Origin of the sequence: Bacillus sp. FSL L8-0199 (assembly GCF_038005705.1) — a bacterium.
GTDB lineage: Bacteria > Bacillota > Bacilli > Bacillales > Bacillaceae_G > Bacillus_A > Bacillus_A cereus.
Window position 1 is genome coordinate 1 of the sequence record NZ_JBBOTS010000006.1, and the last position, 57,031, is coordinate 57,031.

Here is a 57,031-nt window from a genome sequence, read left to right on the forward strand (position 1 = left end):
CTCTTCCGTTTTGTACGAAATGCCCCAAAATGTATTAAGCGGTCGTATGCTCCATAATTTTGTTGGGACATCTTCATATTTCCAATAAGCGATGCCGTTTTTATTCTTCTTTGCTTCAATATCTAAAGCTACTTTGCTCATTAAAGGGTTAGGGCCAATCCCTATTGTGCATTCGATCCGTGTTTTCGCATATATTTCACGTTTAAATTTCAATGCGAATTCATAGGGGTCATTAGCAAATAAATGAATGCTATCGGTAATGTCCATAAAAAATTCATCGATGCTGTATTGGTGAAAATCCTCAATAGGAACGTACTGCAAAGCTAACTTTGTTATGTAATTAGAGCATTTAATGTAAGTACCCATAATTGGATTTACAACAAGAATGTCTTTTCTGCGAGGAATCTCGTATAATCTGGCCATCTTCTTTACACCCAATGCCTTTAATGGTGGAGTGGCAGCTAGAACGATTGAACCGTTTCTATTTACATCACCGACTACAGCCAATTTTGTATACATAGGATCTAACCCCATTTTGATGCAACTTACAGAAGCGTAAAAGCTACGTAAATCCACACATAAGATGATTCTATTCGGTAAGATAGAATAGTCATACACTGTTATTCCTCCCTAAAATAAAAGAACGTTTGTTCTTATTATATACAAACTTACGTTCTGCTATAAAGAGTTTTTTTCTTAACGTACGAAATTCGCGTTATATTGGTGGGACCCCATGAAGGACATACTACATAGTTTCACCCTTCTTTACCACTCATATCATAATAAGGTGATTTCTTATGTGTGTGATGTTCATAATTGTGTACAGTTAACTTAAATATGTCCATCATTATATCCTCCATACCAGCTTACAATGCTACAAAAATAAAAAACTAACTTTTGGATAAAGTTAGTTTTCTAGAATTCTAATATTCTTTCATATGTTTTCATCAAATTTATTTAAAAATTATACAGTCACTTTTTCTTTTTCAATTCGCTCATATTCATGCTCTAATACTAATTCAGTTAATGTTTCATATTTTGTTTCTAAATACTGGTCATAATCATCCTGGTTCCATTCATACGATGAATCTTGTAAATTACTCTCTGCAACAACTTTATAGTGATGAATCATCTTTTCTAAAAATGAAGTAGTATCATCTCTTTCTATATAACAAGAAACAGGAACTTTATTCCAAATTATTTTTATGCCTTCTGTAGTAATAAAAAACAGTTCTCCCAATCCTAAAGGGTATTCAAACTGATTGCTTTCTTTATCAAATCCACTCATTTCATGGATTGTAACGATATCACCTTTTCGCAAAGATTTATAATCCTCATGTAAGTATAATTTCATACCTGGTTTATGATTATTAAAACTTGCTCCAACGAGAAACGGTTTTTCCATATTGTTACCTCCTACAATTTTAGTTTGATAAATATGCGGCTACAATGATTCTTCGGCTTCTCTCGATCTTTCTCCTTCTTCATTTGAATAGTATACATAACTCTTTACTAGCTAATCACAACTTGAATTTCCAGAATCATTTGAAGAAGAATCACCACAATTACTTAATGAGTTATCATGATGTGAGTGGAATGTAGATGCGGCTACAATAGATGATACATATTCTGAATTATCATCTAAATGCGTTGAAGATTTTGTGGATTTCTTGTGTTGCTTATTATTAAATTGTGGTGAATCATTGCAATAAATTTCATCATATCTATTTTCAAACGCGTCTTTGCGTAACTCTCTAAGTTGAATCTTTTTATTTTCCTGTCTTTCCTCTATTTGTTGAGCTTTTCTTTCTAAAAAACGATATAAAATCCTTATAAAACGCCACAACAGGAATGTAACTATAAAGAAAATACAAGACAGTTTTATAATTGTCATAACCCTAACCCCTTTATTTCACAACAATTTTCACTTTTTCCCCGTCAGGTATTTTCTCCACTTTATTACCTATATACGATCCCGCACCGCGATTATCAGCTGGTTTTATATATTTAATGTCAGCACCTTTTCCGCCCTCGCGGCACATGGCCATAGGATATTCATCCCGATCATATCCCTTTTTCGTTGGAACATTTGCTAAAGATTGTTTTCTTCTTTCAGCGGCTCCATCCCGATCAATTGTACAAATATCTGTCTTACCATTTGCAATCGCATCTTTAATATGTGCCGCTGTTTCTGGATACTTATTTGATGGAAGCTCTATTACTTGTGCAATATTTTGTGATCCACTCGTTTGTTTTACAGAATTTGAATTTTGAATTGTGGAACATCCTGTAAATAATAACCCAACAGCTAAAAAGCTACCTATAATTCCTTTGAATTTCATTGTACTCCCCCTTTTTATCCCTGGTTTATTTAAGCGCTTTGGGTTTCTTGAACAAGAATATTAATAAAGCACTAATACTCAAAATCCAAACAACTACCTTCCCAATATTCAATAAATAACTTGTTTTATTTTGTATTTGACTAAGCATATTTGTTGAAACAGTAGTTTCAGTATAAAAATCCAGTGAAAATAAATATGCCATAGATTCTGTTAACCCCATGCGTGCTTGTGCTGGAATTACCCAAAATACCATTGGTGCTACAAAAAATATAATGGTCCAAGCTACAGCTCCAAAATCAAATTCTTTAATATTATAAAAGGGACGTTCAACAAATTTCATATTAGCCTTCTCCTTTTCGATTTTTATCGTTTTCCGACAGAAGACTCCTTCCTCAAAAATGTGAAGGTGTGAAACACCAATTTTAGGAGGGAGATGAATGTCGGTTGGCATAAGCCAACATGTTTGCTATCCTTTACTTGTACAGATTGCTCTTCGAAAACTGAAGATATGAGGTTGGTTGCAGAAAAACGTTGCAACCGTAAAATCTTCAACGTTCTTTCACCCCACGTTTGCTGAAGTTGCGAAAACCAAGCTAAAGTAGGAAGCGTGGTGAGTTAACGTACAAGATACTTATGTTTTCACCGTAGGGACTACGGGCAGAGCCTGCTAAGATAACCGGTGGATACATCGGTGTTCCCAGGAGTCTCCCACTTCAAACAGTCCGTTAGGACGTTAAGTGGTGAGTAGTTCAATATTCAAAAATTACTAATTCAACATTCGAATAAACCCTACATTCTCAATATATTCAAAACCTCGTTGTTTCAAATTATATTCGATTTCTTCCCTATTTTCTTTACCTTCAATTTCATGCATCAATTCGAATTCACATACCGGCACAAATCCTTCTTGTTCTTTAAACATGGTATTGAGTATTTCTAACTCTATTTTTGATAAATTACTTTTATTTAGTAATTTACCTGTAAGCTCTAATGTTAACAATTTATGAAATTCTAATTTTTCTTCACTTGCTCTAGGTATTCTTATATTCTCTTTTAACATCCATTTTAAAGCATCTTCCATGACTTCAAATTTTTCAATTAGAAATTTAATTTCACCATCTGATAATTTTCTGGTATCTTCAATAGGGAATTTAGGTTTTGATGTAGATTTAAATATTTTATTAAAAATTTTCATTTCTACCCCTCTTTCATACTCTTAATTTTATAAGAAACACTGTCTCTTCAAATACCGATTTCATTTCAAATTCCGAACGTTCACTGGATCCCAAAGTCTATTTTATTCGTTTTTCAATAGCAGTTTTATTACGGTTTTATAATCTCACAAAAAGATGCCTTATCATACCCACCTTCTTCAAAATAGATTCTTGTTCCGCCTGCACCTTTACTAATTATCTCTTTCACTGTTTTATCTTTCTCGGATAACCAACTACGCACAACACTACCTATTTCCCCTTTTTTTCCGTTACTATCTGTAAAAGATTTGCGATTCATTTTTCAACCACTCCTTTTTTCATGAAAGTACCGATTTTGTTTCATTTTTATACTTTTTATGAAATTCATTAGTTATATATCCATTAATTGAAATAGCTATCACAAAATACGTCAAAAATTTAAATTCAGTATACAATCCAACAATTAAAGTCCCAATAATAAGTACAAAGAAAGAAATAAAGGAACTCACGAAAGCATATTCGTATTTCTTTGATTTTTTTGTTTCTCTAATATTTCTCATAACATCCCATCCTTATTTACTTCCGTTTCACTTGAAAATTCATGTGCGCATTCAACTGATTAAATCTTGAGATTTATCCGAAAATTTAAAATGAACTTTACCATTCTCACGTTTACATTCACACCAATCACTGTTCCATTTAGCTTGTAAAGTTGCGATTAGACTTGGTTTAGGATTTGCATAATGGGTTTCACAATAATTTAATATTTCCTCTACAGTCGCCCATTTCCTATGTTTATGGTAGCGTAAAAATGATTTGATATTTTCAATCATAATTGAATAATCAGTAGTGCCCTCGCCCCCTTTAACACCACCAATTTGTGTTTCATGATAGCTCTTAATAAAGCTTCTTATCGGTTTAAAACCTTTCTTTTTCAACTCATTAGGAATGCTTATATATCTTGCGGGGATAGATATATAAGCAATTATGTCATCGGAGAATCTGTCTTTTCCTATTTCAAGTAGTCCAAGTTTATTTTGCTCTAAGATTTTTTTCACACATCTAGGTATATGTCCTTTCCGTTGAGGAATTGCAATATAGACATAGTGACCATAATTCAACCTGTCTAACGCTTGATCTATCAGTTTGAAGCTTAATGTTGTCTTTAATTCAACAACAATGTCACAGGTACCATGTAAACCTAATACATCACACCCTAAAACTTCCCCATATACATTTGAACAGCCATTTTCAATTAAAAATGATTTTACAGGTGCAAATAAATCTGATTCCTTTAGCTTTTTCATTAGTTACCTACCTTTCATTGTAGAATAACAATTTCTAAAAAAACATTATCAATCTTAATTCTTGATGTTCTCTATTACCTAGTTTACAAATACTGTCTTATAGCTTTTCTCTTTCCTTCCACCATGCTTATTTCCACATTTAGGGCAATAGGGACCATCATTTTTCTTTTTACAATCTCGTACGTCCCCTCTTGGCAACGAAAAAGCAAATTGACACAACTCACAAGTGAATTTTTTCTTTGGTAAAGCATTTAGCAAAAAATTAATAACAATATCCCTCACAAACAACATCCCCCTTTTCGTTCTTATAACGTAAAGTCCTCCATTGTTTTACGAATTTCATCGGCTTCCACACCGATATATTGGAGTGTTTGTCTTTGTGTCGCATGACCAAATAACTTCATCAAATAGTACACATCTTTCATTTTCTTATAATACTGATAGCCAAATGTTTTACGCATACTATGGGTTCCCCAATGTTCTGAATCAATCCCACATGCCTGTGCCGCTTTATGCAAAAAGGTATGGGCCATTTGTCTTGTGATTGGCTTATCTCCTTGACGACTTGGGAATAACCAATCGGAATCTGCCATATTACTTGTATATTTCGCAATTTCTTGCTGTAAAACCGTATTGAAATATACTTCTACCGTTGTGTCTGTTTTTTCCATTTTAATTTTTATAACATGCTTCCCTCGAACATCTTTTACACGTAACCGTAAAATGTCACTAATGCGTAAACCTGTGTTAATTCCAAAATAAAATAAAAAGTAATTTCGATATGAGGAATTTTGCAATAGCCAATCTTTCATTTCTTCAATTTTTTCTATTGAACGAATTGGCTCTTTTGCCCCAGGTTTTCGTCCCCCTTTCATCATAAAACATAACCTCCTAAAACTATGTTGTAATCTATAATATGTAAAACTTAGTTTAACTATAACAATAATTTGTTAAACTGACAATCTTTTTCTTTTCATTTTATAGCGAAAAATACCAGTAATACCATAGAAAAACGCATGATATCACTGGTTTTTATGAGTTTAACATTTTGTATCTTTTGTAAAACTCATTCAATGGAATTATAAGTTGACAAACGATTATTTTTTCGAAAAAGTTGCCTAAGAGAATCCTTTTGAAAAAACAAGGATTTTTCTATTGAAAATGGTATATAAAAGAGATAGGATAACTTGCCCATGCGGCACTACCTAACAAGAAGAACATTCTAAAAGCATAGATGTCTTCTTTATAAGGAGGTATTTTAATATATAAATAAGTATAATTGGAAAGGAGGACAGGAAAGACAGTGGAAGGCGCCACATTTTTAATACATTTCAACTAAGAAAGGATAAATATAATGTACACAACAAACCAAAACAATAAAGAATATGATTTTTTTATTAGTTATAATAGCAAAGATTCGAATGTTGCCAGTTGGATTGGCTATATTCTTGAAGAGGCTAATTATAAAATTTATATGCAAGAGTGGGATTTTAAGCCTGGACAGAACATTGCACTAAATATGCAAAAAGGAGCGGCAAATTCAAAACATACTTTAGCTTTACTATCAAGTAACTTTTTTAGTTCTCGATATACACAACCAGAATGGGCAGCCGCTTTTATGAAAGACCCTATGGGTGAAGAACGTAAACTCATTCCTGTAAGAATTGAAGATATAAAATTAGAAGGACTACTACCTGCAATTTCCTATATTGATTTAGTTGGCATAGATAATGAAGAAGGGGCTATAAAGGCAATCTTAGAGGGAGTACAAACCCATAGAAATAAACCAGCTGTACGTCCAGCTTTTCCAGGAGCGGTATTTTCAAAAAAAGATAACCATGACAATATACCTCAAAATAACTGGTACAATGACTGGTTAACCAAACGAATTAATGAAATCCAAACTGATTCATCTTCTAAAATTTCTGATGGTTCAAAAATGGTCGTTCACCTTATTCCAATAGAAGCAATCACAGATCAAAAAGAATATAATATTTCAATTTTAGAAAAACAGCTTCTTAATTTACAACCTTTTTGCTGTATGGGTTGGAACCCTAAAATAAATGAAGATGGATTTTGTGTACTTCCTCCCTATCCTGAAAATGGTCTACCACATTCTTATGTACAATTTTTCTGGAATGGAGTTATTGAATCTGTTGATACAGCCATGCTCAAAACAGATTCAAGTGGTAAATATATCCCAGGTATATCTTTTGAAAAGGACATAATTAATCGCATTGAAGAATACTATATGCAGGCATTAAAAAATATTGGAGCCAAATTACCATTTGCAATTAGTATTACTCTTATTGATGTTAAAGACGCTTATATAGCAATGAATCATAAATTTCATCGTGCGAAAATACAAAAAGACGTCTTAAAATTGCCTACAACTATTATCACTTCTTGGGATGAAAATATTGGTAAATCACTTCGTCCTAGCTTTGATCGCTTATGGAATAACTGCGGTATTGCCAAATCTCCTAATTATGATACCGATGGAAATTGGAGACCAAAAAATTATTAAATAGATATATAATTCTTAGTGGAAAGCAATATATAGGTCATTAGATACATGTAAAAGGGGAAACATCTTACTTGATAGAAAGACGTTTCCCTTTTACATGTATTTAAAAACTTAAGCTTAATTTATGATTTAGCATAATAACAGGGCTTACATTGCTTTCTCCAACGATTTTCGGCATTTAGCCACCTTTTTTTATGACAAGAAGGACATTCGATACGTACTTTATCTAATTCCCACTTTAAAGTATTTCCATTGAAGTTGTATTTTTCATTTTCATTTGAAGGATCGGGAATTTGATTTTTACCAACTTCCACTATACAATTTTGACAGTAAAGTTTATTATGTAATTTTTTTAATGTAACAAAAGAAATACCTTTGAGATCACCTTCTATTGCATTACAAGCACTACAAATACGACCATTTAATTTATTTTGATAAAGCTCTAAACTATTTTTACAAGCTTCTTCATCATAATCATCATAGTAGCGAACTCCTGGTATGACCGTTGAACAATGATAACAACTTAAATCTTTTGTTCCTCCTGGATGGGTAAATTCATAATCTCCTAGTCCTTTTCTACCCATCTTATATTCAGAGCTTCCCACTACTCTAAGTATATTTTCAAAACCGCAATGAGTACATACTACAGGAAATCGTTTTGTTCTACAGTCCGAACAATCACAGGGGCTACCCCAATCACAATTTGGCATAAAATATCAACTTCTTTCCTATCAAATTTCTAGTATTTGTATAATTAAAATATACACCCCTTTGGTAAAATGTTCTATTATTAGTACATAGGTGAAATTACAATGAAAAATAATAAAAAACAAACATCATATTATATAAGAGAATATACATTGCGGAATAAAAGTACAAAATCCATAAAAGTGGAACCCTGGCGCTCTTTTAAAGAGGAAATGAGGGTGCTTGGTATTACGGATAATGACATTTTTCAAATTCAACTGATAAAAAAACATATATAACTTTAGCATACAAAATTCGTAGAATGCTGGTTGCCCCCTATATAAAATTAGTCAATTACAATTCCTAATTGATAAAATGGTTCTAATAAAGGTTAAAAATTATTTATAGGAGGTCATTATGTACGATTTAACAATAGGGCTAGAATATGACAGATCTTTAGATTTAAGTACGAGATACCGATATGATTTTGTAGGGATTGATTATCAAAACGATTATATTTATGGATTTATTTTCGTTTTTCGTACGATAAAAAAAGGGAACGGAACAGGTAATGTATTAATTGATTTAGTTCACAACTCTAACATCAATGCTCTCCAAGCTCATATACATGGCGATTGTCATTTCCATACCTTCCAATACAGAATGTCTATGAGCAATGAATCAATTAAAATTACAGACCAAATTTCTTTAGAGAAAGTAAAAAATACAACAAATGATGAATATTACGCACTTATAAAAGACCAAAAATATCGATTACTCAATAACGCTAGTAATCAAAAGTCTAAAAATGTATCCTTTGTTAGACATCTACTATTTACAGAATATAATCAGCACATAGCAAATGTAGATACTCTCGAATTTGCTCCAATTTTTAAGTTACAACAAGAGCATATATGGAATAACTCCAAGTATTCAGATTATATGAACGTGTCACAATTGGCTAAATTTGATGATACTCTAAAGCACTCCACAGAGTGGAAGCAAACTGAAACAATTATCCAAGATAAAATGGAACATTTAGAAAAACAAAAGGAAGACATACTAACTAAGCTTTTAGAATGGAACGATTTAGAGAACTCTCGTTTAATTGAATCGTGAGAAAAAATATTTTATGATGCGCTCTCATCATAAAATATTATATATGTTACTGTTAAAGGTAACATATATAATTTATGGCTATCAAACTAAGGTTTTCAAGACCTCTCCTAACAAAATTTTTATGAGTTTATAAGTTAATGTATAAACAGAAAGAATATTGCGAATAATGTTAATGCGGTTAAATGAAACTTTCTTACGCGTAAATCGATTGGTTAAGCTACTGATCATAGTGTATTCAATCGAAAAGCAACATGAGATCGTCACGAATAATTGGCACATACATAGCCTGGTGCACCAATACATATCAAGTGTCCGAAAAAATGTCACGCAAGGGATATATGTTGTTATCTGCTTTACTAACAATACATAGTGAAAATTGCCTGGTTGGTCTTCCCTAAATCCATACTGGGCTATTCGTGTTCCCATTTATTGAAGTATATTTTCTAAACTCGATAATAACTTTTCTTTTTCAATTGCAAGAGGAAAAGAACAATCCGCAACCTTTTTTAAATCCTCGTGTCTATACCGCACCAATGATTGTAATTTCAATTTAGGAATGCCTTGTTTTTTCAGATATCGATACACTACTACTTTATATTGAAATTTTATATTAAGTTCTTCTATCCCGTTCAACAGGTCTTTTAAACTATATAAATTTGTAGGGAATTTGCTAATCTCAACTTTTTTAACGTCTTTACTTTCTAATGCCAACTTTGAATATAATTTTTTGGCTTGCTGTACTGCTGCTGTTTCAAATGCTTCTGAAATTGTTGTTTTATTTTTTGAGCTTTTGGCCATTTCATTTAACTTTTCTTTAGCTGCTGGGCTTAATTCATTTACATAATACCTTTCGCGATCAACTAATAAAATGGATTCGTTGAATAAAAATTTCTGAAAACCACTTCTAGAAAATAATTTACGTTTTGTAAATAAATGCGTATGTACACCTTTCGTATCATGTGTAAATAAAGCTTTATTTGCTACTGAATTAATATATATATGATGAATATATGGAGCTATCTTCTCTTGAACATAATCGTAACTACAGCTAAGATATACCGCCATCTCATCTATTGTCATATTAAAATCCGACTCAATTAGCTCTAAATATGAATCCGCTATTTCCTCTAATGTAAGGCCCCCACCAGGTACTTTAACTAAATATGAATTTTCCATGTATTTTCCACTACCCTTTTTTTAGTTATATAGTCTAACATACCAAATTAGTATATGTTTCGTATATAGGTAACATATATTATATCTTTTTGATCAGTACTAACTGTTAAACGTTTTTTTGTTTTTGTAATTTATTCACTATTAATCATGCAACAAGTTTGCGCTTTGCTATCCCTTATCAAAATCATTTTATGCTATACTCTTACAGAGAACGTAACAGTGAAAAGTCTCTTCTATGTGTAATATCTTGTCACTTATTTTTTCTCTTGTGTCTTCTTCTTGCATCGTAAAAAAGAGCCACAATCCCAGCCATTGGGGATTGTGGCTCTTTTACTATCTTAGTTGTTTATTATGAATTTCCTTTCAAAATAAGCTCAACTTCTTCTATATTTAATTTACTTGCTTTTGCAATTGTTTCAATTGGTACACCAAGTTCATACATACCTTTAATCATTTGTATTTTCCCTTGCTGAACCCCTTCTTGAATTCCTTCTTTTTTCCCTTCATTACGAGCATGAGCAAACTTTGCAGCTTCATCCATCAACGCTTTCTCCCTTGCTTCATATGCTTGTCGGAAAGAAGAATCTTGACTCATACGTTCCCATTTATTCATCGCTTTTTGTAAAATTGGGTCTTGGTTCATCGCAATATCCTCCAATGTTTGGGTTAATTGTTCGTCCTCATTCGCTGGTAGTAATAACAACCAACGAACAAATGAATCTTCCCAGGGATTTACTTGTTCATTCCTCCACTGTTGCATGAGTTTTGGAATCTCTACGATGTGAACTTCAATATCATTACTTAATACCTTCTGTTGTTGCTGATTCCATAGGATTCCGGTTGTATGGAATGCCTCGTATTCAGGAAACATAACGAAATTTAACAAATTGATCGTAATTGTTTTATGAAGAGAGCTGTATGGCATCCCCTTTTGAAGTTGGGATGTGTATAGCCTTCCCCAGTAATATAAACTTCTCTTAATCATGTCATGATTGTTATTCAACTGTATTTCGACATTTACCTTTGTACCTGTATCTAATGTAGCAGAAATATCTAAAATCGATAATTTATCTTCTTCATGTTCTCGGTGCAAGTGTGGGTCTTCTAATTGCAAAGAAACAATAGGAGATTCTAAAGAACCTTGCAACATAGCGTTTAAAAATGCAATAAGTATATCTTCATTCCCACTTGTGCCAAATAATTGTTTAAAAGCAAAATCAATGCGTAAATTCACTAATTGTTGATTGGACATGGGTTTTCCTCTCACCAACTCATAAGATGTTTTTCTTTTATTGTACATAAAAAAGGGATACGCATGCAAACAAGCTTTTATGTAAACATACATGAAAGCCTACCTATAGCATTTGTTGTATAGAACGGAAAAATGTTGATTGTAAGAAAAACTTGAATTTATTATACAAAATAACACAATTAATTCAACAAATTCTTTCGGCTATTAGCCAAATTTATCAATTTATAGAATATTTTGTAAAAATAAGATTCCTAAACTATACCAATTGTTGTATGATGAATATAAGGGATACAAGACTAGCGATGAAATACATAATATCTCGACTTTTTATATTATAAAAAAATATGAATGGGAGAATGATAGTATGTTGAAAAAGAAACTAGGTAGATTAGGTGTAGGAGCTTTAGCATTGGGTGCTTTAATCCCTTCAACTTCCGCTTTTGCAGAAGAACCAACAGCACTTCCTACTAATAGTGTAAGCTATGAACAAACAAATTTATCACAGACACAAGTCAGCGAAGATTTTAAAATTGAAATTTATGATAAAGATCAAAATTTAGTTAAAGTCTATAATAAAGAAGAACTGGCTCAATTCAATCCACAGCTTTCGTCTACGCCTCTAATTGGAGCTCAAAATAATACAATTAATCCTTTAGCATTAAAAACAACTTCTTTTCCTGGTGCATCTTTCGGTGATTACGTTTGGATTAGAAGTGGAGTAGAATTTAAAAAACCTCAAAGCGTTGCTGTAGAGACAAGTAAATATGTGAGGGATTTAGCTGTAGGATTATACGTAGGTAATACCCCTTGGGGCGAAGCCATAGCAAGGGGCGAATTTACAGGAGGGTTAAATATCCCAACGGGTCATCTTACAGGTGGGATGGATTACTTTAAAATTAAACTTATTAATCGTGGCGGCGGAAAAATCACTATAGATAGCGGCGTAGTATTTCATCAATAAAGAACATAAAAAAAGACCAGGGCGACCCCCTGGTTCTTTTTTATGTTCTTTGATAAATTTTAATTTATTAACTGATTATCGCTATTATAAATTTGAATTATATACGTATCTTTTTTAACCAGCTTTTTGTTTTTATCAGTTTTCATAGCATTATTTATATCTTGCTCAAGTCTTTTTGCATTTTCCTTTGCAGTTGATTCATTTCCAACTATAGGAGTATTAATTGTAAGTGTAACAGGTCCGTTCGAATCTTTGCTATTACTTATTATGGTAGTTCCTTTGTACTCTGGTTTACTTAATAAATCATCTATCAGATTGAAACTAAACAGTTCCCATCTATGCTCTTTTTTTGCTAATTTAACGTCTTCTTGAACAATATTAATTGTATAAGATGTAATTTTTTTCTTCTTTAATTCTTTATCGATTTTTTCCTTAACTTCTTTAGGTTTTTCTGTATCCGATATTCTAAGGTCTAAAAACTTTGCGTCATCATCTACTGTAGCGCTAAGAAAATTTTTATCAGTTACTACATAATGAACCGAATCCAACACTCTATAACCCTCACTTTGCGAGGCTTCTACACTATCAATTTGCTGACAAGATCCTATTAACATGAGTGAAGAAAAAAGAAGCGGAACAACAAACTTTGATTTTTTCAATTACATCACCTCTCTATTTCTTTCTTTCATCATACACTAAATTTACAGCAAAAAGGAAAAACTGAGGTGTAGAAACTCTATAAACGATGTGTTCTTCAATATATTATTTTTTTAAAATTGTACATAAATAAGTGATTTACATGCAAAAAAGCTCTTATATCCATTGACATAAGAGCTTTTTTGACACCATACATAATTAACAGATTAGTTGCGTTTCATAGAAACTGAAAGATTGCCTACTGTAAGAAAAACTCACGTTTAGTATACAAAATACGAACAAAAATTCCAATCCATAAATTCATAAAATAATAAAAAAGCCTGGCTGTAGAAACAAAACTTTTCCTCTTTTATTTTTGTTCGATTACATACCGACTATCCTCCGAAACACATAGACTTGCCTTATTCACTTTTATACTGCATTTTCCTAATCGCCGCTTTACTTCCGATTGTAATTTTTCATTTGCTTCCTCTAAAGAACATGCTGGAATAATCGTAGATTGTGAGTCTGTTACCTTGCCGCTATACATCACCGAAAAGTCAAATTCATATTGATGTATCAAGATTTCTCCACTCCCTTTTTCTTAAAGTTCCTCACAGATCATTCTTATTTGTCACTTGCTCCTGTAGTTTTTGAAGTTGGATACGCATTTGCGGTACATACCAGCTTTTTCTTAAACGAATAATCGCTATTCCTACAATTAAAATCAAAAAGGCTTGTAGGATAATATCTTGTGTTTCCCATAACGTGCACAAATACAGAAGACTTCCCGAACAAAAATAGTACATGGCCAATAATAGGTTTATATTTGCGATTATCATTTGTTTCTTTACAATCGCGGCTATTCCTGCCAAAACAAGCGTACAAACTCCTATACTTAGCAAAATATATGCAATAACCTTAAAAAAAATCATCCCCACACCCCCTTTTCTCTAAAAACTCATTTAAACCACTCAAAAGACCGAATAAAAGACGTAACCTCATTCAATACTAAATGTATTAATAGTTCCTTTAAAATCAATTACAAACGAATCTGAAACGTCATTTTTTCTGAAAGGGGAACTTTTTGTGTTGAAAATCATATATACTTTGTTTTCCGACACATCCCATTGAAAAGCCTGTAAAAAAAGTTGCACCAATGATTTTCAATCCCCATTGCCACGTGTTTTCTTGTAAAAAATGATGCGATACGTAGAGGCATACCCCTGTACAAATAATGATCCAAATTCCATATTCATCATATTTTCTTTGTTCTAATTTTTGTTCGTGGAACGGATACACCTGGATAAACAAAAAGGCTATCAGCAAAACTGACAGCCCAATTCCAAATACAATCATTCTTTATCGCCCCATTTCCCCTTAATTACCCCCCGTTATAGCGCTTCTGTAACAATTGCTGTATACGTGCCGCATACATTTTAAAATAGGGAATGTTTTGCGCGGCAACCTTTCCAAAGTCCATTTGCATTAATGTTTCTTCTAACAGTTTGAACTCAAATTCTAAAAATGTATCATGCTGTTTCTGAATCGAATGCGGGATATTATGCAAGGCATCCGCAATTTCTCGTACATATGTCACACTGTATTCATCTTGATTTGAATAAGAAAATACATTTCGAATCAATACAAACGTTTCTTGTAATACTTCATACCCTATATGATGCAATACATTTTGATTTACCAACTCCCCTCATTCCTTTCTCTATGGCCCTTCAATTCCTGTATTGATTTGAAACTCGTAATTTTCTACAAACCATTTGTCACCTTCTAATAGTAAATTTAATTTCATTGTGTGTTTTTCTTGTTGATCTGTTCCATCAACCGTTACAAGATAATCATATTTGACCGTTACATCCGCTTTATTATCAGCGGTTTTGATGTAGTACATATCTGTTATCTTCGCTTTCGTTTGAATATGCATAGAGCCATCATCTTGTATATGGTTATGTCCATCATCTGGCGCGTTTAATAATTTGTTTCGTGCCTCTCCTGTTATCATTTCTTTGATTTTTTCAAATCCTGGCTTTTCTTTTTGTTTATTATCATTCTGTATTAACAGCTCAACAAACTGTTTCGCCACTTCTTGCCCTTTATCTTGGGTATTTTCTGTTAAAACTGTCACGCGCTTTTCCAATGCTCGATTTTCTGTTTTTAGCTCTTTTACTTGTTCCGTCCATTTCTTTTCCGATTGCTCGACTTTATGCTGTAAGGTGCGATTTTGATTCCATAACCATACACTGATACCCACTAGTACAGCTATGATTAAACCAACGATTCCCTGTTTCATCCCTAATCCTCGCTTTCTTTCCGCTTATTTCGGCAAATAAGGTGCTGGGTCGACTTGACCAAACGTCAAAGATGTTTTGATCTCAAAGTGAAGATGTGGCCCTGTTACTTGCCCTGTTCTTCCGCAAACACCTACCTGTTGACCGACTCCAATGTTTTGACCTTCCTGTACAGTAATGGACGACATATGACCGTATAAACTCCAATATCCATTCCCATGATTGATTACAACTACGTTTCCATATCCGCCAAACCCCGAACCGGAAGCGCCAAATTTCGCCCACTCTACAACGCCACCTTTCGACGCGGCAATTGGTGTGACACCGTCTTGGCAAGAATAATCAATGCCTTTATGAATAGTGCCCCACCGTGGCCCAAATGGGCTTGTAATTGTTGTTTGGGCGATAGGACGAATAAACCCTTGTGAGCTTGCTGATCCCGTATCTACAACGCCGCCTGGCTTTCCCGCTTCACAATTGAAAGTAAGTCCGCCCATTTGCGCCACAAATTTTGTTACTAATACTGGCCATAAACCATTTGTGCCATGCGGATCATTTGCGGCTCCTGGTGGTGCATATTTCGCTCCAATTGCTTCTATGGTTGTAATCCCCATACCGATATAGTTTTTATATAAGTTTCGGGCCATAGCGTTGATTCCTTCATCTAAAGTGGCAAACTTCATGAATCCTTTCATTTGTGAACTACCAGGGTCCATGAGGCCACCAGGGTTGTTATAGTTCTTTACTGCATTAGAAGTACCGTTCCCCGTTTCCAACCTTGCAATGGCTGCTAATAAAACGGGATCGATTTGGTTTTGTGTTCCTGCATTTAAAAAAGCTTGTGCTTTCCCTGTAAAAACGCCGCCTAGGTGGGGTTGTAATTCTTCTGGTGCCACTGATTTTCCACCTGGCCGACAAACCGTCATTCCATTACTTGGGATGGTTGCTGGCGCTTCCTCTTCTTTTTTACCAATGCCTTGCCCCAAAACGATAAATAAAAGAAATCCAATACAGACGAACAATCCTATCGTGAAAGTGGAACTCCCAAAAAGAAATGTCAGTAACCAGGATTTCTTTTTCTTCTTCTTTTTTTGTTCTTGTGCAATCTCTTCTTGTACCGTTTTGTCTACGACTTCTTTTATTTCTGGTCTCATATCATCCCTCCCCCCTTACAACATGTATCAAGATTGATTGGAATATTTTCGAACAATCAGCCCATATATAAGGGCCAAAAGAATGGGTATAATCGCAAAAACATGAAATAGTAACGTTAAAACAGTAGATTGCTGGTTTTGTATAAAATCTAATAATCCAAAATGACCGATTCCTACAAACCAAATGAAAAAGGCTAGTTTGGCCCTGTCATCAATAGGGCAACGTAACTCATTATGGATAATTTGAAGAGTTAGAAGAATGAGTGTATACCAGATAAGTAATCCTAAACCAATCCATCCTAATAAATCTGTTGGCCATTCTCTCTGTATGAAAAGAATGATTATGTTCATCCATCCTAAACAACCGATGCAAAGAAAAATACTGATACTCACCATCTTCATACACGTTAATCCCCAGTGTTTCATAGCTATATCGCTCCTTTTTTCGTAAAAAAATAGTAAAGTCCTAAAAGTCTAGGACTCTACTCATCTTTTTTCGGTGGTTCTAAATCATCTAAGTCGTCTAAGTCTTGTGGATCACTAGGCGGAATCCAGTTTTCACTTCCAGCGGCTACAGCTTCATACTGTATATCAATTGTTTCCGCTTCTTCTTGAATCGGTTCATTTTTGCTTACTTCTTTCTCATTTACTGGTGTCAAATCAGAAGAAATAGGTTCCGTTGGGATAAATGAGTCAGAAGAATTTGTGTCTTGTACAGTTGACTCGACATCTATATCAGATTTTTTCGCAACAATTTCCCCCGCCTCAGTCACTTCTGCAGGAATAGCATCTGGAATATCTGCGCTTGTTGTTTCTGTTGTATGAGGGACAATAACACCTTCTTCATTTACATCTGCACGAATTGTATCTGGTATTAAAGGTTCATTTGCATCTGTTTCAATTGGCGTTGAGATTTCTTGTTGAGGAATATGTGTTGATGTTTCCTGTTCTGGTTGTATTTCTTCTCTTGAAATATCCATCGGAATTTCTTCTGTTGGAATGTCTTGTTGTGGGATATCGGATGGGATTTCTTCAACTGTTTCATGATCTGGTGACACTTCCTCTAATGGAAGTTCTTGTGTTGGTACTTCTGTTTGAATCTCTTCATATGCCTCCATATCGTTTGAAACTTCTTCTAGTGGTATTTCTTGTTCTGGCACCTCTGTTTGGATTTCTTCATATGCTTCTATATCAGTTGGAACCTCTTCTAATGGCACCTCTTGTTCTGGTACTTCTGGTTGAATTTCTTCATATCCCCCTATATCAGCTGGCATTTCTTCTCCTGTCGGAATTTCCTCATCCTCTAAAGATACAAGTTCTGGTTGAACGTCCATTTCTGATTCTTCTACCCCTGTTCCTTCTTGTTGTTCTTCCATTTCTTGTTCTAATGCTTCTTTATCTAAGCTGATAAGGTCCTGTTGCATTGGTGCCTCTTCTTCACCTGGTGGCGTTTGTTCTTTCCCTTCCTCTTCTTGCTGTGGTAAATCCCCCTCTTTATCACGATCCTGTAAAGAAATAAGCTTTCCTTTCTTTTGATTCTCTTCTTTTTCTTGTTCCGTTTGATTATTTGGTAACTCATTCGGTATATTTGCTTGTATTAATGGATTGGCTTTTGTCTTTTCGTCGTCTGTCCCTGCATTTTCTAACTGGCCGCCTGCCGCCGCCAATTCAGCTGCGCTGTTAAAATGCGCCCCCATTTTGTCTCCAATATAAGAAATTGTATTTCCAGCATATTCTTTCCCTTTATCTACAACATTTTCAGTCATAAGGGTTATATCTGTGACCGTTTTATATACACCTTTCACTCGCTTAAAGGCCGCCGCAATATTATCTCTAAACAGATAGCAAAGAACGAAAACAAGAATTTGGAAGATCATTGTAGACACATATCCTGCAACGCCCGCTTCTGGTAACACATATAGTAATTCTGCCACCGTAAAGATGATAACAAGCATAACTGACATAAAGATTTTTAATGCCAATGGGCGAATCCATTGTGAAGCCCAGCTTTCAATGACTCTGCGGTGTCCTGGCAATAGAGCCACCGCCATGACGATTGGTGAGATAATACTCATGACAAGGAACCATAATTGGAATGCTACAATCAGTAAACAAAACGCGATTACTGGAATACCTGCGAATGTATTCACCACATAATACATGACTGTAAATACAAGGCGCTCTCCTACAGAAGAAATCACCATCATTTGGTTGCCTTGATCCTTTACCTCTTTTTGTACTATTTTTATACGATCTTCACCTGGCGCTTTTGCCAATAATTCATCTACTCGTTGAGCACCCAACTTTTCTTTTGAGTCTTCCCCATACTGTAGAAATAAATATGGTCGTTCAACTAATAAATCCCAAATTTGCTTTTTCACTGAAAAGATTGCATCTGCTTTGGAACGTCCTGGATCACCCGCAACTGTTCCCGTTGCTTTCGCTAACACCGTTACACTGATTTCAGAACTAATCGTATTTGCACTCTTTAAAATCGTACCTGCATTTCCAATGTACGTAACAATAAAAGCAATAACAAATACCGTTTTCACTAATTCACTTAACCCTTTAGATGGTTGGCGTTTAATAAAGAAGATATAACCTGCGTAACAAGCGGATAACACACACGCAATGCCGATAATTGCTGGGAATAACCCTGAAGATAAAAAGCCGCCTTTTCCAATACCTGCGATATTTTGCATAGCCGCCCCTAATTTATCCGCTACCGTATCTACAATATCCAGGTTCAATGCCTGATCGACTAAAAAGATCGTTAATTGGCCCAGAATCACGTTTAATTGAAACGCCATGTTGGCAAGCCATTGACATGTTGTATACAACATTCTTTGCAAGTCTTTTCCTACACTATCATCACCAAATAAGTATCCACCAACTTTTTGAAACACGTTTTTATCTTCTTCCTTTGGTTGATATGTGTCGATTTCGTAATACTTACCTTTGTAAATCCCATCTGTGTACCCACTAAATAGATTTTCAGAAATTCGCGCTCCTTTTTGTTCCTGCTTTTTTTCTGTTTTTGTATCTTCCGCTAGGGTCACATCGGACCCCAACGGTAGTAAGAAGAATACAAGAATCATACAAATAGAGAAAAGTTTTTTCATTCCTTTTGCCCCCATTTATGGACATGTACAGGTTTCACATCTCCTACAATTGAATTAAGACTATTTGTTGAATCCCATGCCCATTCATAATTTTTCCACTTATTATCCTTTTTATCTTTAACCATTCGAAGGTATAACCCCATTTGGGCCTTTTCTACAGGATCATAAAATTTTATTCTGTAATAAAATTCATCCTCACCCTCTTGTAAATCATATCTATATAAATCGTAGCGCTCTTTCATTTCTTTACTAATGCCTGGGTTTTTTACTCGATCCTCTCCAAAATCATATTTTTTGTACTGTAGTTCATTTAATTTTTTTCGGTCCATTTCAATATAAGCCTTTAAATATTCAACTGCGGCTTTATCCGCCTCTTTCATATCGCGCTCTTTCTGACTTTCTTGTTGATTTGTATTGCTTTTCGTTTCATTTGAGCAACCCGAAACACCCGTTACCATCAACATTCCTGCTACACATAATCCCGATAACATACGTAATTTTTTCATTGTTCCATCCTCCATATACAGATAATTTAGAATACTATTATCTGTATTGTAATACGAATTACGCCAATTGTTGTGCGCGTTCTTCGTCTGTTTTCGTAGAGGAATCAAATGCAGTCTTTAATTCTTGGAAAACAGGATCAATTTCTACAACAGCTGTTCGGCCAAAAATATCCTGGAACAAGGCTTCGCCGCGTCGTAACTGGCGTAACATCAAGATATTTTCTTCTGTAACTGGCAAGTTATAATAACGCAACATTTCTTCCGCTTCCTTATCATATTTCAGCGCAAAACAGAACTTCATACCCACATTCGCAATCTCTTTATTTTCAGATTGATAATCCGATGCGTTTTGTGTTCCTAAATAAAGACCGATATTGTGATAACGTCCCTCTCGAATGATTTTGTCAGAAGACTCCGCTCCTTCTTTGTTTTTTAGAATACTAGACGCTTCGTCTTGTAGATACACTTTGAAAATACTACGGTCGGAATGCATTAAGGATTTACCAAATGCCGCTAATGCAATTAAGATACTACGAGACAATTGATCTCCCACATTCTTGTTTCCTTCTGTTGTCTTTGGAATACGTAAATGTTGAATTTGTAACACTTGTAATGGACGTTCTAGGCTTAATACGCGGTAATTTTGACCTTGTTTACCAAACAATAAATCTCCTAACTGAACGTTTTCCAGGGTTGCTAAACGATTTGTCAGAGCATTTAACTTTTCTAATTCAGTTGGCAATAAGTTAGGTTCTTTCTTCATTTCCACTAGCTCTTTACGAACCAAAGTTAAACATGCATCTTCTTTTTCCGCCACTCGTTCAATAGCTTTATATAAATAGTCATATCTGATATCCTCTAAACCTACATCCGATAGGAACGTCAAAATTTCAAGTGCTAAACTCTTCGCATCTTCTATCGTTGCGCTGATTCGGAATGGGTCTAAACAACCCGCATCCTCTTTATTTTTTCCAAGCGTCCATACTTGCAAGGTATCCTCGCTGAACCCTGGCAATAATTCTGGCCATCTTGTGCGGTCGCCCTTAGGATCGATGATAAATGCCCTTCCGCCACTCATAACAATCCAGAAGGCGAGTAAGTTCATTAAGAAAGATTTTCCTTTCCCTGTTTGCCCCGCAAACATAACCGATAAACTCTCAAACGCTGTCACAATGTTATCTAGTGCTTTCGCTGCCAAGTCTGGACGAACGAAAACAGGACGATTTAATTTCTTTGTCTTTCCAATGTAAAACCCTTGATTGTCACCAATTTGTGTTGTCGCACCAAACATCCCCTGTGCAAGTACGCCTGGTTCTACAAATAACTTAAAGTCTGTATTATAACGTTTAGAGCCTGGTAAGAACTCGTAGAAGTACGCTAACTGTTCTCCATATGGATTGACCAATTCAATTTTCATTTTGCGATATTCTGTAATGAGTGCATTGACACGTGATTTTAATGTTTTTCCATCTTCAGCATATACGCAAAACAGTACACTTAGTTCATATCCAGGTGCCCCCGTTGTTTCAAATCGGTCTTTTACAATTTTGACGCCCCTTGCTTTGCGATCAATTGTTAAATCTGTTGTACGACCGCCCACCATTGCTTGTTGACGTTGATCGTTTAATTCCAATTCACTATTTGAGAGTTTTTGTGTAACCATCTGGTTTTCTAAGTGATACGCTCGAATACTCATTTCAACAGGAAACTTTAACGAATGAGATTGAATGCGATACATCCACTCTCCACCAGGAAAGGCCGATATTTCAGGCATATCTTTCACCGCAAGAAAAGCAACATGAGAAGTTTCGATTTCTCCTTCTTCATTTTGCCTTTCAAGGATAAGAGAACGTCCTGGGCTTTCATCGATCACCGTATCTGTTAATTGGACCATTTCTTGTAAATCAGGACGGCGTACTTTTACCGCCTTTCCTTCTTCATTTTGCAACGTAACTGTAGAACCTACTTTCCAAATTGGATCTCGATTCAGTTCTCTCATGCCACGTTTGAAATTATGATGGAATAAAAAGCGCGTTGTAGACGGTTTCGCACGACGCGTATTCGGAAACGCCCCTCTGACTTGACCAAAGAGTACATCCTCTATTTCCAAATAATTTTCGATTTCTTCTTCTAAAATATCCGTCACATTCATACCCGATATGTTTTGGGCTGTCTCTGCAAAGCCTTCTCTTACCTTCTTCATAAACTTCCATGTTTCTACGACAGGGTTACGAATTTGTCTTTCTTTCTGTTCCATGTTCAGTTGTACTAAAATGAAAAAGCGATATTCCATGTTTTCTTTCGCAATCGCCGCATTTCGTAAATATTCTTTTACCTTTTTGAAAAGAAAGCGTCCTGTTGGTGCCATTGGCCCTTTTAAAGTGGAAATATGTTCATCCAGAATTTCATCTGAATTTGTTGTACGAGGAATCACAAGCAAGTGGATATCATATTCTTGATGGGTAAAAAGACCGAGTTGATTGCGATAGTATACTTTTTTTGTACTTTCGTCTTGATGATCGTATTCAAAACCGTCTACTTCATATACTGCGGATACTTTTCCGTCTATACTAAACGCTAAATTCTTTTCAACGTGCTTTAATGGTGGTCTGTTCATCGTTTTCAACATATTCAACTTCCTCCTTTTGGGGTAAAAATGTTACATCATAAGCATGTATGTCATTCTCTTCTTCTTCACTGAACGAATGTACAATTGGTAAATCTTTGACGTCATGCTGTACACATACATGACCACGAATCACATGTTTTTTTAGTTTCGGCAAGGTCATTAATCGGCTACTTTGATGTTTACGTAAACGAAATGTGACCCAGGACCGAACAAAAGAGAAAAGTGATTTTCCATCTGTTTTATATTTATCTGCGCCCCATACGAGGAAAAGAGGAATCACACCATAATAAAGCAACCACACTTGATCGATCATATCCCCAAATATCCATTTAAAAGGAGGAAGGAAGCGGAAGGCTACAAGCCCCGCTTCTACCGCCGCAAAATAACCAAGTGCCCTCCATGTAACCGCACGTGGAAGACGATACCCCATAATTTCATACTGTCTTCGCATATAGTTCATATAGCTTCCGAAACAATAAACAATAATAGAATTTGAACCTTTTTCTTTCATGTAGCTTCCTTCCTTCCCGTCCTTTGTTTAGATGTTAAGTAATCCACCTATCCAGGTCCCAATTGTTTTTAATGCATCTGGCTTGTTAACGAAGAATACAACAATTCCGCCACCTACAACTAGAGTTATAAATTTTCCCCATGCACGTTTTGCCGCTATAATAAGACCTACAACGATAAACGCTCCATATAATGCGTATGTCCCTTGTGTTTTCAGCATTTCAACGACCCCTTCTAATCCAATTCCTAATATGAAATGATTTATATTGAACATATACATGCCCCTCTCCTATTTTGTTTGTAAATCTATTACAATCCATTGCTTTCCATCTTGTTTAACAAACAACGTATAACCTGTTTTCATTTTTGTTTCAGAATGTGGATCAATCATAGATACCTCTGTTTGTACCTCATATGTGCCTTTTGTTTTTCCTGGATAAATCTTAGAGGAAAGTACATTTTCAAATTTCATAGCTCCTTCTAACCCTTTAATATCCGTATTGGCCAAAACATACGCGAGTTCTTTTTGTGTTGCGGTTGTATAGGATTTGAAAAAGGTTGGCAAAAATTCTCGAATGCCTTCTTTTACAGTGAGTTCATGGACTTCCTCTCGGTCTTTCTCTTCTTTCCCTTCTGGTACTTCGGCTTTTTCATTTACCTTCACAATTTGAGGGAATCCACTAATAACAAAAGCCTTTCCATCTGATTGAACAGGAACCGACACTTGCTGGATCACCTCCTTATCCTCTGGCCCGCTATTATCTGCTTTCATGCGGCTTAACTTATATCTCACTTTAAAAATTACGTTTGCTTCTTTCTCTGTGACCTCATCTACTTTTAATACAGTTGCATATAAAAATTGGGAATCCCATTGTATACTTGCAAAATCCAAACCAACTTGTGGATCAAGTGTTTTCGGTATATAGAGTTGTAAGCGCTCTGAACGCTTCTTCTTGCCTTCATCCCCTCTTTGCCACGTAAAGTATTCCTTTGCGAATCCGCGCGCAAATTCAATCGCTTCTGGACGTGTAGCAAGGTTCTGTTTTTGTGTGACTTCCTTTGGAGTGGTGCTGGCCTTTGCTTGTGTATCTCCCTTTCCTTTTACTACGGTTGTGATGGATACAATCAGCATCCAACTAAACAGGAGCCAAAAGGCCCATTTTCCAATTAAGCGGCCTTTATAGGAAGGAAGCATTGTGGCTTTCCTTGCCTTCCCTTGTTTACTTTCAAATGTTTTTGCAAACCACTGTTTCACCTTTTGAAACATATTCATCCCCCTTTCAATTTCGGTATTGGCGTAAAGATCGTTCATAACAATCACAAGCGAATGAAGCCATACCAACCGCGGTTGATTCATCTTTTATTTCATTTCGTGCATAATTGATAAAATTGTTAAGTTTCGTTTGACTGCCTGTGATATATGGGAATCTAGCATGAACCACATACCGTTTACCTGTGTCCCTCCCTACTTCAAAGGACGCTCCATCTGTAGCCCGAAACGCCCTTACAAACTCCAAACCTTCCAATCCGTCCATCACGCACTCTCCCTTTCTCTTAAAATTGCAAGAAACTTGTGTGCTTTTTCTTTAAACATCCATCCTTTGTCTATCCTTGCTTGCTCGAACATGTCATAACAGCTGATTTCACGCTCAATTTCTACCATTGCTTTTTCTTTTGTAAGCTCTACTCCATCACACCTCCATTCCAATTCATCTGTATTTAATCCAATTTCTATTTCGAGAATTTTTCCATTTTCCATCAGATAAAACTTCTGCATATATACATCAGTTTGAGATAAGCAAATTCCATGTACTTCCTCACAACCCATTCCTTCATAGATTTCCACTAGAAATTGAGCTTCGACTTCTCCCACATTTCCTCTTTCATAGGTGCTTTTATGTGCAAACATCATCCATCTCTCCTCATCTTTTTAACTTTTTATCTTCCCAAAGATATAGGGCCACCCAGCTTAGACGCTAACTCCGCTACTTCTTTCGGAAAAACTACTATACTGAGAAGAACCATCCATACTAGAAAACATAAAATGAGCATTCTCCAATTTTTCTGCTGCATTAAAAGTACAATAGCTGTAATCATGAAAATACTGATAACAATACCTTCTAGGATGGGATTCCCCAGTGTAGATAAAAAACCAATAAAAGGCATCTTCTATCCTCCTTTATGATCGACCATCTTCCATATCCCCACTACGACCAGGAAGAAAAGCACTACACCTTCCCATCCTTGCGTATAGTAAATTTCCACCACTTTACTTTTTACTGCTTCCCAGGCTTCTCTTGATCCTGGTACTCTTTCAAATAACCAATCTGAAAAGACAACTAACAGAAAAATACTGGCGCTTATCGATAAAATAAATCGAAACACATTTTTACAGCCTCACTTTCATTTCAGGATTCCGAATATTCCGATAAATATTTCCGAATGGATCTTGTAAGATATTTTCAAACAGTGTGATAAACACTGGAATTGCTGGACTACTTACCCCTTTTAAATAGCGAATCAATTCTTTTTCTCTACTTTCACTACCCGCAATAAATACAAGACGCCATTCCAACACTCCATATCCCATGCCCATATGCGTCCGATAGTCTGTCTCTTTCCCTTCTTGCGTCATAAAGTCGTTATAACGGATAATCTTTTTTTCCAATACTTCTTTCGATCCGTAAGAACGCTCCATTTCCATATATACACCAATATTTTTATCAACCGCTTCTTTTAAACCAATTACCGCAACCCCATCTGGTCGGATAACGCGACTTTTCCCTTTTGCGTATTGAAACGTTGCCCGCGGTTCATTGATCCATTCCTTTAGTTCCAATCTTTCTTCTCGTTTCGATATTAATGTCATGGCACATTCAATCTTTGCTAACATTAAACTGTGATACACAAAGGATGCCGAACGTTGGGACCAACTATTTTTCCAATGCACACTTCCTCTTAATCCACGAACCATTTCTACCCCCTTTGCCGCAAGTGTATATACATTTTGCGGTCGGCCAGATTTACGAACCTGGCTTCGTGAAACAGGTATGGGAAGTAATTCATTTTTCAAGTATTTTTCTTGTACTAAGCGATTCAAACGGTAGTATACTGATTTTTTCTTATGGTTCGGATATACTTTTTCTGTTATATACTCCATATCAACATAGATGTGATTGTGTATATCCATGAGTAAGTTTTGGTCTTCTTCCAATAACAACATACTGCACATAGTCTCTACTCCTTTTCCCACATATCGAAAATGCTTGTTTCTCCTTTCTTATCTTCCTCTATTTCGCCTTTAACCTCTGGTGATTCGATGATTGGTGTGTCTTCTGGAAGCTCTATTTCTTTTGTTTCTTGCTGTTTTACTTCTTGTTTTTCTTCTTTCACTTTTACCGCTGTGTTAGCTTGTTTTCGGAATGGGATAATTTGCGCTTGATGTGTGGGTTCGACTGACTCTGTTTCTGAAACATGTTCTTTCACTTCTTCATGAGAAGATAATTTTTCTTCTAATTCATCTAGCCCCGATGTCACAACAGGTTCTTCTTTCGTTAAATCCACTTTTTCAGCTTGTAAATACTTGCCTTTTCCATATAAAAATTCATCGATTTCCTTGTCGATTTCTGATCCTGCTTTCCCATTTTGTTGCTCTAACGACTGAATCTTTGCTCTGGTCCATTCATTTGATGCATGAATTTCTTTTTCATTTTTATAATTCGCCGCTTTCCCATTTGGTAGATAGCGGTCTAATGGTGGAACACGTATGGTACACCACACATTTTTTGCCTCACCTCTGATATAATCTTGTGTTTGTATGGCTACAACTAAGTTAGGAAGGTTTTGCAAATACTCTGTACGGAATTGCTTTTGCATAATACCTTCTAACGTTTTCGCGGAATTATGACCTTGCCTACATACAAAGTAATTTCCGCCCGCCTCTGTTAACATGTCTGTTAACTCTCTGTCTAGCTGTCCCGAAACTTGCTGGGTAATCACCCATAATCCAAATCCATGCTTCCGATCCTTCGCAATAACTTTTGGTAGAACGGGTGCTGGCACATCATGAGCTTCATCAATCACACCTAAGTGTAGTTTTGAACCATGTGGTCGCTGTTGGGCGATACGGTGATATTGATTACAAATATAACCGACTGTTAGTAAGGTATCTTCTTTTCCCATGCCCGCTAAATCATAAAAGATAAGGTGCCCTTCATCCATCCACTTCCGAATTTCTAAGGAAAAGCCCGTTTGCCCATACATACGCTTTAAATACTGCGTATTACGAAAGATATCTAATCGGTTTAAAATCGCCTGTGTGCTGTCTTCTAATGCGCTTCCCACTTCATATTTCCAAAAGTGTGAGTAATATTTTTGTTCTGGACCTTGTAAATTGGCCATTACGTTTGCTCGAAACAGTTCATCACTAATGAATAATGGGATGCTTAAAATCGTATGTGTTTGACTCTTATCACAAAGTAATGTCCCAATAATCGCTCTTAGTAATCTTTCTGTTTGTTTCGCTTGCCCTTGAATCATTAACTGAATCATTTCCATAATGGCTTCAACTACTGTTTGAATGTCTTCTCCTGGAAAACGATGAAACAAATTCAAAGCTGGTGGATGATCTGTATTTCGAAAACGGATAAAATGAACCTTACTCCAATCCACTTCCTGCCCATCCTTTTCCGCTTTTAATAATCGGTTCAGTGCTACATAAGCCAAGTCTTCTGTGGGATCAAATAGAGATAATCCACCCGCTTCATTCGGATTTTCTAACCATTTATCAATGACACTTTGCATCAATCTCATGGCAATGGTACTTTTACCAGATCCCACTTTCCCCGTAATATAGCCATGATTTTTGAAAAACTCTTCTCGAATTTTTACGAAACGATCTTTGATATAGGGATGCATCACATGGCCAATTGAAATGCCTTCGGCCAATAAATCATTCGGTATCATGTTTTCACCTTTATCTAGATACAAGATGTTTCGCTCTGTCTTGCTGTTTTTATCCCCTGTTACGTTGGGAAGATGGAACAAGTTTAATAGCTCTGATCCCGTCCATATCATTTTTCCGTATACGGGATGTGGTACAGCTGGCATACTGCGTCTAAGCCTTCTGTATCTCAGCTCATTCACATCGGCCATAATACTTGCTACCATATGCCCTAAATTCTTAATAACAGGTACACCAGGATAATAGTCACTTGCGAATGAAACAGATACTTGAAATGCCACTTCATTTTTGGCAAATCGCTTATTTAATGCGCGAATTTCTTCTTTTTCAAAGGCATCTAGCCCATGCTTTTTCTTCTTTCGAATGGCCTTTTCTGCTTTTCGAATCCCTTTTGTCAGCTGATACCCGTTATCTGGTGTAAAAGCAACATCAACCCATGTCTTTTCTTCCATTGCACTTCCTAACATCGGTAATACATCACGTGTATAGCGTGCGAGTGATAACGTGGCATCTAGCCGCTTTCTCTTTAATACCATCCGTCCTCCTACCGCTTTCCTTGTTGGAAATGGCATTTCTTTCTTTGGGACGGTATAAATTTCACTGTGGGTATAGGCGCTTTGTATGGCTTGCACAACCTGTTTGATTTTATCTTCTGGACCACCTACATAAAAGCGAACACGCTCATTTTCTCCCTCTGGACGATACATCGTCATGCGATACCAATCGCGACCTTTTAACAAACGTTCTAAAGGCTTTCGACCCGAACCATGTACATGCCGAATCATTTGCCCTAGTTTATCTGGTGTGACCTCATCATCTATATGCGGAATGAATAATACGTATCGATACCGCTTCTTTTCTAGATATAAATAGATGCCATGTAAGACAATCCGTATGACAATTCCCAACAGGATCAATAAAGCAATCCCACGAAACACACCGACTACAGTTGGCACCAGCTTCATCAATTCTGTGAGGATTTTTTCTTTAGAAAACCAGACAAATGCAACAGCTCCTATACCTAAAAGCATTTTCCAGTTCTTTTCTATGAAGTTTTCAATTTCTTTGTCGAGCTTGCTGTGCGCCACTTCTTCACTTCCTTTCTATCCTTGAAATGGCCTTATGCAAGGGCGAATCGTTTTTCACGATGCTTTTGTGTTCGTTCTTCTGCGGCTAGTTGAATCAAAATTTGAGGTTGCATGATCTCGTTTTGAGGTTGATTAATTTGATCTAAGAGTGTTTTATAGTTGAAGAGTTCTTGCTTTACTTGTTCGATATCTAATTCACCATCTACCGTTACTTGTTCTTTCCAGAACGTTTCCCAACATTCATGACGATTGCTATACATTCCCTTTCCTCCCTTTTAAAAGTATCTTCAAATTTCTTAGGGCTTTCATCTTCTATCACTGACTATCTCTGCCAATATATCTTTAAACCCCTCATAACCAAATATCAAAAATAATCCTAGTACAGTTCCTAATATTGTCCCTTTAATAAATACACTGAAAAGTCTATTTGACCCCTGCATAGAAATTATCAATTGACATATCCCTATACAAAATACGATTGTAAATAAATGAACTGTTGAAAACACGTATTCACCTCCTTATACAATAAGGCTTGTTACACTACAGCCCCATCAACAAGAATGACTGTATCTTCATACGCATTAAATTCTTTTATATACTCATCAATGGCTTCCGTTGGCCTTACTTCTGACATTGCTTTTCTATATACATTGAATGCCTCTGGATATGATAATACTGTTAGTACTCCTTCTTCTTTCACACTGTCCCTGTTTACAAATTCATGGTAGATTTCAAAGGCTTTTTCTAACGCATCTCTTCCTTCTTTTTCTTTCACGACAATCAATGCACAATGACCATGTTCATTAAACTCATAGTATTTCATAGTATTTTTCATTAAGTCTGCTGTTTTCATAAATAGCTCATATACAAATTTTGTTTTTTCTTCAGCAATCGGATAAAGTACATTTAGAATATCTCTACAGATTCCTTCGATACCTTCTAATTCTTTTTGGCTCTCTAATCTATCACTTTTCCCGTTCATAAATTTTGTAGCGATTAAATCAATTCTTATTTCTAATTGTTCTAATACCTTATCTGCAACAGTCTTTTCATTTTGCATCATCCTATTCCCCTTCTCTTTTTCAGGTTATTTTGATGAAGAATGCTCTTAGAAAGAGCACTCTTCACTCCTTTAAGATTTTTTATTTATAAAATTTATGAGCTTTATGATACGGATCTAACGTGACTAAGAGAGAAGAGAAAATCATGCTCTTTCCCATTCTTCCCGCCCATTCTTTTGTACGATTATTATTTGTTGAAGGTGTATGTGTTGTGTGTGGAACTCGACCGATATAAAACCCACGTTTGCTTCGCATATGCTTAATTGGTTTCATAAGAAAACCTCCTGTATTGTTTTATCATTCTATATCGTTAAATAGAAATATTGTATAGTTTTAAGCGATGAGTGGGTCTAATTCTAAATACACATCAAATCTGTGCAATAACTCTTCTGGTATCGCTTGAAAACTTACAAAAACTCTTACATTCAGTTCTTCTAGTTCTTCTAAAAGATCAATGAATCCGTCTGGATTATTGGAATACAACCTTAATCCTTCATCTATGATAACGACATCCGATTGTTTGCATGTTTCCATTTCGGTTTTGCTTAGAAAAGAATCTTTTGATGTAAAGGTGATAATGTGAGCACCCATTTTTTCGTATTCTTTATACTCTCCATCCCCATCTAAGACAGTCGCTTGTTGGTTATCTGCCATGACAAGGTTAAGAAGTTGCTTCATCAAACCTGTTTTTCCTTTTCCTGTTCCACCTCGTACCAGGATATTTCTATTTTCTTCTCCAAATACAAATCGAGAATTCATTTTGTTTCCTTCGTTCTCTATGACAATGGAATTTGCCTTACTCATGTCATACCATTTTGGTTTTCTAAATGCTGGGATTTGTGCACTTCTTCCAATAAATGTTCCACACATAGCAATCTCACCTTTCCATTCATATCAGTTTTTTATCAAGCTACTAAATCTAATTCCTCTAAATCTGTAGAAAGAATCTTAATTTCTTGTTGGTGCTCTTGAAACAGAACATGTTGGATATTTTTTCGCAACTGAAGCCCATCTTCCACCAATGCAAGTAAATATGATTTCGTATATTTCCTATCATTGATTTGATAATGTACATCAAAAATGCACATTTGATCCCGCCCTCCCTTATCAGTTGAGAGTGTTTTACACTTCTTGATTCTTACGTTTTCTAACTACGTAAACAGCTAGGATGCTACCAAGAACGACAAATGTAACACCAATCCATTTCCAATATGGATTTTCAGCTTTGCCGCCTGTTGTTGGTAAATGACTTTCGACTTTCTTAGGTTGTTCTTTCATCGGTTGTGGTTGTTTTACAATGTGTTGTGGTTTCTCTGGTGTTGGTACAGGTTTTTCAATGACCTGTGGTGTTTGTGGCTTCTCTGGTTGTGGTTTTGGTTGTTCTGGCTGCGGTTGTTCCGGTTGCTCTGGTTGTGGCGTTTCTGGTGTTGGTGGAACTTCTTTTTTCTGATCTGCTACAACATGTTTGATGATCTCACCATCTGTTTTAATTTCAAAAGAGAATATTTCTTCATTAATTAAATATCCTTCTGGTGCGAATGTCTCTTTATACGTGTATTTACCAACTGGTAATTTCTCAAACTTTGCAATGCCTTCTTCGTTTGTTTTTCCTTTCACGACTTCCTGGCCTTGCTCGTTATAGATTGTAAACTCTGCACCTGGTAACTTGTTGTTTCCATCGGCTACGTCTACTTTTGTAAGTTCTAAGCTACCTTCAATCTTTTTGTTTTTTACGGTGTGTTTAATAATTTCACCATCCGTTTTAATTTCAAAAGAGAATGTTTCTTCATGTGACACATAACCTTGTGGTGCAAGTGTTTCTTTGTATGTGTACTTTCCTGCTGGAAGTTTATCGAACTTCGCAATGCCTTCTTCGTTTGTTTTTCCTTTCACGACTTCCTGGCCTTGCTCGTTATAGATTGTAAACTCTGCACCTGGCAGCTTATTGTTTCCATCGGCTACGTCTACTTTTGTAATTTCAATTGAGCCTTTAATCTTTGTATTCTTTGCAACTAGCTCAATTGTTTTTCCGTTTTCAGTAATGCTAAACGAAATCGGATCTTTTACCAGTACATAGCCCGCTGGTGATGTTTTTTCAATGAATTGGTACTTTCCAAATGGGATATTATCAATTTTGATTAACCCGTTTTTGTCTGTCTTATGCTCACTGATTTTCTTGCCTTTTTCATCGGCTAAGATAAAAACAGCACCTTCTAATTTTGTTTTCCCATCTTCATCTACTTTTAAGAGCTGTACATTTCCTTTTACTTGATCATTTTTCACTTCGAATGCAAGTGTTTGATTATGCTCTTTTACTTCAAATGGATACTTTGTTTGATTTACTAAGTACCCTTCTAATCCTTTCGTTTCCTGGAAGTAATACTTTCCAAACGGAAGAGAATTTACTTTCGCAATCCCTTCTTTATTTGTAGTTACTTTTGTGACTGCCTTTCCTTCTGGCATAAATACGGTAAATTCAACGCCTGGTAGAATCTTGCCTGTATCACTTACCTTTTTAATTTCAATATTGCCTTTGATTTGTACATTCTTCATTTCTACAACAGCCATTTCACCTGTTTTCACTTCAAAAGGCTTTGGTGTAGTATCTAACACATATCCAACAGGTGCTTTCACTTCTTTTACAGTGTATGTGCCAAGTTCTAAGTTGCCCATTTCAGCAATACCGTTTTTGTCAGCTGTAATCGTTCCCATAACTTGTTGATTGCTGTTTGCGATTTCAAATACTGCGCCTGGTAGTGGCTTTTGGTTTTCATCCACTTTCATCACTTTTAAAGCGCCATTTGCTTTCCAGAATACTTGTAAGTCTGTGCTTACTTGTTCTGTGCTGCGCTCTAATAATACAGTTGCATCTTGAATCGTACTTGTTCCTTTATATACGATTGCATGAACATTCGTTAGATTTGAAACGACTTTTAGAGATAGTTCACTACTCTTAGAGGATTTTGGTACTTGAATACGGAACTTTTCTCCTAGTTGGAATGTTTCTTTCACTTCACCTTGTTCTGTAACAATGCGTGTGCCTTGTGGTGCATTGTTCATTTGTACTTGAAATGTACCTTTTTTTGCATTTGTTTGCACGTTATATGTTGTTGTTTCAAAATATTCACCGTTTAATTGTGCTTCTTGTTTATCCGTTGGGATAACATTCATCCAGACATCTTGTGTATCCTGGCTTTGATTTGCCGCATGAATAATGTTCTTTGCCGCTTTTTCAACAGCTGCATTCTTGAACTGTAATTCATCAACGGAAATCTGTCCAAGTGCATTCCAAAGAGCTAATTGGGTTGCGTAATGGGCTTCTTTCCAATTGGAAACCCCTAAATTTTCTGGTGTTTTCTGTGGGTATCCATTCATTAAGACACGATAGGATACATCATCGGTTTTTCCCGCTTCGGGTAAATCCTCTCCATTTGGGGATTTTAAACCGTATACCAGGCAATACGCAATTTGACCACTCGCGTTCTTTAGAAGCTCTGTACGAACATCTTTCCCATATTGCGGACTATAGGCCCAATCCATCTGATACCTTTCTCGATTGATTACCTCCGCACTGGCTTGATTCAGCGGAATCAAGAAGCTCATTACAAATAAAAGCACACTCATAAAGAGTAGTATTGTTTGATACGATCGTTTCAAAACCATTTTTTACAGCTCCTTTAGATTATTCAGTTTTCAAAGGTCGGAATATTTAGAATTTAACCTTTCTAAATATGGAACATTAGACTTTAGATATAATTACTTCGTCTTTTAGCCGAATTTCATTTACAATAACATTTAGTAGGAATATGAACAAAATAGATGTAACCAATAACATGAGGTTTATTCAATCTGTGATGGGTAGTGCACGATAATACGTTGGCCTAAAAAGTTTTTCTATCGGAACTTCAAGGAAATCTGCTATTTTTTTAGCCTTATTATCTTTGAGACTCCTTCTCCCAATTTCAACATCATATAATGTGCCGATTGGAATTTTAGCGCCTTTAGAAACTTCCTTAATACTTAAGCCTTTGGATTCCCGATATTCCCGTACAATGGTTTTTTGTTCTGACGCTAGCATTTTTTCACCCTCCCTTCCCTTAATTACATTGTATTCGGCTTTAAGCCGAAAGTCAACACTTAAAGTTCATATTTTTATCACTTTAAGTGATATTTTTCTTTATTTTTTTAACATCTAATAATGGAGTGATATAAAATGGAAATTACAGAAAATGTTTTGGGGAAAAATATAAAGAAATTAATAGCCATAAAAGGTGTTGATCGAAAACAAATGGCAAAAGATTTAGGAACCACTTACAGAACCGTTTCTAGTTGGATAACTGGTGAAAAAAAGCCCCGCTTCAATAAATTAGAAGAAATCGCAAGCTATCTAGGGGTAAACACTGCATCACTATTACAAAGTGAAATACCCGATGCAGAAATATTAAAAACGGTAAAAGGTGAAGACCCTGTTGAGCGTTTGGCACGACTTCTCCATGAAAAATATATGAGCGTACCAGATGAATATAAGCCCCAAATCGAGAGAGAATTATTAAAATATGCGACTAAATTAAAAATGGAAGTTGAACAAAAAGAATAAGAGAGCCTCAATAACGAGACTCTCTTATTCCTCATTTTCATAGCTTGCACATAATTCTATAATTTCACTAAAAGTTTGTAAGTCTATTTCTTTTACAATTTCAATTAACTCATTCACACCTAATCCTTTTGTCCCCATAATTACCCCTCCGTTTTTAGTATTACATTGTGAAAAAACACACAATAATTCTATAAAATCCTATCCAGGAACTTGTAAAACTGTTTATAAAATCACAAAAGACACCGCATAAACGATGTCTTTTGAAAAAATATGAATTTTAATTTTAAATTTAGAATTAGCCCCCACCACCTGGATCAACCATCATTCTATACAATAATTTTTGATTTTCTGTGTTTTCAACTTTAGCGTAATATTGTTGCGCATCCACTTTACTTGGTGAACTATTCAATATGGGTAATAACAGCAAAGTAACTACCATCAACACATATAACTTTTTCACTTGGTCCTCTCCTCCCATTAATCCTATATTATACTTTCTGTATATTCATTATATATTCCTTCTGCAAATTTTACATATAAAAAATCATTATTCGCTTTGAACATATCAATAGACATTTTTATCAACTGTACATCTTTTTTAGCCATACCCATATAACATGTTTGAAGTGGTGTTAATTCACCATTTTTCAACTTTATTTGTTCCAATATATTTATAGCCTGTTGGAATTTCCCTAATTTAATCAAGTATAATGCAAATTCTGCAAGATGAAGTTTCTCAAAATCAATTTTGTCCAAATCCTTCCACCAAACTATTCTAATGAAATTAATATCGTTTAATGCAATATTGTATTTTAGACTACTTTTGGCACCATTTAATACGGATAATGCTTCTTGAAAGAAATATAAAGCCTTTTTGTAATCAGAAAACATAACATTTTCCCCGCTTCTAATATTCAACAAAGCCTCCATAACAGGGAAAAAATTCAAATCTTTAGCTATTCTTAATTGTCCATTTTCTCTTTCAAAATCTAAACCTTTATCTTTCCTTAATATTGTATAGCTCCAAAGTTCATTTACCCAAAATGCATATAATTGTTTCAAATAAACATTAGTCACTAAATTAAAATTATCTTCAATCCTAACTTTATAACCTTCCATTAATCCAAAGTCGCCCAAATCACATAAAATCAACATACTAAGTATGTCACAAAAAATTTCTATATCATAATTCTTCTTATTGTTTGTAACTCGCGCTTTTTCAATGTCTAAATACACTTCTCTAACATTTTTCCCATTTAAACGCTCAATATATAAGTTAAAAACATTTGCTAATCGTTTCATTTCCAGATCATTATTTTCTTCACACATCTCATAAATCTTTTTCATTAGTATTAAATGATCGTTTAAATGAGCCAATGCAAACGCAACTTTTACATTAATATTTAACCTATCATCTAAAGTCTTTAAATAATCTATTATTTTCTGTTCCTGCTTGTCTTTATCATTCGTAAAAAGCACATGTGCAATTTTAGAAAAAGTATATATAGATAACTCTTTATCTTTATTAATCCAGTTTGAAACTGTAGATTTGGCTACGCCAATTTCTTTTGCTAAATCAGTATATGTCTTATTTTTGGATGATAAATAATTGTCGATTTCCTTAGTCAACTTCTTCATATATTTTCACCTCTAATTGTTTTAAGAATATTCAGAAACGTGCATGTAAGTAAGAAAATTATACCATATTAGAAGAACCTCTGTTTTTCTCAACTATTTTCATAATATTCTGAAAATTTTAGTCGTAGACATGTTATGACACTTTAATTCATATTTTATAAGCGAATATGAACTTATAGTGTTGATATTATTCAAATAGAATTGTAAAATAAAAATAACTTACTCATATCATTAATTTTCCAGAAAATATGCTGGATATAAATAAAAAAAATAAAACCCCACCGCATCGTTTTTAATTGGTTCCCGGTCGCCAAACTAGAATCCAATTAAAAACTCCAAGAGATAGGGGCTTTAATTCACACTATAGTTATATGTGTTTTTCTTTAGTATCAAACTTGATACTAAAATTATACCATAACGTATATCTATTGTGAATATAAAACCTCTGTTTTTCCTGTTTATTTGTGGTGGAAAAATAGGAGGTTTTTTTATGCTACTAAATAACTTTTTACTAAGCAAAGCAAAACGAGAATTAAGTCCACACCTGGTTCATGTTCCTACAGGAGCTATCAATAAAACAGTACAAAAAGTAATTAAAGCTATTGATCTAATTCTTTTAGATACAGAAGGTAAAACCACTAAAGATTTCTTCATACAAACACCACGCCGCTATAAGGCATTGGAAGTTGTGTTATCTTACCTTGTACAAGAAGGCTACTCTCAAATGAGACAGAATCAAATCAGTGAAAAATCGGGTATTTCTGTGCCAATCATCAACTTTATTCTGAATTGGTTAGAGGACCTTGAAGTATGCCATCAAATCAAAACAAGACGTCATGGTAAGATTGCACCATCTATTTACATATTAAGCCTCAATACCAATTATTTAAAAATCATTGAATATTTTAAGCAAAAATGGGCGTTTTCCATTGATATTTTTTCTACATTTACAAAGTTTCTATCTAAAAAACTAAGTAAAAAACAGGAAAAACCTACAGATCAAACTGAAAAACCAACTGTGCCTACATGCCAGGGCGTAGATATATTGGATTCTATTGCTCCTGCAAATGGAGAATTAGAAGAAAAAGAGCCAGAGAATGCTGCTGATCCAGTTGGCAATTTAGCATTACGATTTCAAGAAATGGATGAATGGATGAGTGAAGAGCAACAGAAACTTTATCTGTACATTTTAAGTAAAAATACAAATATTACTGAAAAAGATGCGTATACAATTGCGGTTCGTATGCCGCCAGATATAGATTGGGAGGCCAGAAAGACTTTTGAAGATTGTGTACAGTATTTTGAGATAAACAAATCACAAGAGAGTACACCTGCACATTTCATGACAATCTATACAAAACAGTTAACCGCAAATAGAGAGCGTAGAGAGGAAAAAGCAAAAGAAAACATACGAAATATAGGATTGAGAAAATCAATTAAGAATACAATCCCATTGGACTTATTCAAAAAGATGCTTGATCCAAACGCCTAAATCTCATTTTCCACAAAAAAATAATTGTTTAATAGCCTTGTTCAAAAAATTCATCCCTAACAAGGCTTTTTGTCATGCCATTTTTTATTTTAATAGATTGAACATATTATCAGTCTATTATACTTTTATAAATTAAAGGTGTTTTTCACAACAAATCCACTATGAATTTAAACACAAATTGAATCTGCTCTTAAATCAGTAATTAAATAAGAAGAATTTTCTAATCCCTTGTGAGAGTAAGGCTAATTGAGCAAAAATAAATCCTAATGTATTTAATCATTTTAATTTTTTTTAAAACAAGATTTATTATAAAAAGTATCCCCTATTGGGCACTATCTTTTTCTAGATTTTTAAACATATATCCCCAGATCAAACTAAATACCAAAATAAAACTCTTCTTATCATTTAATATGCAAATCTACGGAACACCGAATATCTGTAGACAGTATACGTACTAATATTCGTGATTTTTACCATGAATATATGGTACAGCAATCTAAAAATAAACGATTATTTCTGTTCATTATGAGCATTTCAGTAAACAGAACAATCTCAGAATTAATTCAGAATAATATGAGATAAATTTACAGAATTAGTTGCGACAACATACTAAGGTTATTCTGAACTTATTCTTATCTTAAACTCATTGATAGAACTAGGTTCCGCGAAATATTTAAAAACCTAGATTTACCTTGAAGCTCTCCTGGTAAGGGTATCTTGATTCAGCTATGAATCAGATTCCGTTGCCAGGCAGATTTTCATAAAACTACGTAGGCGGGGCGGCGGCCATTCCCATTCCTCGTATATCGTCCTCCCTCAACATCGGCTCATCATTCGCCTTCCACTCATTCCAATACATCTATATATCCCCTTATACCACAACGTCAGGACCTGTCTAGCCAGGCCCATATGTCTCCGCTTAGCCCCGCAATGTCCTGGCCCTGGAATCCCACAAGCAAACAAAAAACGCCACGACCTAGAATCCCCTATTGCTTGTTTGTATGGTTCTCGTATATAATTGCGGTACACAATTTTTAGGGTAAAGGGGTAAATAAAAATGACTTGGGACCTTTCTGTTGATATTTTCCTATCTGATCTGTTAAAACATGGCCGAAAATCCTCCACCGTTAAACAATATCGCTACGATCTATCACTTTTCACATCCTGGATTCAGAAACACGTCAAATTGCCTCCAGAATCGTTTTTTAGTTCTTTTGATACAAACATATTGGAAAGTTACTTAACGGCGTTTAAAAAGGAACGTGGAGCGTCGATTTCTACTATCAAACGTGTACGAGGTATTCTGATCAACTTTTTACAATTTCATGGCGCAGCCCAAGATTTAAAAAGTGATGTCTCCCCACCTGGACTGACTTCTAAACACTTTGCATCAGACAAAGAAATTAAAAAGCTATTCCGCGTCATGCGTAGTTATAACGGGTTAACCGACTACCAGGCATCAGGAAGAAAATTTATTCTGGAACGTAACCTTTTATTAATTCATTTCATGTTAGATTACGGGCTATCTATCCAGGACATTCTCACGCTTTCTATGCACGATATACACTTTGGGTCTAATACAATTACCCCAGGAGGGCTACACGCCCACAAACGATCTATTCCCCTTTCAAAAGAGCATATAAAACTTGCCTTATCTTATTACAGCAAGATTCCTAATCTAGTTAGACCGCGCCAACAAACGGGTGATCCCTTCTTTGTGGCTTTTGACTTCGGCCCACAAACATTCCGCTGGGATTATGCAAACGATCAACCCGCCGCTCTAACTCGAATCGCTGTACAACGAATGTTACAGAAAGAAGCAAAACGCGCTGAAATCCATATAACGCCTACTATGCTACGGAACCGTTTTATATTAAACGGTCTACAAAATGGCATGAAACCCATTGAAATTAAAGCATTTTTGGGATTAAAAAGCGTTGAGGCCCTGCATAGATACGTTCAATTTTGGAATAAACAGCAATAGAAAGGGTTTCATGTAAGTAAAAAAAGTCTTGGTGCCATCGAAAACAAGATTTTTTTACAATATTCGGGATATTGGTCACAATATTTATTTTTCCAAAGTCAAAAATACAGACGTTTTTCTGTATTAAAGAACGTCTGTATTCTTGATTTTTCATACACAATAGCACCCTAAAATAAAAATGGAGCATTTATACCATAACAAAATTGAATAATATTATTCAATTTTGTTATAATGTACTTAGAAATTTTTGAATAATATTATTCAATTGGAGGGTATGATGACTACTATTAACGCTGTAACCCAAGAGTTACATAAAGCATTTGATTTATTTAATGAGCGTTTTTTTGAGAGTAAGCTCCCTACACCCGCAATTACCATTCAAACTTCTAGACATAACAAGCTTAGTATGGGGTGGTGTTCTGTTCATCCAATATGGAGTGATAAAAAAGGTGAGACTAAACGATATGAAATCAATATAAGTGCTGAATATATCGATCAAGATTTCTTTGAAACTATGGACACCCTTATGCACGAGATGGTTCATCTTTATAATCTTGTTCACAACATCCAAGATTGTTCCCGAAATGAAACCTATCATAATAAACATTTCAAAAACCGAGCTATAAAAAGTGGGTTTGAATATGAGAATGATAAACCTGATCCGAAGTACGGTTGGTCCTTTGCCAGGCTCTCCCAAAAAACAAAGGATATTATCAATCAAATGGATATTGACCAATCAGTTTTCTCAATTGCTAGACGACTCCCTCGTTACTTACAACCAGTAGCAAGTAATGACTTAGATAATTTTAGTACGGGAATTACTCCTAATACGTATTCTGATTTTGAAACACCAGATTTACCAGCTGTAGCAAAGAAAACAACTTGGAAATGGACTTGTCCTGGATGTGGTACTATCGTACGATCAACAAAACCACATGTTCATATTAAATGTGGTGATTGCGAGCAAACATTACTAGGAGAAGATGATTAAAAAAGCATTCAGTATTGAATAACACGAAAAACACAAACAGCCCTGGTCTAATCAAAACCAGGGCATTTTATGCTATTCAATGCACTAAAAACAATAAAATTATGTGAAAATCAATAAAAGTCAATACAAATGAATACAAGTAAATACGAATCAACATGAAAAATACTTATATTTTAATGATTTTTATAGATTTTTACCGATAATTTTGTATTGACTTGTATTAAAATGTATTTATTTGTGTGTAATTGTATTGACTTTTCGAAAGGGTTTAGCATATAATGGAATTAAGTTAATCAATAAAAAAATAATCTTTAGGAGGTTTTTATATATGGCAATTCTTAAAGCTGGTGCAGACGCGGGAAACAGTGGTTTAAAGTTAAATGTATTAGGTCTTGATCCTTTATTCATACCAAGTATTTATTCACATCACATTGGAGAAGCAACAAACATTTTGAGTGATGAGGATATTTCTGTTGAAGAATTAGAAAACAACATTGATGTTACAATTTCATCACCTACCTTAAAAGCAAACAATCTGCGTTATATTATTGGTCAAAAAGTGATTGATGAAAACATTAAAGGTATTGAAATGGAAAAGAAATCGGATAAATCGAAAGATGATCTTGTGCTACTTGTTACATTAGCTGGTTTAGCAATTACCGCTATGAAAAAACAGCCAAATAAAAATAAAATTGATGTTACTTATGATCTTTCTGTTGCATTACCTGTCGCAACAATCACACCTCAAACAGCACAGGAATTTGTAGAACGTTATATGAATCATCATACGGTGAAATTCCACCATCCAAGCGGACGTGAAGTAGTAGTTAATATCCAAATTGAATTTTGCAAGTGTTTACCAGAAGGCGCGGCGGGTTCATGGGGAATCGTTTATGATGAAAAAGGTAAAACCATTAAAAGAAAAGTAGAAACTACAGAAGACAAAACTACAGAAATAGACTTTATTGACAAAACAATATTATCTTTCGATATTGGTGCTGGTACGACAGAAGAAGTTGTTTCTCATGGTGTTAGCTTTAAACATAAAATGAGTCGTGGTTTACCATATGGAGTGAAAGAAACTTTACTTGATATTATCAAGGTTTGGAACTTAAACAATAAACAAAAGACAATAGACAGTATTGCTGAATTTAATGCAATTTATCTTGATTCTGAACATCCACGTCATATTCGCTTAAAAGAAGCGTCACGCGGCGCATTATTAGGTTTAGCCAATCGAATTGCAACTGATATTATTAATAAAATTGATGATATGAAAGATGATCCATATGTATTCATTTATGGTGGCGGTGCCGCAATCGTAAATGAAAGCCTACAGCAAATTTTAGAGCAAAAAGGACGTTTAACAAATGTTATTTTCTTAAAAGACCCCCTTTTCGTAAATGCACGCGGATTACTTGTGTACACATGCTCTCCAAGATTTGAAGAATTAAAAGAAAAAGCGCTTGCTCCTGTCGGTGAAAAATAATGGCTCGTAAAATATACAAAGCTGGTGATAGAGCAAATGTCTATATTAAGAAAGACATTTCACCAGACATGATCGATTTTATTAACAAACAAAGTGATCTTACAATGTTCTTTTTGTATGCGGCACAACAACTTCATAAACAAATTGGTAATGTAGATGTAGCGGAAATTTTACCACGTAAATATACATTTGCACTGGATAACGAAATACAACCTTTACCAATCGAACATGATGAAGGTTCAAAAACTGTTCATACACCTGTTTCGAATCAAACTCATATCGAAACAAGTCAAAAAATAACGAATCCTGGGGAATCCAATGATAAAGAAGAAAATACATCATGGAATAAACTAAATGATTTAGAAGATGATCCATATGCATAATGCAAAGAAAGAGTTGTTCTTTTATAAGAGCAACTCTTTTTCTTTTAATTTATAATAAAAGTATCAAAGAAAAGGGAGAGAAGTTCATGGCTTATAATCTTGTTACAAACAAACTTTATAGAGTTGACTTTGAAGAATTAGAAATTATGTTTAAAAAAAATAATTCACTGAATTTTCAGCATCAAGATGAATGGCTTAATAGTTGGTTAGAAATATTAAAAAAAGCGGATCAAGACACAAATATCCAAATCGAAAATAAAAATAAACACAACCTCTCTTTTGAAGGGTTTGACATTTTTCAAAAAAAAATAATTCTTCCTTCATTTACATTCTATTTGAATTTTGTAATTACAGGTGCCCGCCTTTTCATAAAAAAAACAAACCCAAGAATCAAAAAAATCTCATTGGATAGTATACAAAATAAGTCATTTCCCTTAGATTGGACCCCTACTGACAACTGGAAGGGTTCTGTAAATAACCAAAAACCGATTATATGCACACAGTTTCCATTCGGCATGAATGAATACCTTCTAATTGATGGAAACCATCGATTAACAGCAAAAATAAATACACGACAAAAATCTGTAAAATCGTATATTATTAGTGCACAAGAAATCATAGATCATAGTATATTACCAATGTCAATTGATGCAACTATGTATTTATTTATCATGGAAACCTCAAACTTTTCGAAAGTATTATCAGAAAATAAATACACCCATCAACAAATTTTTGACTCTTCTTTAATACATTCAACATTTAAAGAAGTTTTGAATTAATAAAAAAGAGTTGTTCTTTCATAAGAGCAACTCTTTTTTATTAGGAATATCTTTCCATGAATTTGAAAATCATGAAGATTATTAAAGAAAATACTTACAAAGACTTGATTAAACAAAGATTACACTTCAAAATTGGAATTGAACGACCTTTGAGCGAGGGAGGATAAACATATGAATGATACAACATCACAAGAACGCGCTTACTGGACACATGAAGTATCTGAAAAACTACAAATATCTGATAGCACTTTAAAGCGCTGGGCGAATGAACTAGAAGTGAGCGGGTATAAATTCGCAAAAGGCGCAAATGACAGTCGCGCATTTACCGCTCATGATATACTAGCGTTAGAAAAGTATAGGCATTTGACCAAAAAACAAAAAGTAAAAAAAGAAGAGGCCGCAACTGCTGTTGTAGAAGAGTTTAAAGAAAAAACGAGCGATTGGGCGCCCCCCGCTCATCAAGAAAATGAACTAACTATAACTAGCTCACAAGTCGCTCAAACATTAGAAACTTTCATGAGACAACTTCAAGAGCAAGAGAAAACGAATCAACAAATTCTACAAGAATTACAGTCTGCTAACGAGTTAAATAAAAATCTATTGTTGCAATATGAACAATTGAAACGGGATTTTGATGAAATGCGTGAATCACAAAAACTTATAGCGTCCACCCAAGAGCAAAAACAAGGATTCTGGTCTAGGCTCTTTTCAAAAAATAAAGACATATGATGGAAAACTACATCATGCGTCTTTATTTTTGTTCCACTACATAAATTATTTTTCTTCAAAACTAAATTCTAATTTGCTGTTTGCAATTAAAATCTTTTTTTATATTTTCTTGCATGTAAATGTCAAAATGTTTTTGGAAGCCGCCTTGCAAAGATTTGTTGTATGATGCGTAAGTCAAATCTTTGCATTATATGTATACCAGATTACTAGTTAAAAATTAACAGAATCGTTCGTTGGATTGTTTCATAAAAATTCTACTTTCTCCCCATATTTAAAAAAATATTAAACTCTATAGAATAGATTCTAAAAAATCTGTCCAAACTTGTAACCAAATTATACAAGTTTAGGAGAGATGAAAAGTGTTTTTCAAAGATAATAAAACCATATTAAAAAAATGGCTGGATCGTCATGGAATAGAACAACAAAAAATCGCACGCACTGCTGGTATTTCGTTACCAACAATGACAAAGGCTTGTCGTGACAAAACATATATTCCAACACCCCTTGTAATGAAAAAACTCTTGAAAGTTATTAGAAAAATAGACCCCTACGCACAACCACATGATTTTTGGAAAATGTAAATAGGCACAAGAACCATTGCTCTTGTGCCTTTACTTTATCCGTACTGTTTTTGTAAATCGATCCAGGATCGCCCATACATGCGAGAATGCCTTTTTGTTAGAAAGCTATTATCATATTTTGGTTTAACCGGTGGCGCCATTTTACAAATGAACGATGGTTGCATTTCTCCCCCAGCTCTTACACTGATAATCGCGTGATGTGCTGGTATTTTATATGCTTGTTCTAGTGAAATTGTATCCTCAAATCGATACTTAGATAATTCAAATGTCTTTGTATGATCGTTCATAAATAGGAATTGCTGTATGCCGCCACCTTGTAAATTCTCTTGTAATGACGGTTTCAATTTGTTCCAATGGTGAAATGCATAGATGCTTCCTAGTCTCTCTTTTCTGCCCTCTGTACCCACTCTACCCATCAATTTAGTTAATCCTTCACTTTCATATTGCTCGGGTTCATTAAAAATGATAAACGCCCCATTTTCTTGCTCTATTTTAGTCATTAGTAACCTGGTCATGAAGGTTTTTAGTGTAATCCAGTGAACCAGGGTTTTTACTGCATGTTCCCCTAATCCCCTAGCATTTGGAACCCTTAAAATAATAACTTTTCCTTCTTGCATCCATTTAGCAAAATCAAGTTCTTTTAATGGGTCTTGTGCAAAGATATCATACAATCTTTCATTCCCAAAAAAGCGGTTTAATCTGGTTATGATGGGATCACACTTATTCCCTAATTGCTCATTATCTCCCCACTGTATCAGCTCATTCGCAAGACGCAAATTCCCTTCATCCACTAATTCTTGAATACGATTCACCCGAAAGTCCTCATCTTCTATAATACGTTTAATATTAAATAAACTCCCTTTACTTGCTTTGGCCGCATCCGTTAAATATTTTTCACTTCGGCTTAATCCTTCAATTTGCATGAAATCAATCATTTCATCCGCAAATCTTGAAGCACCGTTCCGCCCTAGCTTTGTAATTACTTCTGTTAAATCTAGAGGTGGGATATAATCATTGTCGTTTAAATCCAGATCAATAATGTTTTCTGGTGGTAATGCATCACGAATCCCGTCTGCCATACCCCGCCCACCTTCTTCTACAATTGCATCTGGTATTATAAAACTAATCTTATGTTTTGTATTTCCCTCAATAACAAAATTCTTAATTGCTGTATCTTTACCAGCTCCTTGTCCTCCTATAAAGACATAACCTCTATAAAAATTATCTGGATTATCTATTGGCATATAGATTGGTATTTTTTGATCTTTCAATTCCGAATGTCCTAAAAATATTCCTTTCTCATCCCGCATAATCGCTGGTATCTCAATTTCAACTTTCTTTTTTACACTCAATGCATCAGCATATTTTCGTTGCAACTCTTTTATAGGCATTTGCAAAGCTAATTTGCTCATTTCATCGGTACTCATCAAATTTACATTCGGATCAAACTTTGTCCTGCTTGATAGTTCGAAAGTATTTAATTCCTGTAATATTTCTGTTTGGCGTTTTCTCATTCTTATTTTTACGCCATGTAGTTCATTCGTTTCTGATAAATCCATCATAGAAAGTGCTAAGGTTTCCCCCATTGTCTCCCTGGTTAACCGATCATGGGAATGTGAGGCCACCCGTATACGCGTTTTAAAAACAGGCTGATTTCCTTTGTCATAACTCACTCGATTTGTTCCAACTTCATCAGCGGTTGTATGTGCCTTTTTAATGATGTGCTCTTTGCTAAATTTTTTATCTGATTTAAAAAAAGCGTTCGAGAACGCCTGGAATGTATCAGTTAATAAATCATTTATTTCATTAATAACAGCCGCAACACCAATTTTAGCCCCTGTTACAAGTCGTTTGCCACTCATATTAACCCGTTGGGGTGGTTTCCCCTTCTTTAACTTTTCAATGGCCCAGGAAGCGTTTTTCACCCATTTCTGACGGTTTTCCGCTTCATTACAGATACTCAATCGGCAAATGTCTCCATCATAACTTAGTTCATCAATAACACTTAAAATATTACCAATAGGCGTTTTTGTATCGTTGCTATTTGTATTTAAGGAAAAGATATCATGTTTCAAATATCGCATTTCTTGTACGATTGTGTTTTCATTAGAAATTTGCAAATCTGATATTTCCGCTTCCTTAATTGTCACACTCATTTTGTTCTCTAGTTTTCTTTTGAGCTTTAATGCTTGATATTCGCTAGTTGCTACATAAAATTCAATTTTCTTCTGGCCCTTTTCCTGTTTGAAAATAACATCAAACCAGAAATAGTCCTTTTCACGATAATGAAATGTAATCCCTTTTCTTTCTATACGACTTCCCATACTTTCGTACATTTCATACATCTTATAGATCGCCCGCCATAAACGCTTTGTATTATTAGATACATCCGCATGAGGAACAATCCGATAGACAACCATTTTGTTTTTTTCTACTTGTAAAAATTGTTTTAAAGAATATATCTCTTTTCTTTTAAACCAGGATTTTTTTATTTTCTTAGGTTCATATAATACTGGCAAATATTCATTTTGTGCCAAAACAGGAAGGTTTGTATTTTCTTTATCGCATATAATAAAGCCTTCTCCCTGTATCATTTTTAGGCCCCTCCTAATATACATATTGCTAAGATAAGTCCGCCTGCAAAATAGGCAAGCGGCTTCATCATTCCGCCTTTGTTTGTCATTGAACCTATCATGATAAATCCAGCTGTCACCAATGCACCATATCCCATAATATCGGGCAAATTTAGAATAAACCAATGACCTAATTCGCTTACTATATCAACCATAAATTCACCAACTGGTTTGAAAATCCATTCCATTTCCTTCCCTACAATAGCATCACTAAAGTTATTTAATTGATCTAGAAAAGAACCTTCTTTTGCCTTTTCTCCAATATACCCAGCTGTATTAGCCGCAATCATTTTTCCACCTTCTAAAATGAATTTCACAAGGACCCCTCCTTTTAAATTCCCTTTAAAAAGTCTCTTATGTCAACGCTGTGCCTAGCTAAAACATACCCACAACATGCACCAATTAAAATTTCTATTGCCTTTGTACGGTGGCCCAACGCCCAAGCCGCACCCGAAAAGATAATAACTAAAACTACGCCCGCATCAAATCCGTTCATGATTGCACTATGAACATTTCCAAATGTCCCGTTAACTCCCGCGGCAAATGTTGCCTTTGGAAGTATCAATATTAATGAACTCCCTGTAGCGGTAAAAACCTTTTTAAGTACGTTCTTACTATTTGTTTCTTTATGTGCTTTCTTTTTATAACTTTGGTCCATAAAAGAGCGAAAAGAAATCGTTTCTGTCTTAGTCATGTTGTAACACCTCTCGTATAATTTTTTAAGAACTACACATACTACCTATAAATGAAAAATAGGAGGTCTAACGATATGCATGTTGCTATTGCTGTCGCTGTAGGCGCGATTATTGGATCACTTGTTAATATTTTTGTTGGGTAAAAATACAGGCAGTGAGCTTTTTGAAGGCTCCTGTCTTTTTGTTTGCGCCTTAATTTGTTCAATACGTTCCGCGGCACTTAATTTCTTCTTTTCTGTTACATTCTGTTCGTGTTGTTGAATTGTTGATGGTACTTGTTTTCTATCCTCTTCACATGGCATTTTCTTATGTTTATCGGGTATATCGTTCCAGATCAATTTCTTTACATAACCCGAAAAATTTTTACGCTTCACATGTTGTAACATGATTCGATCCTTTTCATTCTTCTTATTAAATGCTACAGGTTTACTAAACTTTGATCTTTCCATTCTGTTCACCCTCCCCGATGTGACCGATAATATCGGTATTACTAAAACGTATTCCTTGCTGTTTGTACGTTATTCACCTTTTTATACAAAAAAAGCTCTCTTCTTTTTTATTTAATCGATATAAGCGGTAATATCACTTTTCCCATAAAAAAATGACCTTTTTAGGCCACATTTTCAATCATTAGCTATCAGCGTGCTTTACGCTATTAGCTATATGCCGACAGTATGAAACTTGTGCAAGTACAACACGAAAAAGAAGCGTCTTCTCGAAATTTCCGAAATATAAGAATTTTAAAATCGTATCAAAGTATAAAATGTTATAATTATACTGTTCCTTTTGCATCCATGAGAAGGATTTTAAAACCGTAAGACACTTAGAGAGGGGAAACAACTATGTCACTTTTACAGCAACATTTTGAAGAAAGAAGAGAATACATTTTCAATCGTCTCAAACAACCAGAATACATGGAAAGAAGCATAGAAAAAGTTCGCCAAGCTCAAAAAGAGATCAAAAATACAGTGCGAACGATTAAAGATTTGTTACTCTTAGACAAAACCACTGATCCTTGTTTACCAGAGGTCGCTCAATTTTCTCTTCAACACATTACAAATTCAGAGTCGTTTGAGAATGTCAAAAACCTTGTTCCATCCTCTATAAAAAAGTTAAGTGAAGAAGAACGCGCAAAAGTGTTAGATGAAACATTAAGCGTAGCAAACCAAGTCATGAATTTAGAGCGTACTGTATTTATCATGATGTTTAATGCAAAAGAGAAAATCCTTATGGATTCTTATCAGAAAAAACGTAGATCACAAACAGAACTTCATTATGATGTTGCTGACAAAGAAGGGTTTGACAAAGCGTTTTATGAAGCGCGTATTGATTCATTACGAAATGACATTCGTGTAATATCTTTCAAAAAGCTATGTGAAAATGAACCCGCACCAGAAGACTTAGAACTATTCAAACAACGCTATGAAACAATTGTTTTACCAAAAATACAAGAAATTGTTTCCCTAATTGAACCAAGTTTAATAGATATAGACGTATTTTTAAATCCAGTAATCCAATATGGTGTAGGAGAAATTACTTTAGATGAAATGATTCAAAAACTACACAAAAACCTTTCTCTATTTCACGAATTATCAAAGGTGGAATATTGCCCAACGGTAGAGCTAACAGTAAAAGAATATGTATTCTTAGGAGCTATGAACCGTTCTAAAAAAGGAGAGGAGTTGCAACCATCTAAATGATGTATACACAAGAGAAGTTTTATGAGAAGTTAATAGAAGAGAAAAAAGAAGTAACGATTTTTCTAATAAATGGTGTCAGAGTACCTGGAAAAATTATCGCTGTTGATAAATTTTCGGTATTAGTTTTAAGCAATGGAAAGCAACAGTTCCTTTATAAACAAGCAATTTCGACTGTTTCTTTATAAAACAAAGAACCTTTAAAAATATTACAATAATAACTTTTTTATCCTTTTATGGGATATCCACTTCAAAAATTCCCATACATAATGTACTCTTAGATATAAGAGTTAGTTTTTTTCCTTTAGGGCAAGGCTGGTTTCAGCCTTGTTTTTTGTTTGCAATTTTTTGGGTACAATTTTTTCGAGATTCTATGTATAAAGGAGTTTAAAAGAAAAAGTGGAAATGAGATTACTACATGACATGATCGAAGATCAAAAAAAAGAATTGAGCTATCTTGTAAAAAAATATGGATTTAGCCATCAAAAAGTAATTGATTTTAGTCAAAAATTAGACCTTTTAATCTATGAAGCAATGGGGAAATATCGATTAGACCAAAAAATTAGGATAAAAAAAGAATCCTTTCAATAAGGATTCATAACGGGAAGATAAGAGACAGATATAGAAATAAAAAGAATTAGGTATATTATAATTGAAAAATATGAAAAAGAATATTGAGAAAAAATAACAAGATTAAATTTTCTGATTGATTTTTTTAAAATAAAAACGAGTTGTAGTAACAAGCTGTCATTAAACCCCTTACGCTAAAAAGGTTGGCAAATATCCAATCTTTTTTTATGTAGATAGGCTCTCTTGCTTTTCTTGCATGAGAGCCTATCTACATTCGGGAACTACCTCTCATTATTATAAAGAAATAATCCATATAAAACCAATAGGTTTTTTGATATTAAAACGCTACATTTTTTATATTCTATGTTAAAATTAGTGATTGAGGGTACAATTTTTCAAGAGAAAAAGGCAAACAATATAAATACTTTCTGAAAGTGTTCAATTCAAGTTCAACAAAAAGCATTTGTTATTCTATAACAAATGCTTTTTGACAAATTACATTCTTTTTTATAACATAAAAAAGGAATTGAGTGTACCAGACTCAATTCCTTCGGTGAAGTCATTTGCCAACGAATACCTGGTGAAAGAATCCTTCTTTTATGATTGGATTCTTTTACTTTGTTTTGAGCATAAAACGTAATATTGTATATGCCATTTTTCTTGCTGAACATCCTCGTTTGATCGCTAATTGTTGTAAGAGCTTATGTTGAAATGGTGTTAATTCAAATTCGATAAAATGCTGAAAAGCATGAGACTGCTGAACAGGCACATCCTCCATATAAATATAGTCTAACCCTTCTGTTACTAACTCTAATGCGATTTGATCTAAGCTTTCATTATAAAGTGCTAATTCTTCCAATCTTTCATATAAATGTGGTTCTAAAGAAATCAATAATTTTTTATTTTCTTTTCGAAACTTCTGCTTTTGACCTCTCCAATACTGTTGCTCTTGCATAACTGCATGTAACATTTTAATTCCCCCTATTTATAATTTAAATTTGTATTTCTTCCTTTCCTACTTATTGTTTCTTACAGTATCAACAGCGGCTAAACAGGCGGCTATCCCTAGACGTTTTTCACTATATATTTTCTTGTTCACTGTTAGGTACCAGCACCCATTTTCTTTTACGCTCAATAGATCGTCATATTGCCGCCCTAATTTTTCTAGAATAAAAGTGGATTCCTCAACAGGATTGAAATATTCAATCGGCATTCTAATAAATGGTGTACGATTCTTCCCCCAATATGTACCGCATTTTTCTAGCCCCAAAAACTCTTTTGCAATGACATAATCTAGCCTTTCTGTTGCAACAGATAAATCATGATATGGTATCCACCAATTAGAATCACTCATGGCCACAAATTCTTTTGCAATACTGTTGTATAAGATTTGACAGATACTAATACCTTCAAAGTCATCTTGTGTAACAACAAAATCAGACTGTCTTAATTTGTGCCCGTTTTTATCTGTTGTACCAATTTCAAATTCTTCACTTTTCAATAATTGGACTGTTTTCATCACATTAAATTCCCCCTTTATTTCTTAAATGAACATGCTAAAATATTTTTGAAGGCATCTTATTTTTTGTGCCCTTCACCAATACGATCACTCATCACACTTCCCCTTTCTGTTGCTTTATAGCAATGGAAAGGGATTGTTTTGTAAAGCGGCTTTTACTCTCTTGCATAGCATTTTGAAGCAATTTCAACTTTGTTTCTTTGCAAAGAACTCTCCATACAGATACACCGATTTTCATTTTCTTGCCTCCCTTTTATACTTCTTCTCCACACGCTCTACATTTGTAATCTTCCATGTGATTGCTCCTTTCTTTCTTAAAGGACTAATTCATTAAGCTAACAGCAATCAACGCACCAATTAAAACCAAGCCAATAAATTGCATGGTACTCTTTAATGATTGAATCAATGTTATCGCTCCTTTCTAAAGGGATTGTTTTAAAATCCAAATAGAATACCAGAAAATAAATAAGTGAACAGCATCATAAAAATTGAGATTGCAAAGAAACCATAAAACCAAATCTGATCGGAAACATTTTCTTCAATACCAAAATAAAGATTTAACTTTTTGTAATTTTCTGAAATGTATAGGTAAAATTTTTTGAGGAATTTAAATTTAAGGTGAGGTTGTGTTAAAATAGGCTCACCAGACGTAATTTTAATAGGGATTTGTTTCATAGCCATTCTTCCTTTCTTAAATTATGATTCTGTATTAGAGAAAGATGTTTTTTGAGCTGGCAGGCTAGGGAACATCTTTCTTTTAAAATATTAGCTTTTTCGTTCTCCAAACCAATTTATCATTGCTTCAGAAGTAATAATCCATTCTTTTCTCTTTCCATTCGGCTTAATAAAGCATTTGATTAATCCCTGTTGAATCATAACTTCTCTTTCTTGATCCGCTTTTTTAGAAATTCCCTCTTGTAACTTGTTCCTTAAAGTTGAATCTGGTATCTTCCAATAGAATGCGGCTTCACTAGGTGTCATGTAGTTATCAATTGCTTTCATAATTATTTTCCCTCCACAATACTTTTGCTATAATATTTGTAGAAGGATTGAAGGGAATTCCTAGGTTCCCCATGATAAATCCTAATATCATTCCGAAGCCATTTATCACATTGATAATGGCTTATTTTATTTTTTATCCTCCTTCTTTAAGTTTTTCTATACTTTGATTATAGGACTTACAAGTCCTATAATCAACTGTTTTTCATTTTTTTCTTTCGAATTTTTTCGACAAATAAAAAGGCCCTATCAAGATAGGACCTTTTTCCCTTCCAATATTTCGTTTGAAATTCCTGTAATGAAATTTATAAAATAATCTGGTTCTAATTCAGAAGTATCCCAGTCTATTTGTTCTCTTTCAACTGAATTTTGTTCATCTGGATAAACACGCCATATATTCTGTTTCACTTTGGAATTTATCCATAAATCATCGTAGTTACTCATTAAAGAATCAAATACAAAATGAACTTTTCGCTTTCTAAAGTCTTTTTTAGAAAAGACCCCATAATTCACTAATAGCACATAAGGGACATATTTTAGTGTTAATCCCTTATAAGCCCATATATTTCTTTCATCTGCTTTTTCTATCATTTCTTTAAACTCTTTTTTATATAAAAATGCTTGATTTCCTTTTTGATTGCCTTTCATAATCTCTTTGCATTTTTGATAAATTGGCCATAAATTAGCGACTACTTCTCTTTTAATCTTCTTTGCATTTTCTTCATCTTTTTCTGTAGGATGAAGGTGTTCATACTTTTTACGTCCATCTTTTATAGTAGGACAATTAGAATGCTTATAATGCGCGAAATGATCTTGTCTGTTTGGAGTAGCGTCAGCCCTTACGTATACAGCTGTATTGCATACTTCACATAATGCGTCTTGATCTGGATATTTTATTTTCCATTTAGATACGTGAATTTCTTCATTTGTTTCTGGATCAATAACATAATATCCCATGATAATTCCCCCTTATTTATTATATTTACCTTTATTTTACCATCTAATTTTTCTTATTTTCCAAAAAAATAAAAAAGCTAACTTTGGAATAAAGTTAGCTTTCTGGAATTCTAATACTCTCTCATATGTTTTCATCAAATTTGTTTAAAATTATGCAGTAACTTTTTCTTTTTCAATTCGCTCATATTCATACTCTAAGGGGGAGCACCAACATAACGCGAATTTCGTACGCTAAGCAAAGAAAAATCCACCCCAAATACTAAAGACCTGAAGGAAAACAACGTAGAGAATGAATTTTAACAATAGAACCTGGGGTTTACCTTCCCTAATAATTAAATAGTTAAACAACTCCTAAATAAAGTGTTTACAAAGTTATCTCTTTTGTTATAATAAAGATAACAAAGTTATCACTTTTAAGGGAGATATTATCAATGGAAAAATATATTGTAAATTATCATACCGGTGTTACAGAAGAAGTTGAAGTGAATGGTTTAAGTGAAGCGAAAAAAGTTGCTGAAGAAGGTATTGCCTACACGCAAGAAAATATCACAATCGAAACTTTAGATGGTGAAGTTATCACAACCGCATATTGGTATGGAATATCCCCACAAGAGGATGATAATGTACTTGAAACGGTTGGTGGCGGCTTTTATCAAGCGTGGAGCGATGAACTGGGGGAGTAATTCCCCTTCTCGTTGGTTTAAAAGAATTTGCTGAGATACTAGGTTGGGATAAAGCACGTTTAAGCACAAAGTTTTCTCGACAACGAGATGGGAAGAAAGTAAGACCATTATTACCTGAGCCAATCCAGATCCTTGCTTCTACACCTATTTGGACATTGAAACAGGCAAAAAAATATAAAGCTATAATTGATGGTAGGTCTGCTGAATAAGCAGACCTTTTTTATTTAAATTCTACATAAAATTTAGTGTCGATGATTCCGAAAGCAACTTTACAGGGAAACGGGTTTTTTCCTACTGAAGAAGCACGCATACAAGAAAGTACCCAATGTTCTAGTTCTAAAGGCAAGCGATATATTTGAATACTACCATCACTGTTTTTCACTGTTACGATCGGTACATTTACCCTGGTTGTAGTAAAACTATCCGTTGTTAGCATTCCTACTGCATCATTAGTGTGAAAACCAGCGCTTAGAACTTCATAAATCATTCCATCTGTTTCATTAATAATCATTGGTATATTTAAATAAGGGTAGTTATTTATATCGTTATGAATAATTGCTCCTGCTGCATTCTTTCTTATCTGATTCCCTTGCATTTTATACACTCCTTTATATGAATCCAACACGTTCACTTACATGCTTTCTATTTTACATCTATTATATTAGAAAATTGCAGTTTCATCTTGTTATAAAAAGCATCGGTACATATAACAGCACTATTTAGTGGATCAATATCAACAACAGTCATATAGCTAGAGAGCAAATAACCTTCCTCATAATATGTAATTAGTATTTCTTCTTCAGATAATAAGGAACATAACAACATGTTCTCAATTTGTACTTTTTCTTCATCTGTTAAGATCGGCCGAGTTACTTTGTTTTTCTCTTTGATGATTTCACGTATCCCAGCAAACTGTTCAGGAATTGCTGCAAACGGAGTGAATTTCACCATATTATCAAGACTTTTTTTCGATTATTGTAGCGATATTAATGCCTCTATCGTTGTATACATATCTTCATACATAATTCTCTTTATAATAGATTTCTATATTTTAAAGTTTGTTAAGCAATTATTACATTTTGATAAACCTGGAAAATTAAAACACCTATGTAAGGTGTTTTTAATACACTGGGATTTTATATGCCAACTTAAGTACCTTTACAGTGGTGTTTAAATACAATGGTATGAGTAGTTACCATTGTATTTAAGTGTTCAATAAATATCAGAATAACGAAGGGGTTTGGCTGATGAAGAACAATATTAAAGGATTAATTGAATATGGCGAACGTATTCCACATTTTCATAAAGATTTCCCCATAATTTTATTTTGGAGTCACAGAAGTGGTTGCACTTCTCTGGCGAATTGGTTTTTCTTCCAAATTGGGTTATATGAGGAAGCAATGAAATATGCACCGTTCATTCATTACTATGAATCTGAAATATACAAAAATAAAGTTGATTACTACACAAATTTAGAAATGCAACTCTTGGAACTAAGTAAGGATACCATAAAACTTGTGCGCAACCCTTATAAAAGAGCTGTAAGCTCATTTTTAATACTTTATGACAACCCTTACGCCTCGAAACAATGGGAACAGATTAGAGAATATTTTTATAATGATAAAAATGAATCGAAAGGAATTTCATTTAAACAATTTTTATATTATGTAAAAGAAATAGGGGCTAAATCCATTCTGTTAGATCAACATTTTTCACAACAATATATTGAGGGAGAAGAAAAGGTCATCAAACAAAATATAAAACTAGAGAATTTTAATACAATAATTCCGCAGCTGGAGAAAGAATATGGATTACTTTCTTCTGATATATCACTCCTTACAAACTCCAATCACCATAGGGCACATCAAATGATTCATAAAGGAAATTATGCAGATGATGATATTACAAATCCACACTTCCCTTCATTACCAACCTATCGAAGTTTTTATGATGAAGAAGCTCTAAACCTTGTTTCAGAAATATTTACTGACGATTTTGAAGCATATGGATATAAGAAGAATGGAATTAATTTTTAACTAATATACCTATCACCCGACTATGTATAGAGTCTCTTTA

Annotated in this window: 71 protein-coding genes; 17 read left to right on the plus strand and 54 right to left on the minus strand. The window is 34.5% G+C overall.

The annotated features are described in order from the left end of the window. The 10 genes from NST86_RS34285 to NST86_RS34330 all read right to left on the minus strand — a co-directional run. Positions 1-618: Y-family DNA polymerase (locus tag NST86_RS34285; RefSeq protein ID WP_445661341.1), on the minus strand; the 618-nt coding region annotated here is incomplete at its 3' end. Between the two features lie 346 nt (positions 619-964). Continuing rightward, entirely contained in the window at positions 965-1,405 is a 441-nt protein-coding gene (locus NST86_RS34290; RefSeq protein WP_340935706.1) for a hypothetical protein, read from the minus strand. 111 nt (positions 1,406-1,516) lie between these two features. Beyond that, complete coding sequence (locus NST86_RS34295) at positions 1,517-1,894, minus strand: hypothetical protein (protein ID WP_340935707.1); 378 nt, start codon at positions 1,892-1,894, stop codon at positions 1,517-1,519. 13 nt (positions 1,895-1,907) lie between these two features. After that, the gene (locus NST86_RS34300; protein ID WP_340935708.1) at positions 1,908-2,342 is read right to left on the minus strand and encodes a NucA/NucB deoxyribonuclease domain-containing protein; all 435 of its coding nucleotides are present in this window, start codon (positions 2,340-2,342) and stop codon (positions 1,908-1,910) included. 25 nt (positions 2,343-2,367) lie between these two features. Next, positions 2,368-2,682 carry a hypothetical protein gene (locus NST86_RS34305; protein WP_098772493.1) on the minus strand — a complete coding sequence of 105 codons (315 nt, stop codon included), beginning with the start codon at positions 2,680-2,682 and terminating at the stop codon, positions 2,368-2,370. Between the two features lie 426 nt (positions 2,683-3,108). After that, positions 3,109-3,537 (minus strand): hypothetical protein, encoded by a 429-nt coding sequence (locus tag NST86_RS34310; RefSeq protein ID WP_340935711.1) that lies wholly within the window; start codon positions 3,535-3,537, stop codon positions 3,109-3,111. Between the two features lie 128 nt (positions 3,538-3,665). Beyond that, entirely contained in the window at positions 3,666-3,854 is a 189-nt protein-coding gene (locus NST86_RS34315) for a hypothetical protein (RefSeq protein ID WP_340935713.1), read from the minus strand. 19 nt (positions 3,855-3,873) lie between these two features. After that, complete coding sequence (locus NST86_RS34320; RefSeq protein ID WP_340935714.1) at positions 3,874-4,095, minus strand: hypothetical protein; 222 nt, start codon at positions 4,093-4,095, stop codon at positions 3,874-3,876. Between the two features lie 51 nt (positions 4,096-4,146). Beyond that, a complete protein-coding gene (locus tag NST86_RS34325) occupies positions 4,147-4,842 on the minus strand; it encodes a hypothetical protein (RefSeq protein WP_340935716.1) in 696 nt (231 codons plus the stop codon). 305 nt (positions 4,843-5,147) lie between these two features. Next, the gene (locus NST86_RS34330) at positions 5,148-5,720 is read right to left on the minus strand and encodes a tyrosine-type recombinase/integrase (RefSeq protein WP_340935717.1); all 573 of its coding nucleotides are present in this window, start codon (positions 5,718-5,720) and stop codon (positions 5,148-5,150) included. 476 nt (positions 5,721-6,196) lie between these two features. Between NST86_RS34330 and NST86_RS34335 the strand changes: the two genes are divergently transcribed. Beyond that, positions 6,197-7,369 carry a toll/interleukin-1 receptor domain-containing protein gene (locus NST86_RS34335; RefSeq protein WP_340935719.1) on the plus strand — a complete coding sequence of 391 codons (1,173 nt, stop codon included), beginning with the start codon at positions 6,197-6,199 and terminating at the stop codon, positions 7,367-7,369. A 122-nt stretch (positions 7,370-7,491) separates the two neighbouring features. On the opposite strand, the gene NST86_RS34340 is transcribed toward NST86_RS34335, so the two are convergent. Continuing rightward, positions 7,492-7,953, minus strand: coding sequence for a hypothetical protein (locus tag NST86_RS34340; protein WP_245916739.1), 462 nt, complete (start codon positions 7,951-7,953; stop codon positions 7,492-7,494). 520 nt (positions 7,954-8,473) lie between these two features. Between NST86_RS34340 and NST86_RS34345 the strand changes: the two genes are divergently transcribed. Continuing rightward, entirely contained in the window at positions 8,474-9,175 is a 702-nt protein-coding gene (locus tag NST86_RS34345; protein ID WP_340935721.1) for a hypothetical protein, read from the plus strand. 426 nt (positions 9,176-9,601) lie between these two features. Here the strand turns inward: NST86_RS34345 and NST86_RS34350 are convergent, their stop codons facing one another. Continuing rightward, positions 9,602-10,351 (minus strand): hypothetical protein, encoded by a 750-nt coding sequence (locus NST86_RS34350; RefSeq protein ID WP_340935722.1) that lies wholly within the window; start codon positions 10,349-10,351, stop codon positions 9,602-9,604. 349 nt (positions 10,352-10,700) lie between these two features. Continuing rightward, positions 10,701-11,603: an Rpn family recombination-promoting nuclease/putative transposase gene (locus tag NST86_RS34355; protein WP_340935723.1), complete on the minus strand. Its 903-nt coding sequence runs from the start codon at positions 11,601-11,603 to the stop codon at positions 10,701-10,703. Between the two features lie 364 nt (positions 11,604-11,967). On the opposite strand from NST86_RS34355, the gene NST86_RS34360 reads away from it, so the two are divergent. Continuing rightward, positions 11,968-12,564 carry a hypothetical protein gene (locus tag NST86_RS34360; RefSeq protein WP_144572450.1) on the plus strand — a complete coding sequence of 199 codons (597 nt, stop codon included), beginning with the start codon at positions 11,968-11,970 and terminating at the stop codon, positions 12,562-12,564. 59 nt (positions 12,565-12,623) lie between these two features. Here NST86_RS34360 and NST86_RS34365 read toward each other — a convergent pair whose 3' ends face one another. The 27 genes from NST86_RS34365 to NST86_RS34495 all read right to left on the minus strand — a co-directional run bounded on the left by NST86_RS34365 (position 12,624) and on the right by NST86_RS34495 (position 34,617). After that, a complete protein-coding gene (locus NST86_RS34365; protein ID WP_340935726.1) occupies positions 12,624-13,223 on the minus strand; it encodes a DUF4030 domain-containing protein in 600 nt (199 codons plus the stop codon). Between the two features lie 347 nt (positions 13,224-13,570). Then, positions 13,571-13,783 (minus strand): hypothetical protein, encoded by a 213-nt coding sequence (locus tag NST86_RS34370; RefSeq protein WP_016123839.1) that lies wholly within the window; start codon positions 13,781-13,783, stop codon positions 13,571-13,573. Between the two features lie 31 nt (positions 13,784-13,814). Continuing rightward, positions 13,815-14,135 (minus strand): hypothetical protein, encoded by a 321-nt coding sequence (locus NST86_RS34375; protein ID WP_016123838.1) that lies wholly within the window; start codon positions 14,133-14,135, stop codon positions 13,815-13,817. Between the two features lie 127 nt (positions 14,136-14,262). Further along, the gene (locus tag NST86_RS34380; protein ID WP_042868099.1) at positions 14,263-14,559 is read right to left on the minus strand and encodes a hypothetical protein; all 297 of its coding nucleotides are present in this window, start codon (positions 14,557-14,559) and stop codon (positions 14,263-14,265) included. A gap of 25 nt (positions 14,560-14,584) precedes the next feature. After that, a complete protein-coding gene (locus NST86_RS34385; RefSeq protein WP_340935731.1) occupies positions 14,585-14,905 on the minus strand; it encodes a hypothetical protein in 321 nt (106 codons plus the stop codon). A gap of 18 nt (positions 14,906-14,923) precedes the next feature. After that, positions 14,924-15,508 carry a hypothetical protein gene (locus NST86_RS34390; protein ID WP_340935732.1) on the minus strand — a complete coding sequence of 195 codons (585 nt, stop codon included), beginning with the start codon at positions 15,506-15,508 and terminating at the stop codon, positions 14,924-14,926. Between the two features lie 24 nt (positions 15,509-15,532). Continuing rightward, complete coding sequence (locus tag NST86_RS34395; protein ID WP_340935734.1) at positions 15,533-16,660, minus strand: peptidoglycan DD-metalloendopeptidase family protein; 1,128 nt, start codon at positions 16,658-16,660, stop codon at positions 15,533-15,535. Between the two features lie 27 nt (positions 16,661-16,687). Next, a complete protein-coding gene (locus NST86_RS34400; protein ID WP_340935736.1) occupies positions 16,688-17,086 on the minus strand; it encodes a hypothetical protein in 399 nt (132 codons plus the stop codon). Between the two features lie 56 nt (positions 17,087-17,142). Continuing rightward, positions 17,143-19,782, minus strand: a complete 2,640-nt coding sequence (locus NST86_RS34405) for a CD3337/EF1877 family mobilome membrane protein (RefSeq protein WP_340935738.1) — start codon at positions 19,780-19,782, stop codon at positions 17,143-17,145. After that, positions 19,779-20,288 carry a hypothetical protein gene (locus tag NST86_RS34410; protein ID WP_340935740.1) on the minus strand — a complete coding sequence of 170 codons (510 nt, stop codon included), beginning with the start codon at positions 20,286-20,288 and terminating at the stop codon, positions 19,779-19,781. Before NST86_RS34410 ends, NST86_RS34405 begins: the two co-directional genes overlap by 4 nt. Positions 20,289-20,346: 58 nt before the next feature. After that, positions 20,347-22,917 (minus strand): ATP-binding protein, encoded by a 2,571-nt coding sequence (locus NST86_RS34415; RefSeq protein WP_340935742.1) that lies wholly within the window; start codon positions 22,915-22,917, stop codon positions 20,347-20,349. After that, positions 22,877-23,428, minus strand: a complete 552-nt coding sequence (locus tag NST86_RS34420) for a TcpE family conjugal transfer membrane protein (protein ID WP_340935744.1) — start codon at positions 23,426-23,428, stop codon at positions 22,877-22,879. The genes NST86_RS34415 and NST86_RS34420 overlap by 41 nt, the downstream gene beginning before the upstream one ends. A 27-nt stretch (positions 23,429-23,455) precedes the next feature. Further along, positions 23,456-23,707 (minus strand): TcpD family membrane protein, encoded by a 252-nt coding sequence (locus tag NST86_RS34425; RefSeq protein WP_063263922.1) that lies wholly within the window; start codon positions 23,705-23,707, stop codon positions 23,456-23,458. 9 nt (positions 23,708-23,716) lie between these two features. Next, positions 23,717-24,694: a conjugal transfer protein gene (locus tag NST86_RS34430; RefSeq protein ID WP_063263921.1), complete on the minus strand. Its 978-nt coding sequence runs from the start codon at positions 24,692-24,694 to the stop codon at positions 23,717-23,719. Between the two features lie 13 nt (positions 24,695-24,707). Next, positions 24,708-24,962 carry a hypothetical protein gene (locus NST86_RS34435; protein ID WP_340935748.1) on the minus strand — a complete coding sequence of 85 codons (255 nt, stop codon included), beginning with the start codon at positions 24,960-24,962 and terminating at the stop codon, positions 24,708-24,710. Continuing rightward, positions 24,962-25,336: a hypothetical protein gene (locus tag NST86_RS34440; protein WP_215559111.1), complete on the minus strand. Its 375-nt coding sequence runs from the start codon at positions 25,334-25,336 to the stop codon at positions 24,962-24,964. The genes NST86_RS34435 and NST86_RS34440 overlap by 1 nt, the downstream gene beginning before the upstream one ends. A gap of 29 nt (positions 25,337-25,365) precedes the next feature. After that, complete coding sequence (locus tag NST86_RS34445; protein ID WP_063263918.1) at positions 25,366-25,593, minus strand: hypothetical protein; 228 nt, start codon at positions 25,591-25,593, stop codon at positions 25,366-25,368. 3 nt (positions 25,594-25,596) lie between these two features. Next, on the minus strand, positions 25,597-25,812 hold the full coding sequence (locus NST86_RS34450) for a hypothetical protein (protein ID WP_063263917.1): 216 nt from the start codon (positions 25,810-25,812) through the stop codon (positions 25,597-25,599). A gap of 4 nt (positions 25,813-25,816) precedes the next feature. Next, positions 25,817-26,659 carry a replication-relaxation family protein gene (locus NST86_RS34455; RefSeq protein WP_340935752.1) on the minus strand — a complete coding sequence of 281 codons (843 nt, stop codon included), beginning with the start codon at positions 26,657-26,659 and terminating at the stop codon, positions 25,817-25,819. 5 nt (positions 26,660-26,664) lie between these two features. Next, positions 26,665-29,478 carry an ATP-binding protein gene (locus NST86_RS34460; RefSeq protein ID WP_340935754.1) on the minus strand — a complete coding sequence of 938 codons (2,814 nt, stop codon included), beginning with the start codon at positions 29,476-29,478 and terminating at the stop codon, positions 26,665-26,667. A gap of 32 nt (positions 29,479-29,510) precedes the next feature. After that, positions 29,511-29,738, minus strand: coding sequence for a hypothetical protein (locus tag NST86_RS34465; RefSeq protein ID WP_340935756.1), 228 nt, complete (start codon positions 29,736-29,738; stop codon positions 29,511-29,513). A gap of 275 nt (positions 29,739-30,013) precedes the next feature. Next, a complete protein-coding gene (locus NST86_RS34470) occupies positions 30,014-30,538 on the minus strand; it encodes a hypothetical protein (protein WP_235606699.1) in 525 nt (174 codons plus the stop codon). Positions 30,539-30,620: 82 nt separating this feature from the next. After that, on the minus strand, positions 30,621-30,812 hold the full coding sequence (locus NST86_RS34475) for a hypothetical protein (protein WP_016099497.1): 192 nt from the start codon (positions 30,810-30,812) through the stop codon (positions 30,621-30,623). Positions 30,813-30,872: 60 nt separating this feature from the next. After that, positions 30,873-31,409: a type IV secretion system DNA-binding domain-containing protein gene (locus NST86_RS34480; RefSeq protein WP_063263912.1), complete on the minus strand. Its 537-nt coding sequence runs from the start codon at positions 31,407-31,409 to the stop codon at positions 30,873-30,875. A 35-nt stretch (positions 31,410-31,444) separates the two neighbouring features. Continuing rightward, entirely contained in the window at positions 31,445-31,627 is a 183-nt protein-coding gene (locus NST86_RS34485) for a hypothetical protein (RefSeq protein ID WP_340935758.1), read from the minus strand. Between the two features lie 34 nt (positions 31,628-31,661). Continuing rightward, complete coding sequence (locus NST86_RS34490; protein WP_340935759.1) at positions 31,662-34,202, minus strand: SpaA isopeptide-forming pilin-related protein; 2,541 nt, start codon at positions 34,200-34,202, stop codon at positions 31,662-31,664. A gap of 181 nt (positions 34,203-34,383) precedes the next feature. Further along, positions 34,384-34,617: a helix-turn-helix domain-containing protein gene (locus NST86_RS34495; protein WP_033691801.1), complete on the minus strand. Its 234-nt coding sequence runs from the start codon at positions 34,615-34,617 to the stop codon at positions 34,384-34,386. Between the two features lie 135 nt (positions 34,618-34,752). Here NST86_RS34495 and NST86_RS34500 point away from each other — a divergent pair, with 135 nt between their 5' ends. Continuing rightward, positions 34,753-35,136: a helix-turn-helix domain-containing protein gene (locus tag NST86_RS34500; protein ID WP_000406479.1), complete on the plus strand. Its 384-nt coding sequence runs from the start codon at positions 34,753-34,755 to the stop codon at positions 35,134-35,136. A gap of 295 nt (positions 35,137-35,431) precedes the next feature. Here NST86_RS34500 and NST86_RS34505 read toward each other — a convergent pair whose 3' ends face one another. Further along, positions 35,432-35,596, minus strand: coding sequence for a hypothetical protein (locus tag NST86_RS34505; RefSeq protein ID WP_340935762.1), 165 nt, complete (start codon positions 35,594-35,596; stop codon positions 35,432-35,434). Positions 35,597-35,619: 23 nt separating this feature from the next. Beyond that, positions 35,620-36,774: an AimR family lysis-lysogeny pheromone receptor gene (locus tag NST86_RS34510; protein ID WP_340935765.1), complete on the minus strand. Its 1,155-nt coding sequence runs from the start codon at positions 36,772-36,774 to the stop codon at positions 35,620-35,622. Positions 36,775-37,264: 490 nt separating this feature from the next. Between NST86_RS34510 and NST86_RS34515 the strand changes: the two genes are divergently transcribed. From NST86_RS34515 to NST86_RS34550, 8 genes are all read left to right on the plus strand, one after another. Continuing rightward, on the plus strand, positions 37,265-38,266 hold the full coding sequence (locus NST86_RS34515; protein WP_340935767.1) for a Replicase RepFR55: 1,002 nt from the start codon (positions 37,265-37,267) through the stop codon (positions 38,264-38,266). A 1,057-nt stretch (positions 38,267-39,323) separates the two neighbouring features. Then, the gene (locus tag NST86_RS34520; protein WP_340935769.1) at positions 39,324-40,250 is read left to right on the plus strand and encodes a tyrosine-type recombinase/integrase; all 927 of its coding nucleotides are present in this window, start codon (positions 39,324-39,326) and stop codon (positions 40,248-40,250) included. Positions 40,251-40,527: 277 nt separating this feature from the next. Continuing rightward, positions 40,528-41,241, plus strand: coding sequence for a SprT-like domain-containing protein (locus NST86_RS34525; protein ID WP_340935771.1), 714 nt, complete (start codon positions 40,528-40,530; stop codon positions 41,239-41,241). Positions 41,242-41,569: 328 nt separating this feature from the next. Continuing rightward, entirely contained in the window at positions 41,570-42,730 is a 1,161-nt protein-coding gene (locus NST86_RS34530; RefSeq protein ID WP_340935772.1) for a ParM/StbA family protein, read from the plus strand. After that, positions 42,730-43,113 carry a hypothetical protein gene (locus NST86_RS34535; protein ID WP_340935773.1) on the plus strand — a complete coding sequence of 128 codons (384 nt, stop codon included), beginning with the start codon at positions 42,730-42,732 and terminating at the stop codon, positions 43,111-43,113. The genes NST86_RS34530 and NST86_RS34535 overlap by 1 nt, the downstream gene beginning before the upstream one ends. 86 nt (positions 43,114-43,199) lie before the next feature. Then, the gene (locus NST86_RS34540) at positions 43,200-43,892 is read left to right on the plus strand and encodes a hypothetical protein (RefSeq protein WP_340935775.1); all 693 of its coding nucleotides are present in this window, start codon (positions 43,200-43,202) and stop codon (positions 43,890-43,892) included. A 171-nt stretch (positions 43,893-44,063) separates the two neighbouring features. Next, positions 44,064-44,621, plus strand: a complete 558-nt coding sequence (locus NST86_RS34545) for a MerR family transcriptional regulator (protein ID WP_340935777.1) — start codon at positions 44,064-44,066, stop codon at positions 44,619-44,621. A 359-nt stretch (positions 44,622-44,980) separates the two neighbouring features. Further along, on the plus strand, positions 44,981-45,202 hold the full coding sequence (locus NST86_RS34550) for a helix-turn-helix domain-containing protein (protein ID WP_000465160.1): 222 nt from the start codon (positions 44,981-44,983) through the stop codon (positions 45,200-45,202). 35 nt (positions 45,203-45,237) lie between these two features. On the opposite strand, the gene NST86_RS34555 is transcribed toward NST86_RS34550, so the two are convergent. From NST86_RS34555 to NST86_RS34570, 4 genes are all read right to left on the minus strand, one after another. Next, the gene (locus tag NST86_RS34555) at positions 45,238-47,796 is read right to left on the minus strand and encodes an ATP-binding protein (protein WP_340935780.1); all 2,559 of its coding nucleotides are present in this window, start codon (positions 47,794-47,796) and stop codon (positions 45,238-45,240) included. A 2-nt stretch (positions 47,797-47,798) separates the two neighbouring features. Further along, positions 47,799-48,152 carry a hypothetical protein gene (locus tag NST86_RS34560; protein ID WP_000668764.1) on the minus strand — a complete coding sequence of 118 codons (354 nt, stop codon included), beginning with the start codon at positions 48,150-48,152 and terminating at the stop codon, positions 47,799-47,801. 14 nt (positions 48,153-48,166) lie between these two features. Then, positions 48,167-48,529, minus strand: coding sequence for a hypothetical protein (locus tag NST86_RS34565; RefSeq protein ID WP_000167717.1), 363 nt, complete (start codon positions 48,527-48,529; stop codon positions 48,167-48,169). 117 nt (positions 48,530-48,646) lie between these two features. Then, positions 48,647-48,979: a hypothetical protein gene (locus NST86_RS34570; RefSeq protein ID WP_340935782.1), complete on the minus strand. Its 333-nt coding sequence runs from the start codon at positions 48,977-48,979 to the stop codon at positions 48,647-48,649. A 393-nt stretch (positions 48,980-49,372) separates the two neighbouring features. Here NST86_RS34570 and NST86_RS34575 point away from each other — a divergent pair, with 393 nt between their 5' ends. From NST86_RS34575 to NST86_RS34585, 3 genes are all read left to right on the plus strand, one after another. After that, entirely contained in the window at positions 49,373-50,230 is an 858-nt protein-coding gene (locus tag NST86_RS34575; RefSeq protein ID WP_340935784.1) for a hypothetical protein, read from the plus strand. Then, positions 50,227-50,415, plus strand: a complete 189-nt coding sequence (hfq, locus tag NST86_RS34580) for an RNA chaperone Hfq (RefSeq protein ID WP_016123539.1) — start codon at positions 50,227-50,229, stop codon at positions 50,413-50,415. The genes NST86_RS34575 and hfq overlap by 4 nt, the downstream gene beginning before the upstream one ends. 217 nt (positions 50,416-50,632) lie before the next feature. Continuing rightward, the gene (locus NST86_RS34585; protein ID WP_228527980.1) at positions 50,633-50,818 is read left to right on the plus strand and encodes an aspartyl-phosphate phosphatase Spo0E family protein; all 186 of its coding nucleotides are present in this window, start codon (positions 50,633-50,635) and stop codon (positions 50,816-50,818) included. A 592-nt stretch (positions 50,819-51,410) separates the two neighbouring features. Here the strand turns inward: NST86_RS34585 and NST86_RS34590 are convergent. The 6 genes from NST86_RS34590 to NST86_RS34615 all read right to left on the minus strand — a co-directional run bounded on the left by NST86_RS34590 (position 51,411) and on the right by NST86_RS34615 (position 54,272). Next, positions 51,411-51,767, minus strand: a complete 357-nt coding sequence (locus NST86_RS34590) for a hypothetical protein (RefSeq protein WP_000902066.1) — start codon at positions 51,765-51,767, stop codon at positions 51,411-51,413. A gap of 45 nt (positions 51,768-51,812) precedes the next feature. Continuing rightward, complete coding sequence (locus tag NST86_RS34595) at positions 51,813-52,316, minus strand: hypothetical protein (RefSeq protein ID WP_098839558.1); 504 nt, start codon at positions 52,314-52,316, stop codon at positions 51,813-51,815. Positions 52,317-52,410: 94 nt separating this feature from the next. Next, positions 52,411-52,554, minus strand: coding sequence for a hypothetical protein (locus NST86_RS34600; protein WP_000690451.1), 144 nt, complete (start codon positions 52,552-52,554; stop codon positions 52,411-52,413). A gap of 197 nt (positions 52,555-52,751) precedes the next feature. Continuing rightward, on the minus strand, positions 52,752-52,991 hold the full coding sequence (locus NST86_RS34605) for a DUF3961 domain-containing protein (RefSeq protein WP_340935786.1): 240 nt from the start codon (positions 52,989-52,991) through the stop codon (positions 52,752-52,754). A 90-nt stretch (positions 52,992-53,081) separates the two neighbouring features. After that, a complete protein-coding gene (locus NST86_RS34610; RefSeq protein WP_340935788.1) occupies positions 53,082-53,318 on the minus strand; it encodes a DNA-binding protein in 237 nt (78 codons plus the stop codon). A 246-nt stretch (positions 53,319-53,564) separates the two neighbouring features. After that, positions 53,565-54,272, minus strand: a complete 708-nt coding sequence (locus tag NST86_RS34615) for a hypothetical protein (protein ID WP_340935790.1) — start codon at positions 54,270-54,272, stop codon at positions 53,565-53,567. Positions 54,273-54,703: 431 nt separating this feature from the next. Here NST86_RS34615 and NST86_RS34620 point away from each other — a divergent pair, with 431 nt between their 5' ends. Next, positions 54,704-54,955 carry a hypothetical protein gene (locus tag NST86_RS34620; protein ID WP_098569668.1) on the plus strand — a complete coding sequence of 84 codons (252 nt, stop codon included), beginning with the start codon at positions 54,704-54,706 and terminating at the stop codon, positions 54,953-54,955. A 220-nt stretch (positions 54,956-55,175) separates the two neighbouring features. On the opposite strand, the gene NST86_RS34625 is transcribed toward NST86_RS34620, so the two are convergent. Both NST86_RS34625 and NST86_RS34630 read right to left on the minus strand, forming a co-directional pair. Next, entirely contained in the window at positions 55,176-55,550 is a 375-nt protein-coding gene (locus tag NST86_RS34625) for a hypothetical protein (RefSeq protein WP_340935793.1), read from the minus strand. Between the two features lie 47 nt (positions 55,551-55,597). Further along, complete coding sequence (locus NST86_RS34630; protein WP_340935795.1) at positions 55,598-55,906, minus strand: YolD-like family protein; 309 nt, start codon at positions 55,904-55,906, stop codon at positions 55,598-55,600. Positions 55,907-56,202: 296 nt separating this feature from the next. On the opposite strand from NST86_RS34630, the gene NST86_RS34635 reads away from it, so the two are divergent. Continuing rightward, entirely contained in the window at positions 56,203-56,991 is a 789-nt protein-coding gene (locus NST86_RS34635) for a sulfotransferase family 2 domain-containing protein (protein WP_043937167.1), read from the plus strand. Positions 56,992-57,031 lie beyond the last annotated feature (40 nt).

Excerpts from the sequence above, each read along its gene's own strand:
- NST86_RS34620 (WP_098569668.1), top strand. The coding sequence starts at position 54,704 with ATGGAAAAATATATTGTAAATTATCATACCGGTGTTACAGAAGAAGTT.
- NST86_RS34435 (WP_340935748.1), bottom strand. The coding sequence starts at position 24,962 with ATGGACGGATTGGAAGGTTTGGAGTTTGTAAGGGCGTTTCGGGCTACA.
- NST86_RS34475 (WP_016099497.1), bottom strand. The coding sequence starts at position 30,812 with ATGAAACCAATTAAGCATATGCGAAGCAAACGTGGGTTTTATATCGGT.
- NST86_RS34440 (WP_215559111.1), bottom strand. The coding sequence starts at position 25,336 with ATGTTTGCACATAAAAGCACCTATGAAAGAGGAAATGTGGGAGAAGTC.
- NST86_RS34510 (WP_340935765.1), bottom strand. The coding sequence starts at position 36,774 with ATGAAGAAGTTGACTAAGGAAATCGACAATTATTTATCATCCAAAAAT.
- NST86_RS34500 (WP_000406479.1), top strand. The coding sequence starts at position 34,753 with ATGGAAATTACAGAAAATGTTTTGGGGAAAAATATAAAGAAATTAATA.
- NST86_RS34485 (WP_340935758.1), bottom strand. The coding sequence starts at position 31,627 with ATGTGCATTTTTGATGTACATTATCAAATCAATGATAGGAAATATACG.
- NST86_RS34625 (WP_340935793.1), bottom strand. The coding sequence starts at position 55,550 with ATGCAAGGGAATCAGATAAGAAAGAATGCAGCAGGAGCAATTATTCAT.
- NST86_RS34390 (WP_340935732.1), bottom strand. The coding sequence starts at position 15,508 with ATGAAACAGGGAATCGTTGGTTTAATCATAGCTGTACTAGTGGGTATC.
- NST86_RS34525 (WP_340935771.1), top strand. The coding sequence starts at position 40,528 with ATGACTACTATTAACGCTGTAACCCAAGAGTTACATAAAGCATTTGAT.
- NST86_RS34380 (WP_042868099.1), bottom strand. The coding sequence starts at position 14,559 with ATGATTGTATTTGGAATTGGGCTGTCAGTTTTGCTGATAGCCTTTTTG.
- NST86_RS34300 (WP_340935708.1), bottom strand. The coding sequence starts at position 2,342 with ATGAAATTCAAAGGAATTATAGGTAGCTTTTTAGCTGTTGGGTTATTA.
- NST86_RS34445 (WP_063263918.1), bottom strand. The coding sequence starts at position 25,593 with ATGCCTTTTATTGGTTTTTTATCTACACTGGGGAATCCCATCCTAGAA.
- NST86_RS34415 (WP_340935742.1), bottom strand. The coding sequence starts at position 22,917 with ATGTTGAAAACGATGAACAGACCACCATTAAAGCACGTTGAAAAGAAT.
- NST86_RS34545 (WP_340935777.1), top strand. The coding sequence starts at position 44,064 with ATGAATGATACAACATCACAAGAACGCGCTTACTGGACACATGAAGTA.
- NST86_RS34555 (WP_340935780.1), bottom strand. The coding sequence starts at position 47,796 with ATGATACAGGGAGAAGGCTTTATTATATGCGATAAAGAAAATACAAAC.
- NST86_RS34320 (WP_340935714.1), bottom strand. The coding sequence starts at position 4,095 with ATGAGAAATATTAGAGAAACAAAAAAATCAAAGAAATACGAATATGCT.
- NST86_RS34315 (WP_340935713.1), bottom strand. The coding sequence starts at position 3,854 with ATGAATCGCAAATCTTTTACAGATAGTAACGGAAAAAAAGGGGAAATA.
- NST86_RS34295 (WP_340935707.1), bottom strand. The coding sequence starts at position 1,894 with ATGACAATTATAAAACTGTCTTGTATTTTCTTTATAGTTACATTCCTG.
- NST86_RS34590 (WP_000902066.1), bottom strand. The coding sequence starts at position 51,767 with ATGTTACATGCAGTTATGCAAGAGCAACAGTATTGGAGAGGTCAAAAG.
- NST86_RS34495 (WP_033691801.1), bottom strand. The coding sequence starts at position 34,617 with ATGCTAGCGTCAGAACAAAAAACCATTGTACGGGAATATCGGGAATCC.
- NST86_RS34360 (WP_144572450.1), top strand. The coding sequence starts at position 11,968 with ATGTTGAAAAAGAAACTAGGTAGATTAGGTGTAGGAGCTTTAGCATTG.
- NST86_RS34530 (WP_340935772.1), top strand. The coding sequence starts at position 41,570 with ATGGCAATTCTTAAAGCTGGTGCAGACGCGGGAAACAGTGGTTTAAAG.
- NST86_RS34595 (WP_098839558.1), bottom strand. The coding sequence starts at position 52,316 with ATGAAAACAGTCCAATTATTGAAAAGTGAAGAATTTGAAATTGGTACA.
- NST86_RS34575 (WP_340935784.1), top strand. The coding sequence starts at position 49,373 with ATGTCACTTTTACAGCAACATTTTGAAGAAAGAAGAGAATACATTTTC.
- NST86_RS34325 (WP_340935716.1), bottom strand. The coding sequence starts at position 4,842 with ATGAAAAAGCTAAAGGAATCAGATTTATTTGCACCTGTAAAATCATTT.
- NST86_RS34540 (WP_340935775.1), top strand. The coding sequence starts at position 43,200 with ATGGCTTATAATCTTGTTACAAACAAACTTTATAGAGTTGACTTTGAA.
- NST86_RS34410 (WP_340935740.1), bottom strand. The coding sequence starts at position 20,288 with ATGAAAAAATTACGTATGTTATCGGGATTATGTGTAGCAGGAATGTTG.
- NST86_RS34535 (WP_340935773.1), top strand. The coding sequence starts at position 42,730 with ATGGCTCGTAAAATATACAAAGCTGGTGATAGAGCAAATGTCTATATT.
- NST86_RS34420 (WP_340935744.1), bottom strand. The coding sequence starts at position 23,428 with ATGAAAGAAAAAGGTTCAAATTCTATTATTGTTTATTGTTTCGGAAGC.
- NST86_RS34570 (WP_340935782.1), bottom strand. The coding sequence starts at position 48,979 with ATGGAAAGATCAAAGTTTAGTAAACCTGTAGCATTTAATAAGAAGAAT.
- NST86_RS34470 (WP_235606699.1), bottom strand. The coding sequence starts at position 30,538 with ATGCAAAATGAAAAGACTGTTGCAGATAAGGTATTAGAACAATTAGAA.
- NST86_RS34635 (WP_043937167.1), top strand. The coding sequence starts at position 56,203 with ATGAAGAACAATATTAAAGGATTAATTGAATATGGCGAACGTATTCCA.
- NST86_RS34375 (WP_016123838.1), bottom strand. The coding sequence starts at position 14,135 with ATGATTTTTTTTAAGGTTATTGCATATATTTTGCTAAGTATAGGAGTT.
- NST86_RS34490 (WP_340935759.1), bottom strand. The coding sequence starts at position 34,202 with ATGGTTTTGAAACGATCGTATCAAACAATACTACTCTTTATGAGTGTG.
- NST86_RS34355 (WP_340935723.1), bottom strand. The coding sequence starts at position 11,603 with ATGTCCAATCAACAATTAGTGAATTTACGCATTGATTTTGCTTTTAAA.
- NST86_RS34310 (WP_340935711.1), bottom strand. The coding sequence starts at position 3,537 with ATGAAAATTTTTAATAAAATATTTAAATCTACATCAAAACCTAAATTC.
- NST86_RS34395 (WP_340935734.1), bottom strand. The coding sequence starts at position 16,660 with ATGAGACCAGAAATAAAAGAAGTCGTAGACAAAACGGTACAAGAAGAG.
- NST86_RS34405 (WP_340935738.1), bottom strand. The coding sequence starts at position 19,782 with ATGAAAAAACTTTTCTCTATTTGTATGATTCTTGTATTCTTCTTACTA.
- NST86_RS34350 (WP_340935722.1), bottom strand. The coding sequence starts at position 10,351 with ATGGAAAATTCATATTTAGTTAAAGTACCTGGTGGGGGCCTTACATTA.
- NST86_RS34290 (WP_340935706.1), bottom strand. The coding sequence starts at position 1,405 with ATGGAAAAACCGTTTCTCGTTGGAGCAAGTTTTAATAATCATAAACCA.
- NST86_RS34425 (WP_063263922.1), bottom strand. The coding sequence starts at position 23,707 with ATGTATATGTTCAATATAAATCATTTCATATTAGGAATTGGATTAGAA.
- NST86_RS34600 (WP_000690451.1), bottom strand. The coding sequence starts at position 52,554 with ATGAAAATCGGTGTATCTGTATGGAGAGTTCTTTGCAAAGAAACAAAG.
- NST86_RS34615 (WP_340935790.1), bottom strand. The coding sequence starts at position 54,272 with ATGGGATATTATGTTATTGATCCAGAAACAAATGAAGAAATTCACGTA.
- NST86_RS34345 (WP_340935721.1), top strand. The coding sequence starts at position 8,474 with ATGTACGATTTAACAATAGGGCTAGAATATGACAGATCTTTAGATTTA.
- NST86_RS34305 (WP_098772493.1), bottom strand. The coding sequence starts at position 2,682 with ATGAAATTTGTTGAACGTCCCTTTTATAATATTAAAGAATTTGATTTT.
- NST86_RS34480 (WP_063263912.1), bottom strand. The coding sequence starts at position 31,409 with ATGTGTGGAACATTTATTGGAAGAAGTGCACAAATCCCAGCATTTAGA.
- NST86_RS34515 (WP_340935767.1), top strand. The coding sequence starts at position 37,265 with ATGCTACTAAATAACTTTTTACTAAGCAAAGCAAAACGAGAATTAAGT.
- NST86_RS34605 (WP_340935786.1), bottom strand. The coding sequence starts at position 52,991 with ATGAAACAAATCCCTATTAAAATTACGTCTGGTGAGCCTATTTTAACA.
- NST86_RS34520 (WP_340935769.1), top strand. The coding sequence starts at position 39,324 with ATGACTTGGGACCTTTCTGTTGATATTTTCCTATCTGATCTGTTAAAA.
- NST86_RS34565 (WP_000167717.1), bottom strand. The coding sequence starts at position 48,529 with ATGACTAAGACAGAAACGATTTCTTTTCGCTCTTTTATGGACCAAAGT.
- NST86_RS34465 (WP_340935756.1), bottom strand. The coding sequence starts at position 29,738 with ATGTATAGCAATCGTCATGAATGTTGGGAAACGTTCTGGAAAGAACAA.
- NST86_RS34330 (WP_340935717.1), bottom strand. The coding sequence starts at position 5,720 with ATGATGAAAGGGGGACGAAAACCTGGGGCAAAAGAGCCAATTCGTTCA.
- NST86_RS34430 (WP_063263921.1), bottom strand. The coding sequence starts at position 24,694 with ATGTTTCAAAAGGTGAAACAGTGGTTTGCAAAAACATTTGAAAGTAAA.
- NST86_RS34400 (WP_340935736.1), bottom strand. The coding sequence starts at position 17,086 with ATGAAACACTGGGGATTAACGTGTATGAAGATGGTGAGTATCAGTATT.
- NST86_RS34610 (WP_340935788.1), bottom strand. The coding sequence starts at position 53,318 with ATGAAAGCAATTGATAACTACATGACACCTAGTGAAGCCGCATTCTAT.
- NST86_RS34455 (WP_340935752.1), bottom strand. The coding sequence starts at position 26,659 with ATGTGCAGTATGTTGTTATTGGAAGAAGACCAAAACTTACTCATGGAT.
- hfq (WP_016123539.1), top strand. The coding sequence starts at position 50,227 with ATGATGTATACACAAGAGAAGTTTTATGAGAAGTTAATAGAAGAGAAA.
- NST86_RS34340 (WP_245916739.1), bottom strand. The coding sequence starts at position 7,953 with ATGGGTAGAAAAGGACTAGGAGATTATGAATTTACCCATCCAGGAGGA.
- NST86_RS34335 (WP_340935719.1), top strand. The coding sequence starts at position 6,197 with ATGTACACAACAAACCAAAACAATAAAGAATATGATTTTTTTATTAGT.
- NST86_RS34585 (WP_228527980.1), top strand. The coding sequence starts at position 50,633 with ATGAGATTACTACATGACATGATCGAAGATCAAAAAAAAGAATTGAGC.
- NST86_RS34630 (WP_340935795.1), bottom strand. The coding sequence starts at position 55,906 with ATGGTGAAATTCACTCCGTTTGCAGCAATTCCTGAACAGTTTGCTGGG.